A 43,827-nucleotide genomic window follows, 5' to 3' on the forward strand; every position below is an offset into this window, starting at 1 on the left:
TTCCTACCATCGTCCTAGAGTTTATCTCGGAAACCGAAGGGGGTGAATATTCCATCAACCCTCACTATCCCTATGGAAAATGGTATTTTTACGAGCAAATCTTACAAGTACCTGTCTATGGAATATTTCAACCAAAAATAGGAGAATTAGATGTTTATCGATTAAATCAAGGAAGGTATGAACAACAAAAACCTGATGAAAACAATCGTTATTGGATAGCAGAGATTAACTTATTTTTGGGAGTCTGGCAGGGAAAAAAAGCTGAAGTGAAAGCCTATTGGTTACGTTGGTGGGATCTGTCGGGCAATCTGTTATTATGGGGGAGTGAACGAGTCGCACAAACTGAATATCAACTCAAACAGGAGCAAATGTTACGACAAAAATTAGCTAAAAAATTAAGAGAATTAGGCGTTGAACCAGAAACCTTGTAGCATACTTGTCAAATGCTGATAAAATCATAGAATGTATCTTCTGGATTGGGGTATTTCTAGGATTAACGGAGAAGATGTTAGAGTAGGTAAATTTGCATTGTTGGCATTTTTGGGAACATTTTTATTTTTTTGGATGTTTTTTACGATTAGACAATATAATGGACTTGTTTGTTATCTCTTTTTTGAGTTACCCTTTTCTTATCCCATTGGATAAAGTGAATGTAAAAATCTATTGCTTTTGATTTTTGTGTGGATTTGTCTTTTTCTATGAAATGGATTGGCTAAAGATGCAACCTAACCTAACAGATGACTTAAATCACATTCTAGCCCACACTAAAGACCTGTGGGAAGAACTGCGGGGACAGCGGATATTTATTACCGGAGGTACAGGCTTTTTTGGCTGTTGGTTATTAGAAAGTTTTATCTGGGTCAATGATCAGCTAGACTTAAAAGCATCGGCAGTGGTTTTAACCAGAAATCCTGATAGTTTTAGGCGAAAAGCTCCTCATTTAGCCAATCATCCCGCTATTCAATTCCATAGCGGTGATGTTAGGTCATTTCAGTTTCCTGAAGGTGAGTTTTCTTATATTATTCATGGTGCCACTGAAGCGAGTGCCAAGCTTAATCAAGAAGATCCCTTACTAATGTTTGATACGATTATTGAGGGAACAAGGCATACTTTAGAATTTGCTAAATTTTGTCAGGCTAAAAAGTTCTTATTAACCAGTTCCGGTGCCGTTTATGGCAAACAACCCCCTGAGATAACCCATGTTTCTGAAGACTATTTAGGCTCTCCTGATTTAACTAATCCGGGTTATGCTTATGCAGAAGGAAAACGGGCAGCAGAAATGCTCTGTACCCTCTATGCTAAACAACAGGGATTAGAAACGAAAATTGCTCGCTGCTTTGCCTTTGTCGGTCCCTATTTGCCACTGGATGTCCATTTTGCTATTGGTAATTTCATTCGAGATGGTATGATAGGGGGGCCGATTCTCATCCAGGGGGATGGTACTCCTTATCGTTCTTACCTCTACGCGGCAGATTTGGCGATTTGGCTGTGGACAATTTTGTTTAAGGGAAAATCATGCTACCCTTACAATGTCGGTTCGGATGAGGATTTGACTATCGCTGAACTAGCGGAAGTTGTTGCTAGTACATTTGCATCAAAAGTTGAGGTAGTTATAGCTAAAGAACCTATCCCGGGTAAACCTGTTGAACGTTATGTACCCTCAGTAAAACGAGCGTTTTCTGAGTTACAACTTAAACCCTTGATTCCCTTGAGAGACTCAATTATCCGAACGGCTAGTTATAATTCATCAAAATTTTAGAAGTTAAGAAGGAGTTGAAACTTATGGAAAACCTTAAATAATAGGAGATTGGAAGAGTAACGAGAAAAAAGAAAAGTTATTGACAAAAATTCAAGGATCGTGTACAATGCAGGGGAGCATCTCACCTTTGTAACCCCTAAATCAGGTTTTTATGTCAAGCTATTTTGAAAGCCTTGCTAGAAACCAGTTTTAGGGATAAGTATAATTACTCACTTGCATAAATGAGATGCTCCCCAATGCAGGGAAATTCAGGGATTGTGTATAAACGAGATAAAATCAGAGGTACCAAGATGAACAACCGATTTAACTCTAAGCCAATGTTTGTTTTTGAACTGGCAAACAATCACTCTGGTGATGTTGAACATGGGCTAACCATTATCAAAAAAATTCATCACGTCATTCAAAAATTTAGAGACAATTTTGATTTTGGTTTTAAACTACAATATCGGCATTTAGATACATTTATTCATCCAGACTTCAAAGATAGACATGATTTAAAATATGTCAAGCGATTTCTAGATACACGCCTCGATGCAGAACAGTTTAAAAGATTAAAAGATGAAATGAAAGCTCTGGATTTCATTTCCCTTTGTACTCCTTTTGATGAAAAATCGGTTACTCTGGTTGAAGAGCATGATTTTGATATTATAAAAATTGCCAGCTGTTCGTTCACAGATTGGCCTTTACTGGAAAGAATTGCTAAGTCCAATAAGCCTATTATTGCTTCGACTGCCGGAGTCTCACTAGAGGATATAGATAAGGTAGTGAGCTTCTTTGAACACCGGGGTAAGCAACTTTCTTTGATGCACTGTGTAGCTGAATATCCGACAGCGAATAGTAACCTTCAATTAAATCAAATAGACTTGTTGAAGTTACGGTATCCAAAGATAACAATAGGATTTTCAACTCACGAAAACCCTGGAAATTTTGAGCCAGTTAAGCTGGCTATAGCCAAAGGAGCAACTATTTTTGAAAAGCACGTTGGGGTACCCACAGAATCAATTAAATTAAACGACTACTCTGCGACTCCAGAACAGGTTGAGAAATGGTTAGAGTCAGCTTTAGAAGCTTTTGAAATGTGTGGAGTAATCGATCAGAGATTAGAGTTTACGGAGCAAGAAAAAGCGAGCCTACTGTCTTTACGCCGAGGTGTTTTCGCAAAACGGAAGATACATAAAGGTGAAAAAATAGACATATCTGACATATTTTTAGCTATACCTACTATCCCCGACCAAGTAACAGCTAACGATCTGTCAAAATACACTATTTTCCATGCGGCTGCGGAAATAAATGCCAACCAACCGATACTTTTTGAGAACATAAATCGAGCAGAGATCCGAGAAAAAGTTTACGGTGTTATGGAAAAAATCAAGCTTATCTTAAAAGAGAGCAAAGTAGTAGTACCCCACCAGCTAGACTTTGAAATCTCTCATCACTATGGTATCGATAAATTTGATGAATTTGGGGCAACAATTATCAATTATCTCAATCGAGAATATTGCAAAAAGTTGATTGTAATCCTCCCAGAACAAGTACATCCAGAACAGTATCATAAACAAAAAGAGGAGACATTTATCGTTCTGTATGGCGATGTCCAGATAACCCTTGATGGAGTCGAAAAAGAAGGTAAACCGGGAGACATTATCACTGTCGAAAGGGGAATCAAACATAGCTTTACAAGTCAGAAAGGAGCCGTAATTGAAGAGATATCCTCAACTCACTTCCGAGATGATTCCTATTACACCGATCCAGCTATTATTAACAATACCAATCGCAAAACTTTGTTAACTTACTGGGTGGATTAGCTAAAGATGTGCTGTTATCCAAGGATGCCAACAAAATGTCAAAAGTGATGCCAACAATTGTCTGGGATGTTGATGATGTCCTTAATACTCTGATGAAGTCATGGTTTGAGGAGTGCTGGTTAACATTACATCCTGAATGCTTGCTGCGGTACGAGGATCTCGTGGAAAATCCCCCCCATCGACTTTTAGGAGTTAATCTGGGTGAGTATTTATCCTCTCTGGACAAGTTTCGTCTGTCCGGTGGTTTCCAACAGTTAAAACCTGTGGGCGAAACTCTCGAATGGTTTGACAAATTTGGTGGCAGTTTTAGACACATGGCCCTGACAGCAACGCCAATGGTTGCCGCACCTATTTCAGCCGCTTGGGTGATGCGCCACTTTGGTCAGTGGATTCGTTGTTTCAGCTTTGTTCCCTCCAAGCGAGAAGGAGAATGTACCCCCCAATATGACAATACCAAAGGGGAGTTTCTATCTTGGTGGAATAAGGCGGATATTCTCATGGATGATAACCTAGCTAATTTTGAAGCCGCTAAGTCAGTGGGAATACAATCCATACTCATGCCCCAGCCTTGGAATAACAGCAAGCTAACCATAGCAGAGAGCTTAGAATTATTGGTAAGTTTAACGCAAGGAGCCGAATCAGCGTGATTAAATTATCAGATTACGTCATGAAATTTGTTGCCAATTTGGGAGTAAAGCATATCTTTTTACTGCCTGGTGGCGGCTGTATGCACTTAGTAGATTCCTTAGGTACTTGCCCCGATTTAGACTATATCTGTAATTTACACGAGCAAGCTTGTGCGATCGCAGTTGAAGCCTATGGACAATATACCAATAATCTCGGTGTCGCTTTAGTGACCACAGGTCCAGGAGGCACGAATACGCTCACTGGAGTAGCTGGTGCTTGGCTAGATTCTACCCCCTGCCTGTTTTTATCTGGTCAAGTGAAGCGGGCTGACATTAAGGGCGATCGAGGCGTGCGCCAAATGGGGTTTCAGGAGATAGATATAGTAGAAATGGTAAAATCCATTACTAAGTATGCAGCAATTGTGACCGATCCCCAAACCATCCGCTATCACCTAGAAAAAGCGGTTTACTTAGCTAAAAATGGCAGACCAGGACCAGTTTGGATTGATATTCCCTTGGATGTTCAAGCCGCCCAAATAGAGGAAACTGACTTAGTTGGCTTTGATGAGCAGGAAGTTGAAAAGCCAGTTGATCGCAGATTACTACAACAACAGGTGAGCGAGACGATTAGGCTATTCAATCAATCTGAAAGACCCGCAATTCTGGTTGGGAATGGGGTTAGACTGGCTGGGGCAATTGAGGAATTTTTCAAGCTAGGCGAACTGCTCCAGATTCCCGTGCTGACAACCTGGAAAGCAATTGATTTCCTCCCCGAATCTCACTGGCTTTATACCGGGCGGCCGGGAGCGATTGGTCAACGAGGTGCCAATTTTACCCAGCAAAACTCAGACTGGTTTCTGAGCCTGGGCGCACGTCTGGATTTTGGGCAGACAGCTTATGCACATGAAAATTTTGCTCGTGGTGCTAAAAAGATTATCGTTGATATCGATCCTAGCGAAATTGGCAAAATGAAAATGCCCATTGATGTGCCTGTCTGTGCTGATGCAGGAGACTTTATGCGAGAATTTCTGCAACAAAGTGACAAAATTATCCTTCAAGATCGCAGTAGCTGGCTGAATCGCTGTAAAGGTTGGCAAGCTAAATATCCTGTAGTCATAGAAGAATATTGGCATGAGCCAGATGGGGTTAACAATTATGTCCTAATTGATGTACTATCAGAGGAGATGTCTGAGGAGGATCTGTTAGTTCCTGGTAGTTCGGGAGCCTGTAGCGAAGTTACCATGCAAGCCTTTAGAGTTAAGTCGGGAATGCGGATCTTCAACACGGAAGGACTAGGATCGATGGGTTTTGGTATTGCTGCGGCGATCGGAGGATGTGTGGCGAGTGGCGGCAAGCGCACCGTTTGCATTGATGGGGATGGAGGATTTGTGATGAATATTCAGGAACTTGAAACTGTGAAACGGTTGAATCTACCGATCAAGTTTTTTGTGCTGAATAATAACGGTTATGCTTCCATCAGAAACACTCAGAATAATTATTTTCAAAGGCGTTTAGTGGCCAGCGATCCGAGCAGTGGATTGACACTTCCCGATCCGTTAAAAGTGGCTGAAGCTTTTGGCATTGCTACGGCTAAAATTGTCAATCACTCCAACATTAGACAGCAAGTGCGAGATGTGTTAGAGTTAGACGGGGCGGTTGTTTGTGAGGTGATCGTATCACCGAACCAGTTTACCGCACCAAGGGTTACTTCAATGCAGCGAGCAGACGGCACTATGGTTTCTAAACCTCTAGAAGATATGTGGCCGTTTTTGGATCGAGAGGAGTTCTTAGCTAATATGATAGTTTCACCATTAAAGGAATAATCTTAAGAGAACTGACTAAATTTTTTCCGAACACAACTAAAAAATTAAATAGCAGGATTCATAAACTAATGAAACAGGCATCGAATTTTAGCACTGAACGATCTCTATCCGAAGAACTCGAGTTATTGTTGAGCGAAGACCTCGATTCAGTTATCAAACGGGAAAGAGAGGCATTTGATGAATTAGCTGCTCCTTTTGAAAAATCGATTGTTTTATTTGGCTCTGGGCAATTAGGAAGAAAAGCATTAAAAGGATTACGAGAAATAGGCATCGAACCCTTAGCATTTTCTGATAATAACTCGAAGCTATGGAATCAGTCTATTGACGGTCTAACTGTATTATCTCCTGAAGATGCGGCTCAAAAATTTGGTAATAAAGCTGTTTTTGTCGTCACAATTTGGGGAGCTTGTAGTACCCATAGACTCAGACATACACAAGAGCAACTACAACGATTGAACTGCTTAAAAGTGGTTTCCTGTGCTTTTTTATTTTGGAAATATCCAGAAATCTTTTTACCTCATTACTGCTTAGACTTACCTCACAAGGTCTATCAACAAGCTGAAGATATCAAAAAAGCTTTTTCTATTTGGGCAGATCAACAATCTTGCCGCGAATATGTAGATCAGCTTCGCTGGCGAATACTGCTAGATTTTGATGGTTTATCGTCTCCAGTTTCTCAGGAGCAATATTTTCCTCAAGACATTTTTACGGTGTCTTCTACGGATATTTTTGTGGACTGTGGTGCTTATGATGGAGATACCATTAGATGTTTTTTAAAATATCAAAACTCATTTTCAGGTAAAATTATCGCACTGGAACCCGATCCCAAGAATTTTGAAGAATTACAAAAATACATTGCTACATTACCCACTTCTCTACAAGATAGGATAACTGTATTCCCTTTGGCCGCTACTTCGCAAAGAAAAAAAATTCGCTTTGCTGCTACAGGTACTGTATCGTCAGTTATCACTGATACTGGTATGTTAGAGATAGCTGGTGTTCCCTTAGATGAATTACTTGACAATACTGCGCCAACGTTTATTAAGATGGATATTGAAGGAGCAGAATTAGATGCTTTATTAGGCACTCAAAAAGTGATTCAAAACTCCTTGCCAGTTTTGACAATTTGCCTTTATCATTGCCAAGATCACTTATGGAAGATTCCCTTGCTCATACAGTCTCTCAGCAGTCAATATCGTCTCTTCTTAAGATCTCATGGAGAGGAATGCTGGGATTTGAATTGTTACGCTGTTCCTGTTAGTCGTTTAAACCCAGAGTTTCAGTAAGGTATCTATGCTCCAAGAATCTAACCGTCAATGTCCGGTCTGTAATAGTAATGATAAAAAGTTGCTTTTTCGGCAAAAATTTTCAACTTTGTCTGATGGTAGTTTGTTGACAGGGTATGATGTTATGGTATGTCAAGATTGTGGCTTCGCATTTGCTGATAACGTTCCTGAACAATCGGTATTTGACACCTACTATCAGAATATGTCAAAGTATGAATACCAAGATAGTGGGGGAAAAGAATCAGAATTCGATCTGATGCGTTTTGAGATTTATGTAAACACAATTAAACCACATCTTCCCTCAAAAAAAGCATCAATACTCGATGTAGGTTGTGCTACTGGTCGTCTTTTATCTTTGTTTAAAGAAAGTGGGTATGAAAATGTCAAGGGTTTAGATCCTTCGCCTGTATGTTCTGAAGTAGCGGCAAAATTGTATGGAATTTTTGTGCAAACGGGTAACCTTTGGGATCTAGAAACTTACCAGGATACTTTTGATTGTATTATATTAAGCGGTGTCCTCGAACATATTCGAGATTTGAATAGGACATTGTCCAAACTGGCTAGTATGCTATCTGTTGATGGACTGGTTTTCATAGATGTTCCCGATGCTAGTAGGTTTTCACGCTATACTGACGCTCCATTTCAACAATTTAGTATGGAACACATTAACTACTTTTCACCAGTTTCTCTATCTAATTTAATGAAATCTTTTGGTTTTTTTGAGGTGTTTTCAGTACAAAAAACTTATCCTCAAAGTTCTAATACACAATCTACATCTGCTATAGGTATTTATAAGAAAATAAAAAGTATAGATACTGATTTTCTTTCTCTGGTTAGAGATGTAGTCACAGAAATTGATCTATTTAAGTATATTAATCAATGTCAGAAAATCGAAGATCGTATTCACCAAATTATTAATGAGATAGTTGAGCGAGGACAGCCTATTATTGTTTGGGGAACAGGTACTCATACATTGAGATTGATGGAAACAAGTCGATTGCCGCAGGCAAAAATCTCGGCTTTTGTTGACTCTAATCATCGATATCAAGGTAAAAAGCTATTTGATATTCCTATTATATCACCGGCTGAACTAGGAAATAAACAGGAACCTATTCTGATTTCGTCCCGTGTTTTCCAAAATGAAATTGTTCAACAAATCCGAGATACGCTGAAATGTACTAATCAACTATTTTTACTTTATGAATGATAGAAAAATGTAAAGCTACGAGCTTTCTTTCCCACCTGTGAATCGGAAAATAGTGCTTAATCTCACCCTACAAAATCTGATGATTGATGGAAGATTTACCTGTAAGTAAAACTAAACAATTATTCTGGATTCTTGCCCCTTTACATGATAGCTAAATAAATCAATCTAAAATAGCGGAGGATAGAAATTTATCAAATGTACCTCATTAAGAATAATAGATTTGTTAAACTTCTCAAAAAACACAGGTTTGTCAGATTTTTGTTGGTGGGTGTGCTGAATACCATTTTTGGATATTCCCTCTTTGCTGTACTAATCCTCATCGGTCTAAATTATAAATATGCTGTTTTAATTGGTACCATTCTGGGAGTTTTATTTAACTTTCAAACCACGGGAAGACTGGTTTTTGGGTTGAGTTAATCCATGACAAATACCACAAATTATCAAGCACTGATTACAGGAGGTTCTCGCGGCATTGGAGCAGCTATAGCCTCAGCACTAGAGAGTCAGGTAATTCAGATTATCGCCCCTAAACGCTCAAAAAAAGTAAAAACTGGAGAACAAACAGCATGGTAATGGTTAGAATGCAAGTCTCCTTAGAGTCTTTAATCGAGGCAATTGCCACCCTTGATTTAGGAGTGAAACGAAAACTTATGGAAATTATAGAAGATCAGATTTTTGAATCAGAAGAAGAGTCCATGGAAAATGATCCAGAGGTGTTAGCTGAAGTAGAGGAAGCACGAAAGGCTTATCAGATAGGCGACTATCAAACTATTCAAGAATATATCACTAATCAATCTGAACAAGCTTCATGAATTACGAAGTCATCATCCCTAAACCTGTGCAGAAGCAGTTGAAAAGCTTTCCAGATGATGTGCAAACTCGCCTGAACGAAAAAATCCTTCTACTGACTGACGAACCCCGTCCTTCGGGAGTTAAAAAGTTGAAAGGCTATGCCAATGAATATCGTCCTAGGGTAGGTGATTATCGAGTGCGTTATGAAATTGATGATCAAGGCTCGGTTGTCATCATTCTGAGTTGTAGGCATCGAAAAGATGCTTACAAAGGATGACTCACTATGAGAATTTATTTTATGACAAATTTAACAAACCATAAAGCTCTAATTACAGGAGCTTCTCGCAGAATTGGAGTAGCTATAGCTTCATTTCTAGAGAATCAAGGGACTGAGATTATCGCCCCCATGCAATTAATCAAAGGGGTTTCTCCAGCCATGAAAACCGCAGGCTGGGGTAGAATTTTTAACATCAGTTCTATTTTCAGTCTATTCTGTCACCAAAGCCGGACTGAACGCCCTAACCCGCAGTGCTGCTCTAGAATTCGCCACCTATGGTATTCTAGTTAATGCAGTCTGTCTAGGTTATGTGGGGACGGAGCTAACTTTTGCTAACAACTCACCTGAGCAGTTGGCGGGAATTGCTTCTTCCATTCCCCTCCAGCGCCTAGCCCAACCTGATGAAATCGCCAAATTAGTTGTTTTTCTGTGTTCGCAAGACAATACCTACCTCACCGGACAAAGTATAATTATTGATGGAGGATTTACCTGTAAATAAAATCAAGGTTGTCATAACATATAAAAAATCGCAACTGTCTATTGGAGATAAATCGTAAAATGTATCTTCTTAAAAAGAATAAATTTGTCGCCATTGTCAAGAAACACAGATTTGTCCGTTTCTTGCTGGTTGGTGCAATAAATACCCTGTTTGGTTATTTTTCCTTTGCCACTCTCATTCTTATTGGGCTGGATTACAAGTTAGCTGCTTTGCTGGCTACCATTCTGGGAGTCTTATTTAACTTTCAAACCACGGGAAGACTGGTTTTTGGTAGCAAAAACAACAAATTGATTTTTCGTTTTGTCTTAGTTTATGTGGTGACTTTCTTGTTGAATGTCGAGGTGCTGAGAATTGTTGATGCTATTGATATTGGCATCGAGCAAAAAACTAAAATGTTAATCGCTGGTGCTATCTTACTGTTACCGATGGCCGTTATCTCTTTTATTTTAATGAAACTATTTGTTTTTAGAGAAGGCTCACAATGAAAAAAATTACTGTAATGACCCCTTGTTATAATGAAGAAGGAAATATTGAAGACCTTTACCTGCGGGTTAAAGAAGTCTTTAATCAGTTACCTAACTATGAGTATGAACATATTTTTATCGATAACGCTTCCCAAGATAAAACTGTAGATGAATTAAAAAAAATTGCTCAAAAAGACCCCAGGATAAAAGTTATCGTTAATGCTAGAAATTTCGGTCCAGTTCGTTCCAGTTACCATGGTATTCTTCAGTGTTACGGAGACGCGGTTATTCCTATTGTAGCAGATCTGCAAGATCCTCCGGGATTAATCCTAGAATTTGTCAAGAAGTGGGAAGAAGGCTACAAAGTTGTTAAAGCGGTTAAAGCTCCGATGAAAGAAGGAGCTTTTTTCTATTTTGCTAGACAAATTTTTTATTCTTTAATGGACAATCTTTCAGATATAAAAATTACTAGAAATTTTACAGGTTTCGGGTTATATGATCGCAAGGTTATTGATGTTCTACGGGAGATTAACGATCCCTATCCCTATTTTAGGGGACTCATTGAAGAGTTGGGTTTTGAAAGTTTCTCTTTTGAGTATCAACAACAACGGCGAAAACGGGGTATAAGTAGTTACAACTTCTATCGATACTATAGCGATGCGATGTTGGGTATTACCAGTCACTCCCAAGTACCCCTCAGACTGGCCACCATGTTAGGCTTTACTTTGTCCCTCTTGAGTCTGGTAGTGGCGTTAGGTTATTTAATCGCCAAATTATTGTTCTGGGATTATTTTCCTTTAGGAACCGCACCAATCATGATCGGACTATTTTTACTCGCTTCTGTGCAACTATTTTTCATCGGTATTATTGGCGAATATATTGGGTTAATGCACATGAGAATTTTAAAAAGGCCTTTAGTTGTCGAACGAGAACGGATTAACTTTGAGTGAGTGACTGTATTTGTTATACTAACTTAATCTTGGAGGACAAATGGTAATGGTTAGGCGTTGGGTTTCATGCTTCAACCCAACCTACTTTCATCTTATATTTAATTCCACCCACCTACTTAAATACAATAGAAAACCTATCTGGATTAGCTAATCTATATATAGCGTTTTTCAGTCTAATGAGGTATAGTAAATCCATCGATAGATAGGCGTTTCAGCGTTTCAATCGGGACTCACCGCTATAGTAAAATGTAGATTCTGTGTACCCCCCCACTTTTCTATACCGATTTAGTCTGATTGACGATTCGATCGTAAAATAGCAACAGATCAAGAGAGTACAGGTCAAATATGCCGAAATTTGTTGTCTGGGGTAGTTATTGTGAAAATGTGCTGGAAAAACGCGCTCCCTATCGTCAAGCGCATCTAGAGGGATTAAATCAACAGAAAGAACGGGGAATTCTCATTACTATCGGACCAACGGCAGATTTAAGCCAAGTTTTCGCAATTTATCAGGCAGTCAGCGAGTCAGAAGTGCGAGAATTAATCGAAGCGGATCCCTATTGGCAAAATGGTATCTGGACAGAATACCAAGTCAAAGAATGGATTCAAGCTATCTAAGGGGGCTATCAGCTATATTTTTCTATAAGGGTGTTGTCATCTCCGGTCAAGTCTGAGGATATTTTCAAGGATAAACCGAAGTTATCCCTTATAGATTAAAGCTGACAGCTGATAGCTTGCCTACTTTTTGCTTATCGCCATGGTTTACATCAAAAAGGTCGAACTCTCACACTTCAAATCCTTCGGGGGAACGACTCCCATCCCCTTTTTACCGGGGTTTACGGTGGTTTCTGGTCCAAATGGTTCGGGAAAGTCGAATATCCTCGACGCATTGCTATTTTGCTTGGGATTAGCTACTTCCAAGGGAATGCGGGCCGAAAGATTACCGGATTTAGTCAATCACAGCTATAACAGTCAACGTCATAGTGCGGAAGCGAGTGTTTCGGTGACTTTTGATGTTACCGATATTCCCGAGGCAACCGACAGGGATTGGACGGTTTCCCGACGCTTAAAAGTGGCTAAGGGTGGCAGCTATACTTCTACCTACTATATCAATGGGGAAACCTGTACGGTTAGCGAACTTCACGACCAGTTAAACCGTTTACGCATCTATCCCGAAGGGTACAACGTGGTGTTACAGGGGGACGTAACCCGAATTATCAGCATGAATGCTAAGGAAAGACGGGAAATTATCGACGAATTGGCAGGAGTAGCCGAATTTGACCGCAAAATTGAGAAAACTAAGGAGAATATCGATTCGGTTAAAGAAAGGGAAGAACGCTGCCAAATAATTGCCACAGAATTGCAAAAATCTCTGGAGAAATTAGCACTCGATCGCATTAAAGCTGAAAAATACCAAAAACTCAAGGCCCAAGTCCAAGAAAAACAACAATGGGAAATTGTCCTCCATTGGCAAAATCTCCAGCAGCGCTGCCAGCAAGTACAAGGACAAATTCAAGCTGGGGAAAGGGAAAAACAGGTTTTAACCGAGACTATCGCCAATTTATCCGAACAAATCGCCCAAAATAGTCAAGAATTAGAGAAACTCAATCAACAGGTCAAAGCTTTTGGGGAAGATGAACACCTGTCCCTAACTTCCCGATTAGCGAGTCAACAGGCCAAACGACAACAACAGCAACAACGACAAAAAGAGTTAGAAAACCTCGAAAAAGAATCTCAGGCACAGAAAACCAGACTTTTAGAGGAAATTAATCGCTATAATCGCGAATTAAACCAGATTACTGCCCAAAAAAGCCGTTTAGAAACTGAAATTTTACCCAATCTCCTACGGACAACCCAAACCGCAAGGGAAACCCTAGAAAACCATCGTCTGCAAGCAAGTAGTCTCGCGGAAGCGTCAGAAGCTTGGGTAAAAGAACAAAGTGACCTTTCCCGCAATATTACCCGTCTTCAGGAACAATTAAACCCCTACCGTAGCCAACGGGCCCAATTGACCGAAAGATGCGATCGATTGCAAACTAATATAGTAGAAGCTGGTCAACGTCTGCAAGAATTAGAGCAAGTTATTAGCACAAAAACAGAAGAAAGTCAAGAAATATTACAAAAAATTAATCAATCGGAACCAGATATCCAAAATTTAGCCCAAAAACTCACCATTGCCGAACAAAATCGCGTTATCAGTCAGGACACCCAAAAACGTCTGCTAAAAGAACAACGGGACAAACAGAGGGAATTAGATAAACTGGAAGCGACCAAGCAAGCGCAACAGGAGGCCCAGGGAACCTATGCCACTCAAATATTATTACAGTCAGATTTGCCCGGAATCTGCGGATTAGTGGCACAATTAGGCGAAGTAGAGGAACGTTATCAAATTGCTCTTGAAATCGCCGCCGGAGGTCGTTTAGGTCATGTAGTCGTCCAAGACGATAGCGTTGCGGCTGCCGGAATTGCCTTGCTAAAACAGCGTCGCATCGGTAGGGCCACTTTTTTACCCCTGAATAAAATTCGTCCTCCCCGTCCCCAGGATATTTCCTCTCTGCGTCACGCGCGGGGTTATCTGGATTTAGCGGTGAATTTAGTTAAGTTTCAATCCCAGTATCGTGAGGTTTTTAACTATATTTTTGGCAGTACCGTGGTTTTCGAGGATATAGATTCTGCCCGTTATTATATCAATCAATATCGCATCGTTACTTTGGATGGCGAGTTATTAGAGATGACTGGCGCTATGACCGGAGGCAGCCAACCGACGCGATCGGGGCTGCGTTTTGGTAAAATTTCTCCTAAGGAGTCTAGTGAAGCGGAATCTCTACGGGAAAGATTAGCAGAAATCGATCGCATTCTTACCCGCAACGAGGAAAAAATCACCCAAGTTAATCATCTTATCAGTCAGTTAACCCAACAGTTAACCGAAACCCGTCAAAGTCATCGGGAAAATCAATTATCTCTACAACAATTAAGCAAGGATTTACAACGTTTAACCACAGAAAAAGAGGATTTAACCCGTCAATTATCGGGACAGCAAGAGGAAATTAGTATTTCTAGTCAACGGTTAGAGGTATTAACTAGAGAAATTCCTGAGTTAGAGTTATCTTTACAGCAAGAACAGGAGAAATTAACTGCTTTAGAGGCCAATCATACCCATAGCGAATGGCAACAGGTACAGGGAATAATTCGCAGTCAAGAATTAGAGTTACAAACCCAAGAAAATCACCTCGCTACAGTCCGCGAACAGTTAAAAGATTTACAAAGTCAACAGATCAGACTAGAGGAAAAAAGTCAAGAGTCTGCGGATAGAATTATTGAGATTGAGAAAATAATTACCGATGCAGTTAATCAGAGAAATATCGGTAATCTGGAGATAGAAAAACTTGATCACCATATTTTAGAAATCAATCAAGCTTTACAGCAATTATCCCGACAACTAGGGGAAACCAAGCAAAAAAGAGACCAATTAGAGACAGTTTTGCGACAACAACAAAACCAACAACAACAGGCTATCTGGCAATCGGAAAAGTTAGTCAACAATCAAGAGGAAAGACAAGCATTACTAACCACTTTACAGACAGAAATTAGTCAACTAGAAAGCGACTTACCCAATCCCTTGCCCGAAATTCCTGAAAGCGAACGAGATTTCGAGAAAATTCAAAGCGATATTCGGCAGTTACAAAAGAAATTAGCAGCTTTAGAACCTGTGAATATGTTAGCTTTAGAAGAACACCAAAAAACTAAAGAGAGATTAGATGAACTATCAGAAAAACTGCAAACTCTAGAAGGAGAAAGAACCGAACTACTTTTACGGATAGAAAACTTTACCACCCTCAGATTTAATGCTTTTCAGGAAGCATTTACTGCCGTTAACGAAAACTTTAAGAATATATTTGCCACCCTGTCCGATGGTGATGGTTACTTACAACTAGAAGACGAAAATGACCCCTTTAATGGTGGCTTAAATCTGGTGGCACATCCCAAAGGAAAACCAGTACAGCGATTAAGTTCCATGTCTGGAGGTGAAAAATCTTTAACCGCTTTAAGCTTTATTTTTTCCCTACAAAGATATCGTCCTTCTCCCTTTTATGCGTTTGATGAAGTGGATATGTTTTTAGATGGGGCCAATGTAGAGAAATTGGCCAAAATGATTCAAAAACAAGCACAACAAGCGCAATTTATTGTCGTTAGTTTGCGTCGGCCGATGATTGAAGCATCGGAAAGAACCATCGGTGTCACCCAAGCGCGGGGAACCCATACACAGGTACTAGGAATTAAAGTTTAACCTAAGATGCAAGTGGGGTGTGGGGTGTGGGGTGTAGGGTGTAGGGTGTAGGGTGTGGGGTGTGGGGTGTGGGGAGAATAAATAAAAAAGTCTCCTATCTCCTATCTCCTGACTTGAAAATAGAAGCTGAAATAACGCAAATTAGTCAATCATACGGTCATCCGTTCAGTATAGGCTACATATCAGCAGAGACACTCCTGCAAGGGGAGTGACTCTCAAATTATTACAGATGCGTCAGCGGCTGCGTGTAAGCATCCCACCGAAAAACTAATGCGCGGGGGGTTTGGGGGCGGCGCCACGCCCCCAACGGGGGGTTTGGGGGGTAGAACCCCCCAAAAGCTTGGATTGAGCGATAAAATCCGAAGTAATACTAAACCCCTTGAGTAACGCACAGAAAGCTTTTCAGTGATCAGTAAACAGTAATCAGTGAACTGAAAACTCACATCTGATAACTGATAACTGATAACTGATAACTGCCAGACAAGCCGGACAAAGTTAAGTTATATTAAGATTACTCAGAATGCGTCCTCGTCCCATTCAGAAATCCCATGACTCAACCGCAAGCGCAACGCATCCTCTACGTTAGACTCCCCTGTAACCCCATTTTCCCCATCGGTGTCGTTTACCTTTCCGACCACGTTCATAAACTATTCCCCGACATCGAACAAAGGATTTTTGACCTTGGCACCGTCCCCCCCTTAGACTTTAACCAGGCACTCGATCGCTGTGTTGACGAATTTCGTCCCACCCTGCTAGTATTCTCCTGGCGGGATATTCAAATATATGCCCCCGTCGGTGGTCGCGGTGGCAATCCCCTGCAAAACGCCTTTGAATTTTACTACGCTAAAAACCCCCTAATCAAGCTGCGAGGTGCTTTAGGCGGTTTGAAGGTGACAACCGCCTACTACGGGGAATTATGGCGCAATCAGGGACTAATTCGCCGCGGGTTGCAGCGGGCCAGAAAATACCATCCCGAAGCGCGAGTTATCGTCGGGGGTGGTGCCGTCAGTGTTTTCTACGAACAACTAAAAACCAAACTGCCCACAGGAACAATTGTATCAGTTGGAGAAGGGGAAACCCTGCTAGAAAAATTCCTCTCCGGTCGGGACTTTAGCGATGAACGTTGTTATGTGGTCGGAGAAACCACACCCCGGCCGCGTTTAATCCACGAATCCCCCACCCCCTTAGAAAAATCCGCTTGTAACTACGACTATATCGCCGGTATTTGGCCGGAATTTTCCTACTATTTCCAAGAAAACGACTTTTATATCGGGGTACAAACCAAGCGCGGCTGTCCCCATAACTGCTGCTACTGCATCTATACCGTCGTCGAAGGGAAACAAGTACGCATTAATCCCGCCGATGAAGTAGTTAAGGAAATACGCCAATTATACGACCGCGGCATTCGCAATTTCTGGTTTACCGATGCCCAATTTATCCCCGCCAGAAAATTTATCAACGATGTAGAAGAACTATTAGAAAAAATTCTCGCTGCTGGGATGAAAGATATCCATTGGGCTGCCTATATTCGTGCCGATAATCTCACCCCGAAACTGTGCGATTTAATGGTAAAAACAGGCATGAACTACTTTGAAATTGGTATCACCAGTGGTTCTCAGGAATTAGTCCGCAAAATGCGGATGGGCTATAATTTACGGACAGTTCTGCAAAATTGTCGAGACTTAAAAGCGGCGGGTTTTAATGATCTGGTTTCGGTAAATTATTCCTTTAATGTTATTGATGAAACCCTAGAAACTATTCGTCAAACTATCGCCTATCATCGGGAATTAGAAAATATTTTTGGAGTCGATAAAGTGGAACCAGCCATCTTTTTTATCGGACTACAACCCCACACCCATCTAGAAGAATACGCCCTCAAAAAAGAAATTCTTAAACCCGACTATGATCCCATGAGTTTAATGCCCTGGACAGCCAAAAAACTGCTCTGGAATCCCGAACCTTTGGGGTCATTCTTTGGCGAAGTTTGTCTGCAAGCATGGCGACAAAATCCCGATGATTTTGGACGAGAAGTGCTGAAAATTTTGGAAGCAAGACTAGGGAAGGCCGATTTAGAATCCGCTTTGACCGCACCGATAGAAACTAAGGAAAAAGTCTTAACTCCTGCTTAAAAATTAATTTTAGTCAATCCCAAGGCGGCAATTAGAGTTACCATGAGTCTGAAATCAGGAGATCAACAAAATCCCTTTACTGGTAACTGCAAAATGACCGACCATCGCCCCCATTGGCTAGAATTAGCGGAATATATCGCCCTAGGATTAACCCTGCTTACCCTTATGGCCATGGGTGCGGGGTTTTTGCCTTTGTTCCTCCTAGTCGTAACTTTCGCGTTAAATATTCTCAATCGTCTCCGAGAAAGAACCCTGCAACGTCAACGCTTAACTGAGATGACCGGTCATTTACAGAGTCAGTGGGAAGAAGAAAAAGAAGCTTTATCGGCCCAAATACAGTCCCTCGATCCCGCGGTGGCCAGGGATAACGAACGTGCGGTCGCAACGCGCTCGCTACGCGAGATCGCAGAATTAGAGGAGAATATTCTCGTCCTCGAACAGTCCTACAATCAAATTATTCAATATATCAACCGTAACGGGCTGCTCGAACGCATCGAACATCTGGAAAAATCCTACGGTCGCTTACACAGAGAGATTGTGCCGATTAACGAAGAATCGGCGGATATTACCGCCACAAAAGCGGAAAATGAGCCACAAATCACCCTACCCGCCCTTAATTTAACTCCCGCTTCCCCCCCCGTCCCTATCCCCCATTGGCATTATTATCGCCGTCTGACCGCCCATCGGGAAATGATTACAGCGATCGCAATTACCGAGGATCAACGGTTTTTAATTAGCGTTAGTTGGGATCGTACCCTAAAAATCTGGGATTTTGCGAGAGGAACCCTGATTACTACGGTGGAAGCTCATGATCAGGGCATTTTAGCCCTAGCAGTCACCGGAAACGGCGATTATCATCTAGCGACGGGAGGATTCGATCAAACCGTTAAATTATGGACTTTAGCCAGCGATGCCAGTAGTCTGGAATTAAATCAAATTTTCCTCGGTCATCTCGGTTCGATTCACGGCCTAGATTTTGCCCCTCGGTGGCATTTTTTGGTTAGTGGTAGTTACGATCAAACCCTAAAACAGTGGAATTTAGAGCAGGAAACCGAAGAATTTAGCTCCTATGACAGTCTGGGGGCAATTTATGCCCTAGCGGTGGCTCCTAATCAAGATTTTATCGCCGCAGCTGGGGGTGATGGCACTGTCACCCTCTGGCAATTGGGATCGGGAGAAAAAATCGCCGTCTTATCAGGTAACGTTTCTTCGGTAGAGAGTCTTGCGATCGCTGCCGATGGTCAGATTATTGCCGCCGGTTGTGTGGATGGGACAGTGAAAATCTGGCAATACGACCCCGAGAAAAGCGGTCATTTTGCGCCAATTCGGGTGATTAATGCCCATAATGGTCAGGTGACAAGCTTGGTATTCGCAGAGGAGGGTCAATGGTTATTTACCGGGGGAACCGACGGAGAGATTAAAATCTGGTTAGCCAATTCTCAACAGGCGATCGCAACTCTCAGCGCCACCAATGAGCGATCATCGCCGATCTCCAGTTTAGTTCTCAGCCCCGATTATTGTCACCTAGCAGCGGCCGCGGCCGACGGCAGCATCACCATCTGGGAAAATATCACTTAATGGTCGATCGAACTAGAAAAATTGTATAATGTAATGTCCCGGACTCGGTCGGGCCAGTTTGACCCGAAGAAAAAGTGACTGAGTTAACTGTCGTTTCTGCCTAATAGTTGTCATCGGGGCATCGAGAACGCGCGAGCGATCGCTTATCCCAGAATCATTACCCATAGTAAAAAATTCAGAATGAAGACTCCAACAGATCAAAGATTTGATTACGTCAAAATCGGTTTAGCGTCCCCCGAAAGAATTCGGCAATGGGGAGAAAGAAACCTGCCTAACGGTCAAGTCGTCGGAGAAGTAACCAAACCAGAAACGATCAACTATCGGACTCTTAAACCGGAAATGGATGGGTTATTCTGCGAGAAAATTTTTGGCCCCTCCAAGGACTGGGAATGTTGGTGCGGTAAATACAAACGCGTCCGTCACCGGGGAATTGTCTGTGAACGTTGCGGGGTGGAAGTCACCGAGTCCCGGGTACGTCGTCATCGCATGGGTTTTATCAAATTAGCCGCCCCCGTCACCCACGTTTGGTATCTCAAAGGTATTCCCAGTTATCTCAGTATCCTGCTTGATATGCCCCTGCGGGACGTGGAGCAAATCGTCTATTTTAATGCCTATGTGGTTCTCGATCCGGGTAACGCGGGCAATCTTAGTTATAAACAACTCCTCAGCGAAGATCAATGGTTAGAGATCGAAGAGGAAATCTACGCGGAGGACTCGGAATTAGTCGGCATTGAAGTGGGTATCGGGGCCGAGGCTATCCAAAGACTATTACAGGAAATTAACCTGGAAGAAGAAGCGGAAAGACTGCGGACGGAAATTGTCGAAAGTAAAGGGCAAAAACGAGCAAAATTAATTAAACGTCTCCGGGTAATCGATAACTTTATCGCCACGGGTTCTCAGGCAGAATGGATGGTTTTAAGCGTAATTCCCGTGATTCCCCCCGATTTACGCCCGATGGTGCAGTTGGACGGCGGCCGTTTTGCCACCTCTGACCTGAACGATCTCTACCGTCGGGTGATTAACCGCAATAACCGTTTATCCCGTCTGCAAGAAATTCTCGCCCCCGAAATTATCGTCCGCAACGAAAAACGGATGTTACAGGAGGCCGTCGATGCTTTAATTGATAACGGTCGTCGCGGTCGCACGGTGGTGGGGGCCAATAATCGCGCCCTGAAGTCTTTATCGGATATTATCGAGGGTAAACAGGGGCGTTTCCGTCAAAATCTCCTCGGTAAACGGGTTGACTATTCCGGACGTTCGGTTATCGTTGTCGGCCCGAAGTTGAAGATCTATCAATGCGGTTTACCCCGGGAAATGGCGATCGAATTGTTCCAACCCTTCGTTATCCATCGTTTAATTAAATTAGGCATCGTCAATAATATCAAGGCAGCCAAGAAAATGATCCAACGGGGGGATGCTAATGTTTGGCACGTCTTGGATGAAGTAATCACGGGACACCCGGTGATGTTAAACCGCGCCCCTACCCTGCACCGTTTGGGCATTCAAGCGTTTGAACCGATACTGGTGGAGGGCAGGGCGATTCAGTTACATCCCCTCGTCTGTCCCGCTTTTAACGCCGACTTTGACGGGGACCAAATGGCCGTACATATTCCCCTCTCCCTGGAAGCACAATCGGAAGCGCGCTTGTTGATGTTGGCCTGTCATAATATTCTCTCACCGGCGACCGGTCGCCCGATTGTTGCCCCTTCTCAGGATATGGTTTTGGGTTGTTATTATCTCACGGCCGAAAATCCCAAGGCTCAAAAGGGTGGAGGTCGTTATTTCGCCAGCATGGATGACGCTATTCGCTCTTTCGATCAGGGATTGGTGGATCTGCACGCTTCTGTGTGGTTGCGTTTACCGGTCGGAGAAAAGGTGAAAACCAATAAACCCGATGAGGAAGTCCTGGAAACGGAAACTCTCCCCGATGGCAGCATCTGGAAATATTATCGGGAGCGCAAAACCCGCGAGAAGGATGGTGAGATAATTTCTCAGTATGTGCGTACTACTGTAGGGCGAATTATCTACAATAAGACGATTCTAGAAGCTTTGGTGGTCTAGAGAGAGATTAGGTTAGGGTGGGCAATGCCCACCCTAATTTTTAGGCTAAAGCGGCAATACATTCTATTTCCACTAGCACATCTTTGGGAAGACGGGCCACCTCCACACAGGCCCGGGCCGGGGCAGTTTCTGGGGGGAAATAACGGGCATAAACTTGATTCATCGCCCCGAAATTGGCTAAATCCGAGAGAAAGACGGTAGTTTTCACCACATTTGACCAATTAGCCCCAGCAGCGGTTAAAATGCCCTCTAGATTGGCCATAACTTGTTCGGTTTGGGTGCTAATTTCCCCGGAGACGATTTCACCCGTGACGGGATCTAGGGGAATTTGTCCCGCAACAAAGAGAAAAGGACCAGGAGCGGCGATCGCTTGATTATAGGGACCCACAGGGGCCGGAGCTTTATCAGTACGGATGACCTGATTATTCATGGGCAGGATAGTTAAAAAAGATGACATTGAATCAATTGAATATTTTCCCAGTTTTTCGATCGCTTGTAGTTAATTTTCGCCGGTTAGGGGATTTAATTTTGACTGATTGTCTTTGTCGAAGGTGCGCTAAAAGCGATTGTACGAGAAATAAGTCAACACTTATGACGCTGCAATTCTGCATCTAACTCTGTTAACAAAGCATATATTCTATCAAAATCATGTTGAGTTTTAGAAGGAGCGTCATAGGTTCTCAAAGTACCTTTAGTATGAGTATGAGCCGCTCGATTGCGACTTTTCTTTAGATTACCGAGATCACCTTTTAAAGCACTAATTTTACCAGTTTTTTCTAACTTTTTTTCGATTTTTTCTAATGTTGCTAAACCAATAACCATAATCAACATTTTTCTAAAAGCTTCATATTGAAAGTTAGAGTTAGGCTTAATAATCTCGTCTTTGATGAATTTTTGGTTAGCTGGGGACTTTAAGCATCGTTTAGCACATCTTAAAACTATATCATCCATAGTTTCCTCGATCCAGCCACATAATTCTATAAGAGCTAGTTTAGAATAAAAAATCTTTTGATCATCACTTGTAGAGTCATTATAGAGTTTATCAAGCCTGTTTAACGTCTTGAGTAAATAACTTTTAGTAATCATTACCAGTAGATGAAAAAATTTTGATAGATGTATTAATTCTCTCTAAAGCCTTATCTTTTTGATAAATACCACTAGCTAAATTTTTAGTCAAAAATGGTTCAGATTTTATTAATCTAGAATACTTGTCTTGTAATTCATCATTGGAGAGATTGACTAAAGTATCTAAATTCTTGGCAACTCCTAACAGAATTCCCTCAGCAATAACTTTACTGGTTTTGAGAGGTTCCTCTTTTAAGATTCTATCATAAATCAAGTCAACGGTTTGCTTAAATAATTCATCTTTATCTTGAATAAAATCTTCATGAGCAAATCTATGTTTATACATATAATCATTTAAAAATCTGGTCAATTTCCCCTTGTAGTTCTGGTATTCATCATAAAAAGCAAAGAAACGAAGCACTAATTCTTCATCTTCAAATCGAGATGCTTTTTTCTGCTTTCGATCCATATCTTCAAATCGAGATGCTTTTTTCTGCTTTCGATCCATCAGCAAAAGCCAGTTTTCATATTGAGCGCATTCTTTTAAAAAAGTATTAAACTCGCCATTATAGATACAATTTCTGATCTCCTGATTATTGAGTTTTACTCCACCGGTATTTAAGCGATGGAAAATGGTAAAAATATAATTATTATGAGCTTTTTTGCTGGAGTCATAGCGAATCATGGTGATGGGAATAGTCATATTTTCTACGCGTTCATATAATTCTTCATGCTGAGTTTTTATTTCCTCAACTGTTTTTCCAGAAATAGACGAATCTACATCGGGTAATTTTGATAGCTTCCAATCTTCAGTAGTTAAAAATTTGACGATGGTACTAATTCGTTGTAATCCATCGATGATATAGCGTTTATCTGTCTTATAGTCAAGACTAATACACATACTAGGAATCGGTAACTGTTTCATTAAACTATCAATAAAACGAGTTTGTTGTGGATCAGTCCACACCACATCTCTTTGAAAATCTGGATCGATAACCAATTGTTTTTTTTGATACATTCTAACTAGATCAGAGCAGGAACGCTGCTCATTGTAAGCAATAATATCTACAGGAGGAAAATCCACATCATCTTCTTCCTCTAGATACTTTTCTTCTTCGGCTGCTAGTAATTTCTCTTCTTGACTGAGATAATTAACCATAATTTTTATCCGTCCTAATATTGCCAATTCAAAAATGAAACGCACGACTCCTTAAGAGTTGACAGAAAAAGGCTCATCAGGTACTGTCTGATCAATACAACAACAGATCAGACACAAAAACGAAGCCATCAACATCTTAACATAGAACAAAGAAACTTGCTCTACCAACTTGGTCAAGAGGGAAATTTATCTCAACGGCAAATGGCAGCTGGGATGTCATCAAAGCACGACCAAAGCGAGAATTAAGAAGGAATCAAGGTTCCCTCAGATGCTATCTACTGAAAATTGGTATAAAACCGCAAGTGAAATCAATCGAGTGACCGAAAAACTTTTCCAAGAGATTCCCGTCGAAAAAAGAAAAACCTTTACTTGTGACAAGGTCAAAGAATTTTGTGGACATCAAGAGTTGAGTCAGAAACCAATTGAATATTCTCCCAGTTTTTTGATCGCTTGTAGTTAATTTTCGCTGGTTAGGGGGTTTAATTTTGACTAAGCGATCGTTTGAGAAAAGTCGATCGATGACTCACTTTGTACCTGTACGAATCATCTTAAATCCATACACATAAATATCTGCGAATCCATATCTTTTTTCTTTTTCGCGCCATTGAGCAAGACCAATTTCGCTTAAAAGCTCGGCAAATCTATCGAAATCAGGTATTATTGACCGTGCGGTACGTTCCCACACTTGACGGAGTTCTTCCCTAGAAGGTAAAGCAGAAATTCCTTCTAAAGCTCGGAAAAAATTCTCTAGGTCAGGATATTCTTGTCTAATAGCCTCACAGCGTTCTTCAGAAGCTTTTTCTAAACCAATTTCTAGAGATTTTGCTCGCAATAAGCGATCAGTTGGTGACTGAATTGATGACTGTCCTTTGTAGGTTAATTCTTGTGCTTTTGCTCCTTGTAATAGAGCGCTTAAACTGCGAGGAAAAGTAGTACCACTAGAATCTGTTAAACGCTCATAAACCCATCGATAAACGTATTTAGCTTTATTGCCACTTCGTCGGCGACTGCCCCAAAGTAATTCTAAGGCACGATTTAGAGCTTCTTCCGTTGCTTGATCGATACTTTCCACGGGAGCAAAACGAGCGACTAACTCTTTAAATTTTGGCGAGAGAAAAGCTTGACGGAGAGCTAATCTCAAGAAATCTATTCTCGTCCATTGTAGAAGTAAATCTCGTCCATTGAAGTGACTTTTATTATCAAAGTTAAGACGTTTCCAGATATCTTCTCTCAGAAATATTTTAAAACGAATTGCTGTTAGTGTCCGAGCATCACAAGCTTGAACAAACTGAAATAAACCGGTGAGAGCTTGTTGACGAATATCTTCTCTCTCTGGGAAATCTTCATCTAAATCATCATAAAGAAACCAGAGAGTCTGCTGCTCTTTTAATTGTTTCTCATTAACTAGATCTAAAGCATCTTTAATCAGGAGAGTCAAATTTCGATCCGTTGCTAATTGAACTAAAGCTTCAGTATGTTCCGATTGCCAATTTTCCGGGGGTAATTCTAAAATTAGTTTAATCGCCTGAAATTTTTCCCACTTTTTACCTTTAGGAAAGATACTATTTTGATATTTTCTGTACACATTTATCAGCAAATAAGCTCGCCAAACTGCTTCCCAGGTACCTTTTTTTTCTAGCAATTCTTGATTTATATACTGGAATTCATCCCGGGATGGACGACTATTATTATAGCTCCCATGACCAGATAATAAAGTCACATGATCTAGACGACTATAGGCCAATTTTCGTGCCTCAGACTCCTTCTGCAGTAGTAACAAATAAAGTGCTGTCTTTCCTGTTCCCTTACGACCTCTGATCAGACAAGTTGCTTGATCAAGAAATTTATCAAAGTTAGCAGTTTTCTGAAATAAAAGACTAATATCTGAACGGATATCTCCCGCATTTAATGGCATAAAATTAAGACTTTCAATAACTTGCCAACGTTGTTTGGAACTGGCCAGAATGTTTTGCAAGCGAATTTCATTGGTATCTTCATCGATTAAGTTAGCAATGCGAGTATAATAATCCAGTAATCCAGTGACAGGATAACGGTCTGCTAGAGCGATCGAGGGAATATAAGGTATGATTAAATAGTCTTCTGAATCTATATCTAAATCATGATCGGTAGTTTCATCTATATCTATATTTTTGTCAATATCCTTTTGTAAAATTTGCCAAGCATGAGTAACTTTAGTTATTCCTGTATCACTTAAATCGGGAACAGGTGAAAAAACAAAATTAAGCGAAAGTCGGCCAAAAGAAGTCAAAGATTGCAAAAGAAGCTCGATTCCTTTTTGATTTTGTTCGTTAGGAAATAAAAAAATAATTGCTTCGTTGGCTGCCTGTAGTAAAGATAAAGCTCCCCATTCATTGATTCCAGTGCGCGAATCTACTAAGATAAGATCAGGTTTTAACTGATTTTGAATCTCTCGACTAAAAGTTGACCAGAGTGTTTCCCCATTATCGAGAATTGTTGTTGCTCGCAGATCATCAACTTTAGTAATGTAATCAAGACTCAAATAACCCGCAGGAACAATAAATAGTCTTCCCGTTGCATCGGGAATATTAACTTCTCCAAATATTTCAGTGATATTAATCTTTGCTTTTACACCTTCTGGTAAATAGGATTTTTCATAAAAATAGTCCACAATTCCGTATTTCGGTGAGGGATTTAAGGGGAAAGCTGTGCTTAACCCCGGTGCTTCTAAATCCAAGTCAACAGCTACTACTTTACGACCTCGCATCGCTAAAATCCAAGCAACATGAATTAAAGCAGTTGTCCTACCTACTCCCCCTTTAAAAGAATAAAAAGTTACGGTTCTAGGAAGACAAAGTTCGGGAGAAGACGGTGATTGATTTTGTGGATTAGTTGACCACAAAGCTAAATCTTGCCAAGTGTGAATTGATTTTTCGTCCAGAAGTTGTGGAGCTTTTAGATCGAGAGAGGCTGCCTCCTGAATAGTATATAAAGATATAAAACCTAAAGATTTATGCTGTTGTCCTATGTCATTTTTAACTGCTTCTATTCGCTGAGTTGTTGATAAATTTTCAAACTTATCACTGACGATAGTTATATTCAAAAGTCCAGCAGTAGATACATTGAGATCAACCCATTCTTGAGCTTCTTTTTGAACATATATATCTGTTAATTTTTGTTTCAGTGATCTTAACCAAGTTTCTGACATAACTATCTCCTTAAAGTTGAGTAGCTTGTTTCTGAAGCCATCTTTTCAGACCTGTATAAGCTGATAACCACTCTTTGTATTTATCGTCATTCGGTTCACTGCTGGAATAACGCATAGTTATAAAATTTTGACTAGGATTTTCTACTATATTAATCCATTTTATCACCTCTGGAAAATTTTGAACTCTCGAATAGAGACGATTATGACGTTTTAAAGCATCTGTAAAACTGTGACCAGGATTAGTTATGGTATGTCCGGGGTTATTGGAATCAGTTTTCCATTCTTGACTGGATACCGAAGCTAAGATCATAGATTTCAGCAAACATTCGATCGTAATACCTCCAAAGTGCATAGCAGCTATTTTCCTATTAGATTTACAAAGTATTTCTGTATCTTGATGACGTTGTAAAAAAGCTGATTGGTAATCTTCCATCCCTAATTATCTATTCGCTAGAGTTAATACCTGTGAATAAGTTTTTAGCTGAGGATTAAACAAGGGTACTTTATTCGACAATAAAGCACCCTTTTAATTTAGCTTAGAACTCTCCTTTTAAAGCGGCATTACAGCGCTCGCAAATAGTGGGATCATCGGCAAATTTTCCCACTTGAGTGGAATAATTCCAACAGCGATCGCATTTTTCGCCGTCTGCTTTGACAATTCCCACCGAAACAAAGTCCGATTCTCCTTTATATTCTGCGGTTTGAATCGCGCTAATATCACTGACTAATTCCACTTGAGAAGAGAGAAATAGATAACGCAATTCATCGACTTTATTCCCCGTTAAACTATCACAATTGTTGAATAATTCTAACTCCTGTTGTAAGGTTTCATCGGGAACATAAAGTAAAACTTTTGCCTCTAAAGAAGCACCGATCGCTTTATCATTTCTGGCAGTTTCCATCACCTTATTAACTTCGGTGCGTAGCTGCCGGAATTTGGCCCATTTATCGGCCAATTTGCGATTATTCCAAGCAGGATCGATGTTTAGCCATCCTGACTCAAATACCGATAAATAAGGGGTTTTGTAGGGGAGAAATTGCCAGATATCTTCCGCTAGATGAGACAGGACAGGAGCGATCGCTTTAGCAAGATTTTCTAAAGCAATAGCATAGACTGTTTGACAACTGCGACGACGGAAAGAATTAGGATCAGAAATGTATAAACGATCCTTAGCGATGTCGATATAAAAGTTAGATAAATCGACAACACAAAAATTCTGTACCGTCTGGAAAAAGCGGAAAAATTGGAAACTTTCAAAAGCTGCCGTAACTTCCGTAAACACTTCCGAGATACGATGTAACATATAGCGATCAATCTCCGGTAGATCATCATAAGCTACCGCATCTTTAAGGGGATCAAAATCATTTAAACTCCCCAGTAAAAACCTGGCAGTGTTACGGATTTTATTACGGATATCTACCAACTGTTTAAGAATATTTTGACCGATATTCACATCATTGGTATAGTCCACCGAGGACACCCATAACCGAATCACATCTACCCCATAAGCGGGTTCTTTTTTCTGGTCTTTACCACCATTAATGATCACATTGGGATCGATGACATTACCCAGAGATTTACTCATTTTTCGTCCCTGTTCATCCAAAACAAAACCGTGAGTTAACACCGTTTTATAGGGAGCAATACCATTAGCAGCCACACTGGTTAATAAACTCGATTGAAACCATCCCCGATGCTGATCCGATCCTTCTAGATACATATCCGCAGGATAACTTAATTCTGGTCGAGCATTAGCCACCGCATTCCAACTAGAACCAGAATCAAACCACACATCCATAGTATCCATTCCCTTGCGATAACTGCGACCATTATCGTGATAACTGGGAGGTAACAACTCCTCTACCGATAACTCCCACCAAGCATTAGAACCCTTGACTGCGAAGATAGCTTGAACGTGATTAATCGTCTCCTCAGTTAACAGAGGTTCATTCGTTTCTTCGTCATAAAAAACAGGAATAGGAACCCCCCAACTGCGCTGACGAGAGATACACCAATCGCTTCTTTCACTAACCATAGAAGTGATGCGATTCTTACCTGTTGCGGGAATCCAACGCACCGAATCAATTGCTTCTAAAGCTAATTCCCGGAATCCTTCCACGGAAGCAAACCATTGTTCCGTTGCGCGAAAAATTGTCGGTTTTTTGGTTCTCCAATCGTAGGGATATTTATGCTGATATGCTTCTTCTTTGAGTAAGGCCCCCTTTTCTGTCAGTGCTAAAATTATCGCTTCATTAGCATCTTTCAGGACATTTAAACCCGCAAATTGTCCCGCTTCTGCGGTGAAATTTCCCTTATCATCCACGGGAGAAAGTATCGGTAAACCGTAACGTTGGCCGACGATATAATCCTCCTGACCATGGCCAGGGGCCGTGTGAACTAATCCGGTGCCGGAATCAGTGGTGACATAATCCCCACCGATGAGAATCGCACTTTCTCTGTCAAACAAAGGATGACGATATTTAGTATGTTCTAATTCCAGACCTTTAACCGTTGCTTTAATCGTCAAAGTTGTGTTAAAAGTGTCGGCCAATTTTTCGACTAAATCCGTCGCTACGATTAGATAATTAGACTCGCTAGTTTCCACCACTGAATAGTTTAATTCTGGGTTCAATGCGACGGCCAAATTCCCGGGTAAAGTCCAGGGAGTAGTCGTCCAGATAGCCACGGATAAATTAGGCAAAAATGGCGTTAAAACCGGGGTTGAAACTGACGTAATCGGAAAAGCAACATAGACACTCCGGGAAGTGTGACCTTCGGGATATTCTAATTCGGCCTCAGCTAAAGCGGTTTGAGAACTAGGACTCCAGTGAACCGGTTTTAGTCCCCGATAAATATAACCTTTTAGGGCCATTTTTCCGAATACGGCAATTTGAGCGGCCTCGTATTCAGGTTGTAGGGTTAAATAGGGATTTTCCCAGTCTCCCCAGACTCCATACCTTTTGAAACCTTCACACTGTTCTTTTTGCGTTTGAAGGGCAAAATCGTGGGCTTTCTGACGTAATTTTAAAGGGGTTAGACCCTCTTTTTCCGAGCTTTTGAGACTTTGTAAAACCTTTAGTTCGATCGGCAACCCGTGACAATCCCAACCCGGCACATAGCGCACTTTGTAACCTTGCAGCAGTTTATATTTATTGATAATGTCTTTGAGAATTTTATTTAAAGCATGACCGATATGCAGGGACCCGTTAGCGTAGGGTGGACCATCGTGGAGAATAAATAATTCTTTGGGGTTATTTTGCGCTAATTTCTCGTATATTTGCTCATCTTGCCAGAATTTCTGCATTTCTGGCTCACGTTTGCTGGCATTTGCTCGCATATCAAAGTCAGTTTGAGGCAAATTAACGGTATCTTTGTAACTTTTAGCGTTGGACATTCTGGCAAACCTATGGATATCAATCGTTTTCGGTATTCATTCCTAAATAACGTCCCTTTGAGAGTCGTTATCTCTATTCTGTCACATAACTGTAATACAAATGTTACAAGTGACAATCATTGATCTATAAGTCTAGCGAGATTGAGTCCAAGAGCGATGATTCCCAAAGGCTATAATTCAGTTATTCGAGAATAGGGAGCATGGGGACGATAGTGACGAATCCTAATTTTTTTTATGTCTCTCCAGAAGTGTATCTAGAAGGGGAAAGAGTCAGTCCCATCAAGCACGAGTACCGAAAAGGACGGATTTATGCGATGGTAGGGGCAAAAAAGCCGCATATTGTCTTAAATACAAATCTAGCCACTTTATTGAGTATCCATCTCGATGATAGTCCCTGTCTTGTTCTCACTTCCGATATCAAAGTCCGGTTAGAGGAGGCAAATTGTTATTATTATCCCGATATTGCGGTGGTTTGTGACGAGAGAGAGATTAACAATACCGATGATTTTATTCTTTATCCTGTTCTGATTATTGAAGTATTATCGAAATCTACGGAATCCTTTGATAGGGGTGATAAATTTAGCGATTATCAAACCTGTCCCACCTTAAAAGAATACATTCTTATTGATCAAAACCAGATGAAAATTGAATGTCACCGTCGCGAGGATTCGGGAGTTTGGCAAGAACAGATCTATGAAGCGGGAGATGAGGTAGAATTTACCAGTGTAGGATTCCGGGGATCGATCGCTTCTATCTATCGCAAAGTCCCCGGTTTGGTCTGATTACAATTATTTTTTGACATCGCACTTTCAGGTTCCTAGGGATAGGGGTAGCTCTGTCTCCCTTTGCCTAAAAACTGAGATTATCAAGCATTTAATTCTATTTATCAAACCTCTAGGAAGTTTTCCTTTTGGGTAGCTGTTTGTCAATACCAAATTAGGTTATACTTTATGTTTATGGGAAGCGATCGCTGTTAGTTTCCCACTGTCCTAGGCAACAATAAACATAGCTAAAATCCAGCACTCGATCGTGTAAGGTCAGGTGAGGTAACAATGGATAATTCAAACCTAAATAAGCAATTAGTAATTAATAATATTCAGGAATTTGCCGAGCTTGTTGGTAATTATGATCAAGCTTGGAAGCTTCTTGTGGGTAAAAAGGTGAGTCGTATTCGCGAAGAAGTGAAATACAAAGGGAAAAAGACGGGGATAAAAGGCACTAAGAATTATAAATATGGACAAATCATCAACATAAAATATGAGAATGATACCGTGTATGTGCATATTAAATATCAGCATAATTTTTTTGCTGAATATAAAATCGATAAAATTATTAATCAATTTAGTGATATATTTCCCTTTATTACTGTACAAGAAATTTTCCAAAAAGTCCCAGAAATAAAAAACAAAATACTACAAGAAACTTATCAGAAGCTTGAATAGGATTTGCTTAATGTCAATAAATTTTATCAGGAAAGATTGTATAAATATCTGACTAAGGAAGAATTTTGGCAAGAAAAACATAGATTTGTGCAATCTTGGCTAGAAAAAAATCTAGGAAGAAAACCAGATTTAGAGCAGTCTGTAGCCCTTGGAGAAGTCAATAATAATATCCAAGAGTGGCAAAACTAGCACATTAGTCAACAAAGCTTTATTTTTGCAAAAACATTGTGGTATTTTACCAAGGGAAATATTAATACTAGCTTTCAACCGCTTTTTTATGTGGCTCTCACCCGTGCGATCAAGCAACTCTATATAATTACAGAAAGTCCTAACTATTCGCCCTTTCTTGCCCATTTAAATCTGAATAAAATCAATTGGCAAGAATATCCCATACTAGGAGATAAGTCAAAATATATAAGTAGTCGGACATAAATTCTGTTGTCTATCTTAAGAAATGTAAATTGCCGCAATTCTTACTGACTCTTGAATCCTGACGACCGACTCCTTACCCCACAGTTAACTTTACTTTTGTCCAACTACTTAACTATTGAAATTGGCAATCAAAAAGGGAAAGGTTCTCACCCGACTATTCAGATTAGAGACTTGCTAAAAGCTCAAGGATATAAGTGGAATTCCCATCAACATCGACAAATTTGGTATCGTCATGATTTAAGGGCTAGTTTCACCACAAGGGAAGGAAACCTCTTTCATCTGTGGGGGTGAAAATTTTTTCATCGGGACTGACTCCCCAGACTCCTAACCCCACCAACAAACTTTTTGCCGCAAACCCTAGTTAACAGCTTATTATTTTCCCATTGTTTCTATTGAGCGATTACTATCACTGAAGTGCCGATTTGTACCTTTTCAAATAAAGCCTTTATATCTCGATCGCGCATCCTGACGCAACCGTGGCAGACGGCCCGGCCGATGAGATTTTCTGGGGGTGTACCGTGAAAACCGATAAAATTCTCGCCATCGGTCCAAAATCCGATCCAACGCGCCCCTAAAGGGTTGTTTTTTCCCGATGGCACCAGTTGACCGGTGAAAGGATGTTCCCAGACTGGTTCCCGCACCATCTGAATCACCCTAAATTCTCCCGTCGGGGTTTCCCAACCGCGACGACCGATCGCCACTGGGTAAGAAGCGATTATTTTCTGTCCTTGGTAAACAAAAACCCGTCTTTTTTTTAAATTCAGCAGCAAACGGGTTTCCGTTCGGGTTACCGTGGTTGCGGGAAGGGAATTGACGGGACTAATCGGGGGATTGAGCAAAAATTCCCCCATTCCTAGACATAAACAGAGAATCGGCAGCAAAACTCGCATCTGATACCAGCAAAGTCAAAATTTTTTATCTGCATTCTAATCTGATTGTGACGATATATGATCACTGCGGGATGCTTCCGATCAAATCGGAGTCGAGTTAGGCTAATTCGGTTACACTAATCCATAGCTGGAATATTAACTTTTGTAACTATGACCGCCGCTATTGCTCTCGATCGCGTTTCTAAAATCTATAACAATCTCCCAGTAGTTAACGAGCTTTCCTTTGCTATCGAAAAAGGGGAAATCTTTGGTTTACTCGGTCCCAACGGTGCGGGAAAATCGACGACAATCCGCATGATTATCACCCTAACCGAAGCAAGTCAAGGAGAAATCGCAGTGGCCGGGTATGATGTGAAAAAATACCGCGATCAGGTGAAAAAAAATATAGGGGTAGTCTTGCAACAGATTAGCGTTGATGGGGAATTAACCGTCTGGGAAAATATGGAATTTCACGGCCGGATGCACCATATCCCCAATCCCCAGAGACAGGAATTAATCGATCGCTATTTAGATTATGTCAGTTTAAGCGATCGAAAATCTGCCCTGGCCAAAACTCTTTCCGGAGGGATGAAACGACGTTTACAGATTGCTCGCGCCCTTCTTCACGAACCAAAAATCCTCTTTCTCGATGAACCAACAGTCGGTTTAGACCCCCAAAATCGTCGTCGTTTGTGGGAAGTAATTCGCGATTTAAACCGGCAAGGAATGACAATTTTGTTAACCACTCACTACATGGAAGAAGTGGAATTTCTCTGTCAGGATAACGCCGCAGGAAAACCGGGCAGAATTGGCATTATGGATGCGGGCAAATTAATCGAATTAGGAACTATAACAGATTTTCGTACTAAGTATGGCGAGGGTTTAGTTATCAAACAAGTTGGCGATAAAATCGATTATAAATTCTTCCCTACCGTGGCCGATGCTAACTCTTATCTGGACAGTTTGAGCAATAAAACTGGAGTAATGTGTCGCCCTTCCAATCTCGAAGATATCTTTGTGGAACTGACGGGACATCAATTAGATTAGATTCTTGTTTTGGCTGTTAGGAAGTTGTTTAGGAAGTTGTTCAGTTATCGGTTTTTAACTCCAGTTTTTCGCAGATTAGCTGTGTTTAAATCGCCATTTCTTGGCTTTCATATGATGTCTATTTTATTGATAAACTTGCTAAGTAGGTAGGTTTTAAAAATTGTCAGATTCCTCCCCTTATCAAGGGGGGAAGGGGGGGATCAAGGAGGGATCAAAGGCAAAATCTATCTTCTATTTAACCAGAACCACTTACTTAGAGTCTAGGTCAATTAGCTGAGGATGTCCCTAAAAACCGAATTCAACCCTAAAAAAAGAGGCTTTTAGTGGTTTTTAAGCTTTTTGAGCCAGATAAATGGCCCAAGAAGGGAACTTTTTCCGGAGAGGGAGAGTCGTCGGGGACTGGATAAAAACTAGAGTCCTCCCTCGATCGATAGACAAAATTGACGGTAATCGTTTAGAATAAAGCACTGAACACTGACGAGATGACAATTATCCCTATGACCGATCTCCAGACAAAAACTAGATGGTCAAAAGCGCGGCGATATTACGAATTGCTTAGTGTTTTAGTGGAACGTAATCTCAAGGGACGCTATCGGGGTTCTTTTCTGGGGGTTTACTGGTCCTTGTTAAATCCCGTGATTATGACTGCACTATACACGGCAATTTTCGGCACGGTTTTCGCCTCTTATTTTGATAATTCTATAGTTAACTATGTCCTAGCGGCTTTCACTGGTTTAGTAGTAATAAATTTTTTTAATGCTTCCACTAACCAAGCTTTACCTAGTATCGTTGGTAATGGCAGTATTTTAAATAAAATTCGTCTGCCAGTGAGCATCTTTCCCGTTTCCATGGTAGTAGCAAATATTTTTCAATTTGCTATTAGTATCTTTCCCCTTTTGGCTATAGTAACTCTCTGGAAATCTCAAAGTTTACTTAATGTAATTGCTCTGATTTTTCCCGTGATCGGTCTTTCTCTGGTTTGCACGGGAGTGGGTTTCCTTGTTAGTACCCTCTACGTTTTTTTCAGAGACTTACCCTATTTTTACGAAATTGTTTGTTTTGTCGCTTGGATTAGCAGCCCGATTTTCTATCCCCCAGAAATTATTCCTCCTTCCGTACAACCATTCCTCCTACTAAACCCATTATTACCGGTAATCGAAAGTATTCGCCAATTGTCCCTTTCCCCCGGATTACCGGATTTTAGTTTGATTTTTCAATCTCTAATCGGTGGGATCATCATCCTAGGAATTGGTTGGACTTGCTTCCGACTCTGGCGACATTTATTTATGGATTTATTATAAATGACAGAAGTAATTCGACTCGATCAAGTGTCTCTCCAAAGACGTACTCAAGAAGAATTCTCCTACGATCTAAAAAGGACAATCTTCTCTATTCTTGAAGGGAAATATCGTCAACCTGCCAAAAAATTAGTTCTAGATGATATAGATTTAGTCATTAATTCTGGAGCGAAATTAGGTATCATTGGAGCTAATGGCGCAGGAAAATCTACTCTCTTAAAAGTTATTTGTGGTATTCTGGAACCGACAAAAGGACAGGTGAGAGTCAGGGGACAAATTGCCTCTCTAATTGAATTAGGAGCGGGTTTCGATCCAGATTTACCAGTAAAAGATAATATTATTCTCTATGGGGTAATGCTGGGATTTTCTCGTCAGGAAATGAAGGAAAAAACCAAAGATATTCTTGACTTTGCTGAGTTAGAAGAATACATGGGAGCGCCGGTGAAATCTCTTTCTTCTGGGATGGTGGCTCGTTTAGGATTTGCGATCGCAACAGAGGTTCACCCCGATATTCTTATTCTTGATGAAGTCCTTTCCGTCGGGGATGAAAGTTTTAAAAATAAGTGTAAACGACGTTTAAAAAAATTCTGGAATTCTAACGCTACTATTTTAGTAGTTTCCCACGATTTGACTTTAATTCAAGAGTCCTGTGACCAAGCAATTTGGCTGAATAAAGGCCAGCTGCAATGTCAGGGTACATCAGAAGATGTCATCAAGTTTTATTTGGATTCCGTGCATCAAAATGAAGTTAATTTTTAATTAAGTAGGTAATCTCAATTAATTGTTAGATAGGAATAATTTATCTACGTTTTACTTGGTCGAAAACCCTATAACAAAATAAAAAACCTCGGTGTCCAGCCGAGGTAGCGCTAAGTTATGTAGGAGAACTCAAGCAAATCTGTCAATGGGGTAAACCCAAACCCCGAAAACTTTTTTAAGCTAGTAGGCCAAGTTTTTTGCCGTTGTCTCGGACTCAAGGAATCATCTTCTGTCCTATACTCTTCGAGACAATCTGAACCGGCTTGCTGTCTTGGCTGTTTTGCTTTAACTTTTAGTTCATGTAAATAAATGTAACAATATTTTTACGAATTGTAAAGAAGGATTGACACAATAAAACTTATATGAATTATAAGCTGAGTTAATATTTTTCGCCGATCGAAGCGAGGGAGGTAATAATAGAGAGATTGGTTCACTAGCGTGACAAGGTGTACCCAGAATGTCCTATTTGTTTTTGTTACCACTATTCACCGCTGCCTTGGCTGCCTATTTCTGGCAGAAGTCCAGCGATGAAATCGCTTATCTGGCCAGTGCCGCCACGGTAATTAGTTTATTGTTGAGTCTGGTTTTAGCTCCTTGGCAGATTCAGCTATTAATTCTCTTGACAGTTGTGATTGTCGTCACCTTTTTATGGCAAGGACGAGAAGAGCAGAAGAATGTCCCCGTCCCCACTCCAGAAACCGCCGGCGAGAAAAAGTACCGTGGGGCCACCTATATCGAGCCAACAGTCGCCGAGGCTCCTGTCAAGGAGCGAGGGGGTAAATATCGCGGTGCGGAGGTTAAAATCACCAATAATCCCACGGTGGCTAACCCAATTCGCTCCTCATCTCTCAAATATCGCGGCGCCAGTTCAGCAAACAAGGACCAGTAATCAGTTATCAGTTATCAGTTATCAGTTATCAGATTTGAGTTTTAAGTGAGCAGTATTAAATAGAAGTTTCCTACTGTCTTTTCACTGTTGACTGTTGACTGTTCACTGTTCACTGAAACTTCCCACTTCCTACTGGTCTTGAATATAAGGTTGATTATTCTTGAGACAATTGTATGCCTTTTGTAGTTCGATTCCCAGATAACCAATATGTTCGGGAATAATTGCGGGATTGGTAGCGGCAAGCTCACGGATTAATTTCAGGGGATTTTTGCCTTGATAACAAGCGACAACTTCCCCGCTGCCGGGGGTAGTTTGTTGGAGAAGAATTTGTTCTTCTTCCACAGAAATCAGAAAGTTACCACTAGGGTCAAAAAAGTCGCGCTGATTGACAATTTTATCGTACTGGGTGGCGATTAATCGTTCGACATTTTCCCAAGTATCATCGTATATATGGGCCGATTGACTAATAGTAATCAATGGACCCATTGATAAATTGTAGTCGGAGAGCTTGCTAATCTCATCCCTAATATGTTGCTGTAAAGCGCGCAATCCCATGGCATTTGCTGGCCAAGCGGCAAACATATCATTACTTCTAAATATTGCGGTGAGAGATAATTCATTTTCCACCACTCGCACCCAAATATGATTTAAACAGGGACTACCTCCCTTTTCGTGGTCTTTCACATCCCAGAGGGACATAACTGCACTAGCGGCATCAATTTCTGAGATTAATTTATTGATAACCTGTGCAATTTGGTCTCGGCCAAACCAAGAGCGCAATCTTTGACCGTAGGTGTATTTAACTCCTTGGTGTATAGGGGAATCATCGAGAATTTGTCCGATATATTCGGTGAGAAAAGGTCTATCTATAGGCAAATAATTAGGTTCAGGAAAATAAAAGTCTGGTGGTTCATCGGTGACAACGGCCATTAGGTCAATTAATTCTTGCCATTTACCATCATATCCTGTGGGTCTAATTGTGCCGGTGGTTTTAATCTTTTGGAGAATTTTCACCCAAGTTTCGGCAATAGTTTTTCCTTCAATACGATGACCGTATCTTGTCCCGGGTAGCAGAGAAGGAAGATTTTCTAAGAGGGGAAAGATTAAGGGTTCTCCCCAAGTTGGTAAGGGAGATTGTTCTGCATAACTTTTGACAGTTTCAATCGCTTCTGGGATGGATTTAACCAGTTGATATTGAATCGATTGACGTAATTTTTCGAGGGTTTCTCGGTCAATTTCCTTGTCAATGTATCCAGTGATAGAAGAATTAATTAGCCAACATTCTCTACCTGTGTCACTTTTTCCTAACTGAAATCCTTGACTAAAAAAGTCTAGCAAACATTGACAGCTACCGGAGTTTTTATCTTCCTTAGTAGCGTTGAGAATAACTAAGTATCTAACGTGGGGATTTGCGATTAAGTTTCTCAGCAGGGGACTAATTCCTCTGGTGGGACTATAAAGATTACCAATCACTGCGTACTGGTCGGGATTTAAATGTTTAGCAAGGGACTGTTTTACTGTCCATCCCGTGATAATTGCCGTTTGGCCGTGACCGCAGATTAATTGATTAGGTTTATAGTGGGGTTGGTAGGTAAATTTAGGGGTGGTTTCTATACTGAGCATGGATTTAAATTAATCGGTCAAGATAATTAATAATATTTTGGTGAAGGTGTTCTATTTTATCATTGCCATCCAGTTGTAAACAATTATCTTTATATTCTTTAAATATCTGGAGAAACATCTGACGAACTTTTATTAATTTTTCTTGTTTTTCGTACACTTCTGTGATGGCTCGGTTTTTAATTCTTGCCAGAGAAATATCGGGAAGAACATCGATATAAATGACTAAATCGGGATTGGGAAAATGTTGATTTAACTGCCGAATAAAAGCCAATTCTTCGGGATTATTGCCATTGTAGGCCAGGGAAGAAAAATAATAACGCGTCGTGATAACGTGGGTTTGTTCTTGCTGAATAAGTTTAAAAACGCCATCGTGATCATTATATAAGTGATAATGGCGATCAGCTGCAAATAAATAAGCCATTTGTCGGTCAAATTGATTTTTATCTTCGATAGAAATAAGATTAGTTTGCATTATTTCTCGAATCAAACGACCGATAACTCCCTCGGAAGGTTCCGGACTTAAAACTGCTTTTTCCCCGCGCTTGAAAAAATATTCTTGTAGGAGTTTTGCTTGGGTACTTGTTCCCGATCCGTCAATACCTTCAAAGACAATAAATTTCGGTTTCATAATTTAATCTTCTTTTTTTCTATCTAATTATCAGAATAATTGTTTTAGCCAAGTTAACCAAGATTTTTTCTGGGGGATTAATAGCGTCATTTCTCCGATAATCTCTCCCATACTTCCCCAAGTATAAATATTTTTATTGAGGGATTGTATGGTTAAATTTTCTTGTAAAGCTAAACTGATGATACTAATCATTTCTGCTGCTTGATTACCGACTATTTGCGCTCCTAGTATTTTACCATCTTGTCGGTAGATTAATTGACAAAATCCCGTGGTTTCTCCCCAGATTTGCTGTGGGACCATATTTTTGATTGGATAGTTGATCATCTTTACCTCCTCACCATAGTTGTCCTGGGCCGCTTTTCCAGTTAAACCCACCCAAGCAATAGCCGGATCAAAAGCAATAAATGAGGGAATTTGCTGGGGATTAAAGTTAAATTTTTCTCCCGCGAGCAGATGCTTGACTAACCCAAAAGCAGCCCGGTGATTTAAAGTAGGATCGGGATAATTATTTCTGAGCAAATTTAGGGCATAAATGCGGGAATTATCGGTTTGTAATTGCTGATTAACCTTAATTAATCCTTGCTCTAGTTTAACTCCCACCCCAGCCAAATTTAATCCCTGTTCATTGACTTGATAATTACCAGCAAAAATGAGATCATCAACTTCGATAACACGATTACCTAATTGTAGCCATTTTTGACCCTCGATCGCTTTCACTTGACTAGGACAATAGCCGGGTAAAATCTTAATTCCTTCCGCTTCTAAAATAGCAGTAACTAAATCGGAGATTTCCCGATCAATATCCGGCAGTAGATAACTATCCTCGATAATTAAGCTAATTTCTTTCCCCAAACGTCGGAGAATTTGGGCCAAAGTCACAGCCATGCTGCTGTTGCCAATAATCCCTAAATGTTGTCCCAACTTATCTAAATTTGGCTCTTGCCAAAGGGTTTGAGCGGTAAAATAATTAACCTCATCTAAGCCGAAAATTTTCGGGACTTGTGGATAAAAACCCGGGACGATAAGATAGTGTTTAGCCAACAATTGCCGACCGTTAACCACGAATCCCAAATGGGGCAGCCGGACAAATTCCCCCCCACCCAAGATCACATCTATTCCTTCCGTGGCTAATCTTGCCAAAGAATGATATTTATTAATAGTTTTATCCACTTCCTCTAACCATTGCCGCAACCGTTGCCATTGGGGATAAAGGTCCGTTTCTTGCCAATGATTGAGCAGTTTATAGAGATGGATAATTTGGCTGTACCCCTTGCTAAAAACGTCCTCAGATGCCTCTAAATTGTCCCTAGAAGGCTGTTGCACTAAAGCCACCCTTTTTTTGAGGTGAACAGCCAACAAAGCCGCTTCTATCCCCGCAGGACTGGCACCGATAATTACTAAGTCGTAAACCACAAATATTCGGTCGTCAGGAATCGGAAACTTAACAATAAAAACTCAAATCTGATAACTGAAAACTGATAACTGAAAACTGAAAACTGAAAACTGATAACTGATAACTGATAACTGATAACTGATAACTGATAACTGATTACTGATAACTGATAACTGATAACTGATTACCGGCGCCGGTCTTGCAGTTTTTTATAGACATCTCGCAGGGGGACTTGATGATAGGCGAGAGCGACGAGGGTATGATAAAAAAGATCGGCCACTTCTGAGGCAATAGCATCGCCATCATTATCTTTGCAGGCCATGACCACTTCTGCCGATTCTTCGCCGATTTTCTTGAGAATTTTGTTATCTCCCCCGGCCAAAAGTTTACAGGTGTAGGATTCCGGATGAGGATTGTCTCTGCGATCGCAAATTACCTTAAACAATTCCGAGAGGGTGTCGGCCGCTGGCGGTGATTTTTGCCAATTTACTTGGTGAAAACAGCTTCTTTCGCCAGTATGACAGGCGATATCACCGATTTGCTCAATAGTCAGCAAGATAGCATCACTATCGCAATCGTAGCGAATTTGACGCACTTTTTGGATATGGCCCGAGGTGGCTCCTTTGTGCCATAATTCTTGACGAGAACGACTCCAATACCACGCTTCCCCGGTGGTGAGGGTTTTTTCGAGGGATTCCCGATTCATCCAGGCCATCATTAACACTGTAGCATCAAGATAGTCTTGAGCGATCGCTGGTACTAAACCCTGGGGATTATAAGCGATCGCGTCGAGGGGAATAGCGGAGAGTAAAGAGGACATCAGTTTTTCGCGGTCAAGAATTATGGTGGGACAAATTACCGAAAAATTGGGTTGAAAGCCTCGCCCTTTTAGGGCGACTTGATAGGATGTATGATATTAAGAATAGCGGGCAGGGCAAGCAACCGCTTAAAAAACCCAGTCATCAACCGATGAACGCACCTTGAAAACTAGAGTTATGGGGTTCTATAGGGGAATGCTCCTATAGGTAAAAGCTCTAAGCGTCAAGTACCAGAGAAACCAATGATTTTAGAGGTTTTGAACTGTATCGTAGGGGCCTCCGAGAACAGGCTTCTGTAAGGTCGCGAAAGTCTGAGGAGAGAACCACCTCTGGGTGGGATTTCGCCAGGAATCTAATTCAAGTGGACTCGTTGAGCCAGAAATTCTCAGCCGTGATGCGAGAAGAATCCACGTCCGTTTACGGCGTGGGGTATGTCAACCAAAGCTTAATTACATAGCCTTGACATCGCCAGGGCTTCATTATCCCTGTCTAAAACCCAAAACCCGCTAACGACCCTTAAAAACAAAAGTTAGGTCTTGGCTCGCGTTAGAATCAATAATTAAGAAAAAGCTAAAAGTCAGAAACCTTCAGAGGGCATCTAACCTTTAGCTGTTAATGTCTTGCCCATTGGCAACTATTATTTTTGCTTCTTGAAGCGGGAAACTAATCCTAGACCACCAACGGTGAGCAGTCCCAGAATAGTACCCGGTTCGGGTACTTGTATTGTAGCTTGTGTGAATTTATTCGACGAAGACATCAGACCTGCACCGGCGAGGACGGGGTTAAGTGTATTCGTGACCGTGAGCAGGGTGAGAGCACCAGGAACAGGGGCGAAAGAACCAAGAGCAGTCGGGTCAGGCCAGCCGTTTGTTGATGTTAAGGTGATACCGGCTGGCGCAAAATCTGTTACTACATCCCCGTAGCCTGGAGTTACGTCTGAATCGACTTGAACCCCTGTAAAGGGGATTAGGGTCTCGATTTCGTACGTCCAAGCCCCAGGCACAGTGATCATGCCCGTTGTCATTAATGTAACTGTGTACTCTTCGCCAAGCATGTTAAGGGTAACGAAGCTAAGGTCGGGTATAGCACCAGCAGCAAATGTATCACTGACGTAGGTGACTGTTTTGTCGCCGTTTTGGAGGAAATTGCCAGCCGTGATGAAGTCAGTCCAAGTAAGAACATTTACTGCACTGGCACTGGTAGCGGTAAGCACTGATCCAGCGAGAACGCCGAGGGCGGCGGCTCCCGTGGCGATGGGAAAAGCAAGAGTTTTGGTTAATTTGTTTGTTTTCATCATAACTGAATTGTCCAACGTTAGTTTTGTGTACTATGGTGAGGTCAAAAGAAAGCTTAAAAAAACCTTAAGATTTTTCATAACTTTTCGTTTGTCCTGATAGGAGTATAGCTAAGTTAAAAAAAAAAAACAAGTGTTTACAAAAGTTGATATTTTCTTAATTTTTCAGGTTCTTCGTTACTTGGTCTGGTTCGATAGGGGGGCATAAATCGACTAAATCCTTATCTGGCAAGAGACTTAATTGATTAGTTCGCTCTAGAGCAAAAACAATTGACAAAAATCGCCAAATGCCTTTCTATATAAGGGTTCCATCCCTTATAACCCCCGTCCATTGCATAAGACAAACCGAAGAACCATTTTTCATCAAGACAATTTGACGCTCCCATCGCACTAAGCGCTTCGGGATTCCCTGTTCATCCACTGACGGCCGCTGGGAACTCCATGCTAGAGGCAAAATATACCTTGTGTCGGTATGTATAAACCAAAATTAAATTAGTCGCCGTCGGGCATAGGTTCGACTTTAACCGGACGTGGAGAAAGTGTCAGACTTAAGCAACCAAGCGTTTTTCGCTATCTGCGTCAACCGTCCAGACCTTGGCGTGATACCATTTTTCTTTATTCTTGGCAGGTATCTTGCCCCCCCTTGCCCCTAGTAGGGCTGTTTCATTCTCCCATGAGAATATCAAAAGTAAAAGCGATCACTGTCAGGTAAAATGAGAAGTGAACGCGAACTTTTCAAACATATGTTGAGCTTAATAGAAAAACTGAAACAAGTCAAGGACTTTCGGAAAGATCAAGGAAAAAGACACCCTTTATGGATAGTATTAGTAGTAATAATACTGGGAACAATGCTAGGATACTCAGGTTATAGAGAACTAGGAGAGTTTGCTAAAAATAATCGGCACAGGCTGAGTAAAGAATTTAACATAATTCCAGAAAGAGTCCCATCCTCTTCAACAATTAGAAGGGTGATGATGGGAGTTGATGG

41 protein-coding genes and 1 pseudogene are annotated in these 43,827 nt (G+C 40.9%); 30 read left to right on the top strand and 12 right to left on the bottom strand.

Going from position 1 to position 43,827, the window contains the following annotated elements:
- The 19 genes from H6F92_RS07555 to H6F92_RS07645 all read left to right on the top strand — a co-directional run.
- On the top strand, nt 1-431 hold a 431-nt coding region (locus tag H6F92_RS07555; protein ID WP_190357390.1), incomplete at its 5' end, for a Uma2 family endonuclease.
- 287 nt (nt 432-718) lie between these two features.
- Complete coding sequence (locus H6F92_RS07560; protein WP_190357391.1) at nt 719-1,759, top strand: NAD-dependent epimerase/dehydratase family protein; 1,041 nt, start codon at nt 719-721, stop codon at nt 1,757-1,759.
- A gap of 290 nt (nt 1,760-2,049) precedes the next feature.
- Nucleotides 2,050-3,564 carry an N-acetylneuraminate synthase family protein gene (locus tag H6F92_RS07565; protein ID WP_190357392.1) on the top strand — a complete coding sequence of 505 codons (1,515 nt, stop codon included), beginning with the start codon at nt 2,050-2,052 and terminating at the stop codon, nt 3,562-3,564.
- 35 nt (nt 3,565-3,599) lie between these two features.
- Entirely contained in the window at nt 3,600-4,211 is a 612-nt protein-coding gene (locus tag H6F92_RS07570) for an HAD family hydrolase (RefSeq protein ID WP_190357393.1), read from the top strand.
- Entirely contained in the window at nt 4,208-6,013 is a 1,806-nt protein-coding gene (locus H6F92_RS26745) for a thiamine pyrophosphate-binding protein (RefSeq protein ID WP_190357394.1), read from the top strand. Before H6F92_RS07570 ends, H6F92_RS26745 begins: the two co-directional genes overlap by 4 nt.
- Nucleotides 6,014-6,081: 68 nt before the next feature.
- Nucleotides 6,082-7,299 carry an FkbM family methyltransferase gene (locus tag H6F92_RS07580; protein WP_190357395.1) on the top strand — a complete coding sequence of 406 codons (1,218 nt, stop codon included), beginning with the start codon at nt 6,082-6,084 and terminating at the stop codon, nt 7,297-7,299.
- A gap of 7 nt (nt 7,300-7,306) precedes the next feature.
- The gene (locus tag H6F92_RS07585; RefSeq protein WP_190357396.1) at nt 7,307-8,506 is read left to right on the top strand and encodes a class I SAM-dependent methyltransferase; all 1,200 of its coding nucleotides are present in this window, start codon (nt 7,307-7,309) and stop codon (nt 8,504-8,506) included.
- A gap of 195 nt (nt 8,507-8,701) precedes the next feature.
- The gene (locus tag H6F92_RS07590; RefSeq protein ID WP_159297204.1) at nt 8,702-8,923 is read left to right on the top strand and encodes a GtrA family protein; all 222 of its coding nucleotides are present in this window, start codon (nt 8,702-8,704) and stop codon (nt 8,921-8,923) included.
- A gap of 3 nt (nt 8,924-8,926) precedes the next feature.
- On the top strand, nt 8,927-9,079 hold the full coding sequence (locus tag H6F92_RS07595) for a hypothetical protein (protein WP_190357397.1): 153 nt from the start codon (nt 8,927-8,929) through the stop codon (nt 9,077-9,079).
- On the top strand, nt 9,079-9,318 hold the full coding sequence (locus tag H6F92_RS07600; protein ID WP_242030045.1) for a hypothetical protein: 240 nt from the start codon (nt 9,079-9,081) through the stop codon (nt 9,316-9,318). Before H6F92_RS07595 ends, H6F92_RS07600 begins: the two co-directional genes overlap by 1 nt.
- Entirely contained in the window at nt 9,315-9,575 is a 261-nt protein-coding gene (locus tag H6F92_RS07605; RefSeq protein WP_190357399.1) for a type II toxin-antitoxin system RelE family toxin, read from the top strand. The genes H6F92_RS07600 and H6F92_RS07605 overlap by 4 nt, the downstream gene beginning before the upstream one ends.
- A gap of 232 nt (nt 9,576-9,807) precedes the next feature.
- Nucleotides 9,808-10,074 (top strand): SDR family NAD(P)-dependent oxidoreductase, encoded by a 267-nt coding sequence (locus H6F92_RS25820; RefSeq protein ID WP_242030047.1) that lies wholly within the window; start codon nt 9,808-9,810, stop codon nt 10,072-10,074.
- Between the two features lie 59 nt (nt 10,075-10,133).
- Entirely contained in the window at nt 10,134-10,559 is a 426-nt protein-coding gene (locus H6F92_RS07615) for a GtrA family protein (RefSeq protein ID WP_190357400.1), read from the top strand.
- On the top strand, nt 10,556-11,488 hold the full coding sequence (locus tag H6F92_RS07620) for a glycosyltransferase family 2 protein (RefSeq protein ID WP_185240375.1): 933 nt from the start codon (nt 10,556-10,558) through the stop codon (nt 11,486-11,488). The genes H6F92_RS07615 and H6F92_RS07620 overlap by 4 nt, the downstream gene beginning before the upstream one ends.
- A gap of 345 nt (nt 11,489-11,833) precedes the next feature.
- Nucleotides 11,834-12,103: a YciI family protein gene (locus tag H6F92_RS07625; protein ID WP_072925969.1), complete on the top strand. Its 270-nt coding sequence runs from the start codon at nt 11,834-11,836 to the stop codon at nt 12,101-12,103.
- 139 nt (nt 12,104-12,242) lie between these two features.
- Nucleotides 12,243-15,773 carry a chromosome segregation protein SMC gene (gene smc, locus H6F92_RS07630; protein WP_190357401.1) on the top strand — a complete coding sequence of 1,177 codons (3,531 nt, stop codon included), beginning with the start codon at nt 12,243-12,245 and terminating at the stop codon, nt 15,771-15,773.
- 548 nt (nt 15,774-16,321) lie between these two features.
- Nucleotides 16,322-17,902 (top strand): photosystem II high light acclimation radical SAM protein, encoded by a 1,581-nt coding sequence (locus H6F92_RS07635; RefSeq protein ID WP_190357402.1) that lies wholly within the window; start codon nt 16,322-16,324, stop codon nt 17,900-17,902.
- Between the two features lie 42 nt (nt 17,903-17,944).
- The gene (locus tag H6F92_RS07640) at nt 17,945-19,480 is read left to right on the top strand and encodes a WD40 repeat domain-containing protein (RefSeq protein ID WP_190357403.1); all 1,536 of its coding nucleotides are present in this window, start codon (nt 17,945-17,947) and stop codon (nt 19,478-19,480) included.
- A 180-nt stretch (nt 19,481-19,660) separates the two neighbouring features.
- Entirely contained in the window at nt 19,661-21,541 is a 1,881-nt protein-coding gene (locus H6F92_RS07645) for a DNA-directed RNA polymerase subunit gamma (RefSeq protein WP_104397720.1), read from the top strand.
- 40 nt (nt 21,542-21,581) lie between these two features.
- Here H6F92_RS07645 and H6F92_RS07650 read toward each other — a convergent pair whose 3' ends face one another.
- The 3 genes from H6F92_RS07650 to H6F92_RS07660 all read right to left on the bottom strand — a co-directional run bounded on the left by H6F92_RS07650 (nt 21,582) and on the right by H6F92_RS07660 (nt 23,765).
- Complete coding sequence (locus H6F92_RS07650) at nt 21,582-21,998, bottom strand: RidA family protein (RefSeq protein ID WP_079205988.1); 417 nt, start codon at nt 21,996-21,998, stop codon at nt 21,582-21,584.
- 125 nt (nt 21,999-22,123) lie between these two features.
- Nucleotides 22,124-22,627, bottom strand: coding sequence for a HEPN domain-containing protein (locus H6F92_RS07655; RefSeq protein WP_190357404.1), 504 nt, complete (start codon nt 22,625-22,627; stop codon nt 22,124-22,126).
- The gene (locus H6F92_RS07660; RefSeq protein ID WP_190357405.1) at nt 22,617-23,765 is read right to left on the bottom strand and encodes a DUF262 domain-containing protein; all 1,149 of its coding nucleotides are present in this window, start codon (nt 23,763-23,765) and stop codon (nt 22,617-22,619) included. Before H6F92_RS07660 ends, H6F92_RS07655 begins: the two co-directional genes overlap by 11 nt.
- Nucleotides 23,766-23,855: 90 nt before the next feature.
- On the opposite strand from H6F92_RS07660, the pseudogene H6F92_RS07665 reads away from it, so the two are divergent.
- Nucleotides 23,856-24,183: pseudogene (locus H6F92_RS07665) on the top strand (hypothetical protein); the annotation flags it as partial.
- A gap of 105 nt (nt 24,184-24,288) precedes the next feature.
- Here H6F92_RS07665 and H6F92_RS07670 read toward each other — a convergent pair.
- From H6F92_RS07670 to ileS, 3 genes are all read right to left on the bottom strand, one after another.
- Nucleotides 24,289-26,952, bottom strand: a complete 2,664-nt coding sequence (locus H6F92_RS07670; RefSeq protein WP_190357406.1) for a ParA family protein — start codon at nt 26,950-26,952, stop codon at nt 24,289-24,291.
- A gap of 10 nt (nt 26,953-26,962) precedes the next feature.
- Nucleotides 26,963-27,385, bottom strand: a complete 423-nt coding sequence (locus H6F92_RS07675; protein WP_190357407.1) for a hypothetical protein — start codon at nt 27,383-27,385, stop codon at nt 26,963-26,965.
- Nucleotides 27,386-27,488: 103 nt separating this feature from the next.
- The gene (gene ileS, locus H6F92_RS07680; protein WP_190357408.1) at nt 27,489-30,347 is read right to left on the bottom strand and encodes an isoleucine--tRNA ligase; all 2,859 of its coding nucleotides are present in this window, start codon (nt 30,345-30,347) and stop codon (nt 27,489-27,491) included.
- A gap of 209 nt (nt 30,348-30,556) precedes the next feature.
- Between ileS and H6F92_RS07685 the strand changes: the two genes are divergently transcribed.
- From H6F92_RS07685 to H6F92_RS07705, 5 genes are all read left to right on the top strand, one after another.
- Nucleotides 30,557-31,129 carry a Uma2 family endonuclease gene (locus tag H6F92_RS07685; RefSeq protein ID WP_190357422.1) on the top strand — a complete coding sequence of 191 codons (573 nt, stop codon included), beginning with the start codon at nt 30,557-30,559 and terminating at the stop codon, nt 31,127-31,129.
- A 270-nt stretch (nt 31,130-31,399) separates the two neighbouring features.
- Complete coding sequence (locus H6F92_RS07690; protein WP_190357409.1) at nt 31,400-31,789, top strand: hypothetical protein; 390 nt, start codon at nt 31,400-31,402, stop codon at nt 31,787-31,789.
- Between the two features lie 3 nt (nt 31,790-31,792).
- A complete protein-coding gene (locus tag H6F92_RS07695; RefSeq protein WP_190357410.1) occupies nt 31,793-31,978 on the top strand; it encodes a hypothetical protein in 186 nt (61 codons plus the stop codon).
- Nucleotides 31,979-32,014: 36 nt separating this feature from the next.
- The gene (locus H6F92_RS07700; protein WP_190357411.1) at nt 32,015-32,221 is read left to right on the top strand and encodes a hypothetical protein; all 207 of its coding nucleotides are present in this window, start codon (nt 32,015-32,017) and stop codon (nt 32,219-32,221) included.
- A gap of 96 nt (nt 32,222-32,317) precedes the next feature.
- Entirely contained in the window at nt 32,318-32,512 is a 195-nt protein-coding gene (locus tag H6F92_RS07705; protein WP_190357412.1) for a hypothetical protein, read from the top strand.
- Between the two features lie 98 nt (nt 32,513-32,610).
- Here the strand turns inward: H6F92_RS07705 and H6F92_RS07710 are convergent, their stop codons facing one another.
- Complete coding sequence (locus H6F92_RS07710) at nt 32,611-33,111, bottom strand: L,D-transpeptidase (protein ID WP_190357413.1); 501 nt, start codon at nt 33,109-33,111, stop codon at nt 32,611-32,613.
- Nucleotides 33,112-33,261: 150 nt separating this feature from the next.
- On the opposite strand from H6F92_RS07710, the gene H6F92_RS07715 reads away from it, so the two are divergent.
- The 4 genes from H6F92_RS07715 to H6F92_RS07730 all read left to right on the top strand — a co-directional run bounded on the left by H6F92_RS07715 (nt 33,262) and on the right by H6F92_RS07730 (nt 37,083).
- On the top strand, nt 33,262-34,137 hold the full coding sequence (locus H6F92_RS07715) for an ABC transporter ATP-binding protein (protein WP_190357414.1): 876 nt from the start codon (nt 33,262-33,264) through the stop codon (nt 34,135-34,137).
- Between the two features lie 497 nt (nt 34,138-34,634).
- Entirely contained in the window at nt 34,635-35,438 is an 804-nt protein-coding gene (locus H6F92_RS07720) for an ABC transporter permease (RefSeq protein ID WP_190357423.1), read from the top strand.
- On the top strand, nt 35,439-36,194 hold the full coding sequence (locus tag H6F92_RS07725) for an ABC transporter ATP-binding protein (RefSeq protein ID WP_190357415.1): 756 nt from the start codon (nt 35,439-35,441) through the stop codon (nt 36,192-36,194).
- A 457-nt stretch (nt 36,195-36,651) separates the two neighbouring features.
- Nucleotides 36,652-37,083, top strand: a complete 432-nt coding sequence (locus H6F92_RS07730; protein ID WP_190357416.1) for a DUF4278 domain-containing protein — start codon at nt 36,652-36,654, stop codon at nt 37,081-37,083.
- A 129-nt stretch (nt 37,084-37,212) separates the two neighbouring features.
- Here the strand turns inward: H6F92_RS07730 and H6F92_RS07735 are convergent, their stop codons facing one another.
- From H6F92_RS07735 to H6F92_RS07755, 5 genes are all read right to left on the bottom strand, one after another.
- Nucleotides 37,213-38,706 carry a thymidylate synthase gene (locus H6F92_RS07735; protein ID WP_190357417.1) on the bottom strand — a complete coding sequence of 498 codons (1,494 nt, stop codon included), beginning with the start codon at nt 38,704-38,706 and terminating at the stop codon, nt 37,213-37,215.
- A 4-nt stretch (nt 38,707-38,710) separates the two neighbouring features.
- Nucleotides 38,711-39,334 carry a dTMP kinase gene (gene tmk / locus H6F92_RS07740; RefSeq protein WP_190357418.1) on the bottom strand — a complete coding sequence of 208 codons (624 nt, stop codon included), beginning with the start codon at nt 39,332-39,334 and terminating at the stop codon, nt 38,711-38,713.
- A gap of 30 nt (nt 39,335-39,364) precedes the next feature.
- Complete coding sequence (locus tag H6F92_RS07745) at nt 39,365-40,747, bottom strand: dihydrolipoyl dehydrogenase family protein (RefSeq protein WP_190357419.1); 1,383 nt, start codon at nt 40,745-40,747, stop codon at nt 39,365-39,367.
- Between the two features lie 164 nt (nt 40,748-40,911).
- Entirely contained in the window at nt 40,912-41,547 is a 636-nt protein-coding gene (hisIE, locus tag H6F92_RS07750; RefSeq protein WP_190357420.1) for a bifunctional phosphoribosyl-AMP cyclohydrolase/phosphoribosyl-ATP diphosphatase HisIE, read from the bottom strand.
- Between the two features lie 635 nt (nt 41,548-42,182).
- Nucleotides 42,183-42,842, bottom strand: coding sequence for a PEP-CTERM sorting domain-containing protein (locus tag H6F92_RS07755; RefSeq protein WP_190357421.1), 660 nt, complete (start codon nt 42,840-42,842; stop codon nt 42,183-42,185).
- Nucleotides 42,843-43,582: 740 nt separating this feature from the next.
- Between H6F92_RS07755 and H6F92_RS07760 the strand changes: the two genes are divergently transcribed.
- The coding region (locus H6F92_RS07760) for a transposase family protein (RefSeq protein ID WP_190357424.1) at nt 43,583-43,827 on the top strand (245 nt) is incomplete at its 3' end.

The organism is Microcystis wesenbergii FACHB-1317, from assembly GCF_014696875.1.
GTDB lineage: Bacteria > Cyanobacteriota > Cyanobacteriia > Cyanobacteriales > Microcystaceae > Microcystis > Microcystis wesenbergii_A.

Bases quoted from the DNA above. Each gene is read 5' to 3' on its own strand.
- H6F92_RS07565 (WP_190357392.1), top strand. From the start codon at position 2,050: ATGAACAACCGATTTAACTCTAAGCCAATGTTTGTTTTTGAACTGGCA.
- H6F92_RS07600 (WP_242030045.1), top strand. From the start codon at position 9,079: ATGGTTAGAATGCAAGTCTCCTTAGAGTCTTTAATCGAGGCAATTGCC.
- H6F92_RS07690 (WP_190357409.1), top strand. From the start codon at position 31,400: ATGGATAATTCAAACCTAAATAAGCAATTAGTAATTAATAATATTCAG.
- H6F92_RS07560 (WP_190357391.1), top strand. From the start codon at position 719: ATGCAACCTAACCTAACAGATGACTTAAATCACATTCTAGCCCACACT.
- H6F92_RS07585 (WP_190357396.1), top strand. From the start codon at position 7,307: ATGCTCCAAGAATCTAACCGTCAATGTCCGGTCTGTAATAGTAATGAT.
- H6F92_RS07580 (WP_190357395.1), top strand. From the start codon at position 6,082: ATGAAACAGGCATCGAATTTTAGCACTGAACGATCTCTATCCGAAGAA.
- H6F92_RS07655 (WP_190357404.1), bottom strand. From the start codon at position 22,627: ATGATTACTAAAAGTTATTTACTCAAGACGTTAAACAGGCTTGATAAA.
- hisIE (WP_190357420.1), bottom strand. From the start codon at position 41,547: ATGTCCTCTTTACTCTCCGCTATTCCCCTCGACGCGATCGCTTATAAT.
- H6F92_RS07635 (WP_190357402.1), top strand. From the start codon at position 16,322: ATGACTCAACCGCAAGCGCAACGCATCCTCTACGTTAGACTCCCCTGT.
- H6F92_RS07625 (WP_072925969.1), top strand. From the start codon at position 11,834: ATGCCGAAATTTGTTGTCTGGGGTAGTTATTGTGAAAATGTGCTGGAA.
- H6F92_RS07590 (WP_159297204.1), top strand. From the start codon at position 8,702: ATGTACCTCATTAAGAATAATAGATTTGTTAAACTTCTCAAAAAACAC.
- ileS (WP_190357408.1), bottom strand. From the start codon at position 30,347: ATGTCCAACGCTAAAAGTTACAAAGATACCGTTAATTTGCCTCAAACT.
- H6F92_RS07615 (WP_190357400.1), top strand. From the start codon at position 10,134: ATGTATCTTCTTAAAAAGAATAAATTTGTCGCCATTGTCAAGAAACAC.
- H6F92_RS07670 (WP_190357406.1), bottom strand. From the start codon at position 26,952: ATGTCAGAAACTTGGTTAAGATCACTGAAACAAAAATTAACAGATATA.
- H6F92_RS07650 (WP_079205988.1), bottom strand. From the start codon at position 21,998: ATGTCATCTTTTTTAACTATCCTGCCCATGAATAATCAGGTCATCCGT.
- tmk (WP_190357418.1), bottom strand. From the start codon at position 39,334: ATGAAACCGAAATTTATTGTCTTTGAAGGTATTGACGGATCGGGAACA.
- H6F92_RS07620 (WP_185240375.1), top strand. From the start codon at position 10,556: ATGAAAAAAATTACTGTAATGACCCCTTGTTATAATGAAGAAGGAAAT.
- H6F92_RS07725 (WP_190357415.1), top strand. From the start codon at position 35,439: ATGACAGAAGTAATTCGACTCGATCAAGTGTCTCTCCAAAGACGTACT.
- H6F92_RS07660 (WP_190357405.1), bottom strand. From the start codon at position 23,765: ATGGTTAATTATCTCAGTCAAGAAGAGAAATTACTAGCAGCCGAAGAA.
- H6F92_RS07710 (WP_190357413.1), bottom strand. From the start codon at position 33,111: ATGCGAGTTTTGCTGCCGATTCTCTGTTTATGTCTAGGAATGGGGGAA.
- H6F92_RS07645 (WP_104397720.1), top strand. From the start codon at position 19,661: ATGAAGACTCCAACAGATCAAAGATTTGATTACGTCAAAATCGGTTTA.
- H6F92_RS07595 (WP_190357397.1), top strand. From the start codon at position 8,927: ATGACAAATACCACAAATTATCAAGCACTGATTACAGGAGGTTCTCGC.
- H6F92_RS07570 (WP_190357393.1), top strand. From the start codon at position 3,600: ATGTCAAAAGTGATGCCAACAATTGTCTGGGATGTTGATGATGTCCTT.
- H6F92_RS07715 (WP_190357414.1), top strand. From the start codon at position 33,262: ATGACCGCCGCTATTGCTCTCGATCGCGTTTCTAAAATCTATAACAAT.
- H6F92_RS07730 (WP_190357416.1), top strand. From the start codon at position 36,652: ATGTCCTATTTGTTTTTGTTACCACTATTCACCGCTGCCTTGGCTGCC.
- H6F92_RS07735 (WP_190357417.1), bottom strand. From the start codon at position 38,706: ATGCTCAGTATAGAAACCACCCCTAAATTTACCTACCAACCCCACTAT.
- H6F92_RS07755 (WP_190357421.1), bottom strand. From the start codon at position 42,842: ATGATGAAAACAAACAAATTAACCAAAACTCTTGCTTTTCCCATCGCC.
- H6F92_RS07605 (WP_190357399.1), top strand. From the start codon at position 9,315: ATGAATTACGAAGTCATCATCCCTAAACCTGTGCAGAAGCAGTTGAAA.
- smc (WP_190357401.1), top strand. From the start codon at position 12,243: ATGGTTTACATCAAAAAGGTCGAACTCTCACACTTCAAATCCTTCGGG.
- H6F92_RS07640 (WP_190357403.1), top strand. From the start codon at position 17,945: ATGAGTCTGAAATCAGGAGATCAACAAAATCCCTTTACTGGTAACTGC.
- H6F92_RS07720 (WP_190357423.1), top strand. From the start codon at position 34,635: ATGACCGATCTCCAGACAAAAACTAGATGGTCAAAAGCGCGGCGATAT.
- H6F92_RS07675 (WP_190357407.1), bottom strand. From the start codon at position 27,385: ATGGAAGATTACCAATCAGCTTTTTTACAACGTCATCAAGATACAGAA.